The sequence below is a fragment of the Zoogloea sp. 1C4 genome (assembly GCF_009469605.1).
Classification (GTDB): domain Bacteria; phylum Pseudomonadota; class Gammaproteobacteria; order Burkholderiales; family Rhodocyclaceae; genus Zoogloea; species Zoogloea oryzae.
Genome location: NZ_SSXU01000022.1, coordinates 1 through 57671, shown reverse-complemented (window position 1 = coordinate 57671; position 57671 = coordinate 1). Strand labels below are relative to the sequence as shown.

Genomic DNA, 57671 nt, shown 5'->3' with positions numbered 1-57671 from the left:
GCGATGGGGATGATCGCGAACTGGGGCAGCAGCACACCTGTGACGACCCGCGACGCGAGGGTGCTGCGCTTGTTGCGGGTTTCGGCCACCTGCAGCAGCACCAGCCGGCTGGGCGCGCCGTCCAGCGGTTGCAGGAACTGGTAGGCGACGCGCACTTCCTCACCGGCGATCTGCTCGTCGCGGAACATCACCAGATCGGGTTCGACGTTGTCGGGCGCGGCGATGGGCGGGATGTCCTTGTCGCCAGCCAGCAGCTCGCCCTTGAAGCCGAGCACCTGGTAGTAAACCGTGTCGTCCTCGTCGGCCCGCAGGATGAGCCGGGCGGGCGCGGGAAAATTGACCCGCGCCAGCGTGCCCTCCACCTTCACCAGCCGGGCGATGGCCCGCACGTTGACCGCCAGGGCCTGGTCGTAGGGCTGGTTGGCGATGCTGTTGGCGACGTTGTGGGTGACGATGATGGAGATCGGCCACAGGAAAAGCAGCGGCGCGAGCATCCAGTCGAGGATCTCGCCGAACAGCGAGTTGAAGGCCTTGCCGTCTGCGGCGGCATCGTCGGCCGCCGCCTTGCGCCACCTAGGCGACCACATCCGGCTTTTCCAGGCAGTACCCCAGGCCACGCACGGTGACGATCTGCACGCCGCTGTGCTCCAGCTTCTTGCGCAGGCGATGGACGTACACCTCGATGGCGTTGTTGGAGACTTCCTCGCCCCAGCCGCACAGGTGATCCACCAGCTGCTCCTTGCTCACCAGCCGGCCGGCGCGCAGGAGCAGGACTTCCAGCAGGCCGACTTCGCGGGCGGAAAGCTCGACCACCTGACCGTCGATCTTCACCACCCGGTCGGCCTGGTCGTACGCAAGGCGGGCGTACTCGATGCAGCGGGCCTGGCCGGTGCCGCGGCGGGTGAGCGCACGCACGCGGGCTTCGAGTTCGGGCAGGGCGAAGGGCTTGGTGAGGTAGTCGTCGGCGCCGGCATCCAGGCCGCGGACACGATCCTCGACGCCGTCCTGGGCGGTGAGGATCAGCACCGGCATCGTGCACTTGCGGCTGCGCAGGCGGCGCAGCACCTCGATGCCCGAGAGCTTGGGCAGCCCCAGGTCGAGGATCAGCAGATCGAAGCTCTGCCCGAGCAGCGCGGCGTCGGCTTCGGCGCCATTGGGCACGTGATCGACGGCGTAACCGGCCTTCTTGAGCGCCCGGGTCAGGCCGTCCGCGATGATGAGGTCGTCCTCGGCCAACAGAATCCGCATGGTCTTTTTGTTCGAAGCTGAGGTGTAAGTTTTGAGTAAGCGGCTACCGGCATAGTGCGACCGCTGTTCTCCTTTTACTCGGTCTCGGGGGTGATGGCGTGGCGCAAGCTGCGACAAAGCCTCGGGGGATTGGGCCGCCCGACGGGCCACTCCCCCGCCGTCTTTTTCATGCGCACCGGGCAAGGCACAGCACCCGCGCCCCGCGGGCCTCCCACTGCCCGCTTACGCGTTTGTCACGCGCCTCCTGCGGACATCTCCAGCCGTTTCCGCCGTCCAATTCCGATACAAATCCGTTCGAGTCTAGCACAGGGCAGGATGCCCCACGTTGACCAGGCTCAGCCCCAAGGCGCCCGATCGGCTGCCAAAAAACAAATCCCCGCCCTGCGAAAATCCGCAGGACGGGGATCGGGGTTCGGCTCCGGCCGGAGACCGGCCGGATTCGAGGCGCCCGGGCGGGGCGAATTACATGCCCATGCCCATGCCGCCCATACCGCCCATGCCACCCATGTCGGGCATGCCGCCGGCCGGCTTGTCTTCAGCCAGTTCAGCAACCATGCAGTCGGTGGTGAGCATCAGGCCGGCCACGGAGGCGGCGTTCTGCAGCGCGGTGCGGGTGACCTTGGTCGGATCCAGCACGCCCATTTCGACCATGTCGCCGTACACATCGGTAGCGGCGTTGTAGCCGAAGTTGCCGGAGCCTTCGGTGACCTTGTTCACCACCACGGAAGCTTCGGCGCCAGCGTTGGCGACGATTTCACGCAGGGGCTGTTCCATGGCGCGCAGCACGATCTTGATGCCGGCGTCCTGGTCGTGGTTGTCACCCTTGAGGCCGGCCAGGTTGGCGCGGGCACGCAGCAGGGCGACGCCGCCGCCGGGGACGATGCCTTCTTCAACGGCGGCACGGGTGGCGTGCAGCGCGTCTTCGACACGGGCCTTCTTTTCCTTCATTTCGACTTCGGTGGCAGCGCCAACCTTGATCACGGCAACGCCGCCGGCCAGCTTGGCCACGCGCTCTTGCAGCTTTTCGCGGTCGTAGTCGGAGGTGGCTTCCTCGATCTGGACGCGGATCTGCTTGACGCGGGCTTCGATACGCTCGGCAACGCCGGCGCCGTCGATGAGGGTGGTGTTTTCCTTGCCCACTTCGATGCGCTTGGCCTGGCCCAGGTCTTCCAGGGTGGCCTTTTCGAGGGTCAGGCCGACTTCTTCGGCGATCACCTGGCCGCCGGTCAGGACGGCGATGTCTTCCAGCATGGCCTTGCGACGGTCGCCGAAGCCCGGAGCCTTGACGGCGCAGGTCTTGAGGATGCCGCGGATGTTGTTAACAACCAGGGTGGCCAGGGCTTCGCCATCGACGTCTTCGGCGATGATCAGCAGCGGACGGCCGGCCTTGGCGACTTGCTCGAGCACCGGCAGCAGATCACGGATGTTGGAGATCTTCTTGTCGAAGAGCAGGACGAACGGGTTGTCGAGGACGGCAACCTGCTTGTCCGGGTTGTTGATGAAGTACGGGGACAGGTAGCCACGGTCGAACTGCATGCCCTCGACGACGTCGAGTTCGTTCTGCAGGGACTTGCCGTCTTCAACGGTGATGACGCCTTCCTTGCCGACCTTTTCCATCGCGTTGGCGATGATGTCGCCGATGGAGGAATCGCTGTTGGCGGAGATGGAGCCGACCTGAGCGATTTCCTTGTTGGTGGAGCAGGGCTTGGAGAGCTTGCGCAGCTCTTCCAGGGTGGCGACGACGGCCTTGTCGATGCCGCGCTTCAGGTCCATCGGGTTCATGCCGGCGGCGACGAACTTCATGCCTTCGCGGACGATGGACTGGGCCAGCACGGTGGCGGTGGTGGTGCCGTCACCGGCGATGTCGGAGGTCTTGGAAGCGACTTCCTTGACCATCTGGGCGCCCATGTTGGCGAACTTGTCCTTCAGTTCGATTTCCTTGGCGACGGAGACGCCGTCCTTGGTGACGGTCGGGGCGCCGAAGGAGCGCTCGAGCACCACGTTGCGGCCCTTCGGGCCCAGGGTCACCTTGACCGCGTCGGCCAGGACGTTGATGCCTTCGACCATGCGGGCACGGGCGGAATCGCCAAACTTGACTTCTTTAGCTGCCATTGTGTGTTTCTCCGGAATTCTTTAAATGAGGTTGAAAGACGCGGACGGCGAAGCTCAGGCCTCGAGCACGCCCATGATGTCTTCTTCGCGCATCACCAGCAGTTCCTGACCATCGACCTTGACGGTCTGGCCAGCGTACTTGCCGAACAGGACGCGGTCGCCAACCTTGACATCCATCTTGCGCACTTCGCCGCTCTCGAGGATCTTGCCGTTGCCGACAGCCAGCACTTCGCCCTGATCGGGCTTCTCGCCGGCGGAGTCGGGGATGACGATGCCGCTGGAGGTGGTGCGCTCAGCTTCAACACGCTTGACGATCACGCGATCATGCAAGGGACGGATTTTCATGTAGAGATCTCCTGCTTGGTTCAATCCGGGCCGGAGCCCGCCAGAAAAAAACTTGGCCAGCAATCGGGTACTGGCATCGGGGTGGCGGAAGGCTGTTAGCACTCACCGCCGACGAGTGCTAATAATAGGGTCGGGTGTGGCGCATTTCAAGTGTGGCGATTTGTATTTTTTTCATCCGCCCGCTCAGAACCCGATCCTGAGCGCCAGCCGCAGGGTGCGCGGCTCCAGCGGATGCACCAGCCGGCCGTCGATCCCGCCACCGCAGGCGCCGCTGGCCGATTCGCTGCGGGTGCAGGCGCCGCCCCAGTACTCGATGTCGTTGGCCTTGCGGTCGAACAGGTTGAGCACGTCGAGGGAGAGCTGGCTGCCGGGCGCCAGCCGATAGCCCACCCGCAGGTTGGCCATCCAGAAGGGCGTGGATTTTTCGCGCCCGGTTTCTTCCAGCGGATACGCACCCAGGTAGCGCAGGCGCGCGCCGGCAAACCAGCGCCCGCCCGGGTCGAGGGCCGCGCCCACCGACGCCACCACCGGGATCGCGTTGGGCACGCGGGTGCCGCCGTTGTCCGGATTCGCCTCACGGAAGCGCGCCTGGGACAGCGCCAGCGACGTGTCGATACTCACCCCGGCGGGCAGCGCCAGCTCGTTGCTCCACTCCAGCCCGTGGCGGCGCGAGGCGCCCTTGGGTTCGGTGACGCCTTCGTCGCCGATGAACACCAGCTCGGAGGCCAGCGCCATCTGCCACACCGACACGCTGGTCTGCCAGCCGGGCAGCGGCGTGCTGCGGAAGCCCAGCTCGGCGCCCCGGGCGCGCACCAGCAGCGGCACCCGGCTGATCGCGCTGCCGTCGGCCGGGTTGGTGCTGCTGGTGGCGCCGCGGGCGTCGTTGCTGTGGAAACCCTGCCCCCAGTTGGCGTAGAACTCGGTGGGCGCCGGCAAGGCGAACGGCCCCAGCACCACGCCCAGCTTGGGGCTGGTCTGGCCGGCGCGGGCCTTACCGCCGTTGGCGAGGTTGAACTCGCCGCCGGTGGCCGTGACGCGGGCGTCCACCTCGTCATGACGCAGGCCCAGGGTGCTACGCAGCCACGGCCGCCACTGGGTGCGGGCCTCGACGAACAGCGCCGCGGCGGTCTCGGTGATCTTGTCCTGGCGCACGGTTGCGCTGCGCTGGCGATCCTCGGTGGCGTACAGGCCGACGCTGCGGATGCGGTCCTGGCGCCACTGCAGGCCGGCGGTGAGCTCCGAATCCTTCAGCCCGGGGCCGAGGAACCAGCTGCGGCTGGCCTGGCCGCCCCACACGAGGCGCCGGTCGGCTTGCTCGTGCTGGTCGCCGGCCGGCCCGTTGATGAACCCGGACGGCGCCGAGAACAGGTTGAGCCCGTAGTCGATCACGTAAACACCAGCCCGGCTGGCGCCGTCGGCATCCGGCCGCGCCCACTCGGCGGACAGGCTGTGACGGTGGGTGGTGCCGCCATCGTTGGGCGACAGGGCGCCGAAGCGGCCGATCTCGCCGCTGTCGATGGCCCGCGCCGGCACGTGCTCGGTGGCCGTCCAGCGCGCCGTGTAGCTCATCGCGGTGACGGCAAAGCCATTGGCGGCCGAACCTTCGGAGAGGCGCAGCACGGCATTGCGCCGGGCGAGGTTCTCGGGCTGCTCCCACGGGCCGTCGTTGCCCGAGGCCTCGAACGCCGCCAGCAATTGCATTTCACCCAGCGGCCGGCTGCCCGCGGCGAGCAGGCGGCGGTAGCCGTTCTGGCCGGCGCCGATCTCCACGAAGGGCGCCGCCAGCTGGCGCTGGTAGTCGATGCGCGCCGCGCCGGCGGTGGCAAAATCGCCGTCCTCGGCGGCATACACGCCCTTGCGGAAGCGGACGCCGGCGATGAGCTCGGGGATCAGGAAGTTGAGATCCATGTAGCCCTGGCCGTGGGCGTGGCTGGGCATGTTCACGGGCATGCCGGCCACGAAGGTGGCGAAGTCGCTGCCGTGGTCGAGGTTGAAACCCCGCAGGAAATACTGGTTGGCCTTGCCGTCGCCCGAGTGCTGGGTGACGACCAGCCCGGGCACGGTCTCCAGCGCCTCGGCCGGGCGCAGCAGCGGACGGGTGGCGAGCCGGCGGGCGTCAATGATGCCTTCGGAGGCCGCATCGGCGACACCGACGAGATCGCCCCGGCGGCTGCCGACGGTGACTTCGGGCAGGGTGGTTTCGGTGGCAGCGGCGAGGCTCGGCAGCGCGGCCGCCAGGCAGGCAGCCAGCGTACGCGGACGAAACGGGTGCTTCATGGGCAGTCTCACAGGAAAACGTTAGCGGGATGCCGGCGCGGCCGGCTCGATGAGGATCAGCTGGCCGGTCTTCGGGTCGCGGAAGACCTCGCCGACCCGGTCCATGCCGGCGCCGGCCTGACCGGCGCCGTCGGCCGGGCGCTCGATGGCACGGCCTTTGTCCACCGGTTTGGGCTGGCTGAGGGCGCCCTGGGTGTTGGCGGCAACGGCGGCCAGCAGCCCGCAGGCGAACACGAGCATTACATCAACAAGGTTGACCAAACTTGCGCGGGGGTCTTCGTCCCGGTCGTCGAAGCGGGCATCGAGCCGGGAATACAGGCGCAGGCGGCGGCGCGGGGCGTTTGCGGCCTTCATTCCGCCTCCTCCATGCCTTCCAGCAGCTCCTCGTACCAGCGGCGGCGCAGCTTGCCCACCACCAGCCCGCCAATGCCGGCCACCAGCCCCAGCACGGTGGCGTCGAAGGCCACGGTGACGGCGCTCGCCAGCTCGCCCGGGTTGCCCTGGCCCAGCGCCGCGAGGCCCGGCCCGAGGGGGATGATGGTGGCCATCAGGCCCAGCATGGGCGGGATGCGGGCGAGCAGGTCGGCGCGCTCCAGCCGGTGCCGGGCCACGCGCTGGACGGCGAGCACGTCGCCCACCGCGGCGAGGCGGCGCAGCCCCCACAGGCGTTCGCCCAGGGCGAGGCCGGCTTCGGCAAGGGCGATGGCGCAGGCGGCGACCAGCGCCAGGAGGGCCGGGGTGAGCAGCCAGGTGACGGCTTCATGGAGCCAGGAGAGGGTGGGGTTCATCGGGGTTCACCGGTTCGGTTGCGGGTTGGGGAAAGGGGCAGGCGTCTGGCGCTCCAGGCGAGGCCCAGCAGGAAGAAGAGCGGCACAACGGCCAGCGCCGCGGGAGGAATGGAAGCGCGCGCTTGATCGGCGGGTGCAGGGCGCACGATCAGCTCGGTCTGACGGAACTGCGGCGGCGCTTCGGCGGGCGTCTCGGGCTGCGGTGCGGGCTCGGCCTGCGACGTGGAGCGGACCTGCGCCGGTGCCGGCCGCGACCGGGCGGGGGCCGCTGGCGCCGGGGTTGCGGGTGCGGCAGCGGGCAGCGTCGCCCCCTGCGCCCGGGCCAGCGCGATGCCCAGCGCCTCGGCGTCGGTGGTGTCGATGCGCGGGCGCAGCCAGTCCCACATGGGGTGCTTGGGCGCCGCGTGGCCGCTGCCGGGCAGGCCGTTCTTCGCCACCAGCCGGGCCAGCTCGCCGCCCATCTGGCGGATCGTCGCGGCGTCGGCCTGCCAGAAGCCCTTCTCGGCCGCTACCATGAAGATCGCCAGCATGTGGGCCTTGACGTGGGCGTTGTGGCCCTGGGCCAGGAAGCGCGGCAGGCCGAGCTTCTGCTTGTCGTCGAACCAGGTCTCCTTCACCTCGTCCCAGGCCCACTGCTTGATGAGATCCGGCCGCGTCACCTGCCAGCCCCACAGGTTCTCGAGGAACTCCTGCCCCATCGTGCGGGCGCCGGCGTAGCCGTGCTTCATCAGGGGCTTGAGCCATTCCGGGTTGAGGTAGCGGCCGCGCAGCTCCGACAAGAGCGCGGTGGCCAGCGGCTCGACCGCCGGGTGGGCCGGGTCGGCGTGCTGCAGGATCAGCCCTTCCGGGCGCCGGCCGGTGAGCGTCTCGACGCCGAGCGAAAGGCCGCCCAGGTAATCGAAGGCGTCGTTGTTGTCGAGCAGACCATAGAGGTTGCTGGCGCGGCCGTGGTAGCTGCGGGCGACCCCGGCCAGCGCCGTCTCGAAGGCCGCGTGGGTAGCGTCGCCCGCAGCGTCCAGCCCGTAGGCGTGGCCCATCCGGTTGAGGTAGACGCGGCCCAGCTCCTCCCGCTCGCGCCACGCACCGGAGCGTTCGGCCAGCCGATTGACCCCGGCGCTGTAGGCGCCTGGCGCGTCGCCGAAGATGCGCAGCGCCGCCGCCCGGCCCGCGTCGGCCAGCGCCAGCCCGCCCTTGGCGAGGGTGTCGGTGCGGCCCAGCCAGGCGCTGGCCACCACGTTGCCGGCGAGCGGCTCGCGCCCCCGCGCCACGCCGCTGCCCAGCGGCGCCAGCGCGGCGGCCAGCGCGTCGGCGAGCTCCGGGCGCTGCTCGGCGAGCACCTCGGCCGACGCGGCCAGCGCCAACCGGCCGGCCCGGTCGATCTGGTTGAGGAGGTTGGGGTAGAGATCGCGGAACAGCCCGGAGGTGGTGACGATCACGTCGCGCCTTGCCTTGCCGGGCAGGAGGCGCACGTCGGTGACGATCCCACGGGCGTTCCACACCGGCTCGGCACCCAGCAGCGACAGGCAGAAGGCGACCATCGCGCCCTCGTCACGCACCGCGTCGGACGCCCACAGGATCACCGCGTCGCTGTCGGCACCGGCGCCGGCCTTGCGCGGGCGGGCAGTGGCCTTGTCGGCAAGGCTGGCGCCGAGGGCGTAGCCCAGCCGGGTGGGCAGCAGGTCGCCATCCACCGCGTGGAAGTTGCGCCCGGTGGGCAGCGCCTCGGGCGAGCGCAGCGGGTCGTTGCCCTTGCCCGGCGCCACGAAGCGCCCGGCCAGCCCGGCCAGCAGGCCTTCCATCTCCAGCCGCGGCGAGGCGGCCAGCTTGGCGGCGATAGCCGCGTCGTAGCCGCCCGCCACCTGGGCCATCGAGCCGGCCATCAGGGCCAGGGATTCGGCGCTCCAGTCCTGCCCGAAGACGTGCAGGCCGTGGGGCATGAACTTCTCCTGCAGCTTGGTGAGGTAGTGACCGATCTCGTGGGCGAGCAGGTCGTCGTCGGCGTCCTCGAAGCCGATGCCACGCACTTCCAGCACGTCGGCCATCGAGGCTTCCAGCTCGGCGCGCAGGTTGAGGGCGACCACCTGCTCGCGCATCGTGCGGGCGGCCTGGGCCTTGAGGCTCTCGCTGTTGGCGGCCTCGAAGCTCTCCACCACCTGGCGCAGCTCCAGCAGCTTGTCGTAAAGCGGCGTGGCCGAGAGCGGCGGGGTGAGGTGGTCGACGATCACCGCCAGCCCCCGGCGCTTGGCCTGCACGCCCTCACCCACCCCGTCGACGATGTAGGGGTAGATGCCCGGCAGATCGGCGGCGACAAGGCTGGGGTAGTCGTCGGCGGTGAGGCTCACCGCCTTGCCCGGCAGGAACTCGTAGGTGGAATGGCGGCCCAGGTGCACCACCGCGTCGGCCCGGAAGCGGTCACGCAGCCAGTGGTAGAAGGCCAGGTACTGGTGGGGCGGCGACACGCTGGTGTTGGCGTGGAGCAGCTCTTCATCCACCTCCCAGCCCCGCGGCGGCTGCGGCCCGACGAAGACCTTGCCGAAGGTGAGCCCCGGCACCAGCAACTTGCCGTCCGCCACCATCACCTTGCCCGGCGCAGCGCCCCAGCCGCGCAGGCCCTCGACGCCGTAGCCGACGATCCGCCACGCGAGGTTGGACAGGCTTTCGCACTTGCGCAGGGGTACGTCGGCGAGGCAGCCCCGGTAGCCCGCTTCGAGTTCCTTCAGCCCGGCGATGGCCTCGGCGCGGCGCGGGTGATCCGCGCCTTCGGCCAGATGGTGGAGCTCCTTCATCACCGACTCGACGCGCTTGCGACCCAGGCTGCGCTCGCCGGCCCGCTCGGCCTCCAGCACCTCGGCGTGCAGCCGGCCGAGGGGACCGGACACCATCTCGCCGCGCACCCGCTCGGGCAGGCTGGCGAACCACGCTTTGTAGTCGGCGGCGCTAATCCCGGCCACCTCGCGGGAGAGCTCGGCCAGCGCGGCCTTGTCTTCGGGCAGATTCACGCCCCGGGCCATGATCCCGTCGAGCAGCACCTCGGGCGACGCGGGCAGTTCGCCGGTGTCGTAGCCCTCGGCCTTCAGGCGCGTGAGGATGGCGAACAGCGAGGCGGGCACGTCCAGGTTGTCGGCGCCGATGTTCTGCCGGCCTGGCGGGTGGTTGTAGTAGACGATCGCCACCCGCTTGTCGGCGTTGGCCTTGGCGCGAAGCTGCTGCCAGCGGGTGGCGCGGGCCACCAGGCGGGTGATCTCGGCGGCGACGGGCTCGGTGCGGCGCAGCTCGACGCCGGTGAGCGGGTCGACTCGCCCCGCCCCCACCGCCGACACCACGATGGGCTGGCCGATGCCCTGCAGCTCGGGCAGCGCCACCCGGTACTGCACCGAATCCACCGGCAGTCCCTCCGGCGACAGGCGCCACTGGGTGGCGGTGCGCTCGGTGAGGCGGATCGCCTTGATGACCGGCACATCCAGCCTCTTGAGGGCTTCGGTGACGGCCTCGCGGTTCTCGGCGGCGCCGACCACGAAATCCTGCACCACCACCAGCGCCGCCGGCCGGGCCGGGGCGAGGAGTTCGGGCAGGCGCTCGATGGCCTCCCGCGAGGCGCCGCCCCAGCGGGTCAGCACCTCGGCGCAGGGCAGGCCCTGGCGGCGGGATTCGGCGCAGATCGCCGCGGCGGTACCCGATTCGATGTTGGCGAGATCCAGCACCGCCAACGCCGGGTCGGCGGGCAGCAGGCCGGCCTGCCAAGCGGTTGCGTCGGTGCGCTCCACCTCGCCCACCCGCAGGCGCAGGGCCGGTTCGGGCAACGGCGGCGGGAGTGGCTTGCCGGCGAGCAGATGGGCATACAGGCCGGCGAGGTTGTCGGCCCCGCCGGCCTGCCAGCTGCGCCGGGCGGCGAGCCACGCGGATGCGGGCGGGTGGGCGGCGGCCGCGTCGAGGGCTTCGGCGGGGGGCTGCTCGGCGGCGAGCTGGCGCAGGGTGTCGGGGGGAAAGCCCGCCAGCGCGCCGGCCGGGCCGCGGCTGTGCAGGTTGAGGCGCTGCTCGCCGTTCATCGCCAGCACGGTGGTGGCACGGGTGGCCGGCAGGGCGTCGACCAGCCGACGGGCCGGATCGCCGAAGACCGACACCGCCAGCACCGCGTCGGCATCCAGCCACTGGCGCAGCTGGCGGTCGCTGGCGGCGAGGAGCTGGGCCGGCGTGCGCAGCACGACGCGGTCGCGGGGATGGCTGGCGAGGTGCTTGCGGGCAGCCTCGACGGCGGCCGGTGCGGCGCGGTCGGTGACGACACCGAACAGCGTCGCCGCGCTCGCCGGCAGCGCGCCCAGCAGGGCCGCGGCGAGCAGGGCGCGAGCGAGGGTGCGGCAAAAGCCTGAGTGTGGTCCTGACATCCCGTCTCCATGGGCCGGATCGCCGGGCCGGACGGGGACGAGAAAAGACGGAACGAAACCGCGCGGCGGGACACGCCGGCAGGAGGACGGACGCCGGGCTGGCCGGCGGACGGACACATTTCGCTCGCCAGGCCCGCACCCCGGGGCTCAGCAGAAACAATGTCCTCGGGCCGGTCTTCTGGCTCGCCGTCGTCCTTCCCCATCCGCCTTCCCGGGCTGGTGCCCAGTGGCATGTGGATGGAGTCGTCAGGCTTACAGCAGCGGGGGCTGCGCCGGAATGGTCGGAGGGCTTGCCGCCGACGTCACCGGACTTCCCGTTTGGCCGTTTCCGCGAAGGCGGATCGGGCACCCGGAGGAACAGGGAGGCCGAGGTTAAGACAAAGTCGGAAGTCCGGCAAGCCGGATGTCACCTGCGGCCGTGTCGGAGCCCCCTCCGCCCGGGGCGTCGCCAGGCCAAGGCTGGGTAAATTTTCTCGAATTTCGGACGGATCAAGACCCAATCCGGGCCGCATGTCAGCATTTGACAGGCAGCTTTGTCAAAATCTGTATAAATAACAGAAGTAATCAAAGCGGCCGGTTTCGTCGCCGTCGAGCCCCCTATAATCGAGCCCGATCGTCATATCACGCACGGCATCGGGCGTGATCGCACTCACCCAGCCAGGGGCTCCGACTTGGAACGACCCGAACCCGCCTTCCAGCAGCCTGACAGCAACATACTGCACCTGCGGGGCGAGGCCGGACGACTGCTCGCGCACCTGGAGATGCATCTGGCTCGCCAGCCGGACGACCTGACCAGCCACACCCGGCGGATCCTGATCGCCTGGCAGCTGGGCGACGGCGACGCGACCTACGGCGCCCTGGTGGATCTGTTCATCGTGCTGGCCGAGCGGGGCGTCGGCCTGAAGTCCGCGATGCTGTCGCAGACCGCCCTGCAGCTCGACCCGCCCCAGCGCCGCTTCCTCGCCAGCCACCTCGCCAGCGGCGTGCGCGCCGACGAAAACGTACAACCCCCGGCCAGCCGCTCGGTATTGACGCGCGGCCTGGTCGGCATGACCACCCCGGCCCTCTGACCGCCTTCGGGAGAAACACCATGATGACCGCCCAGCCTACGCTCCGCCTCTGCCACACCGGCATGGACAGCCGCTCGCTGTACGCCTTCGAGATATTCCTCTCGCGCGTGGACTCCCGTGCCTGTCAGATCACCGATGAAACCGCCGCCGACGTGGCCTTCATCGACATCGACAACGACCTGGGCCGCTACCTCCTCGAAGGTCACCGCCTGCTCTACCCGGGCCGCCCGCTGATCGTCAGCACCCAGAAGGCGCCGCTGGACAACGATCCGCTGACCATCCCGGTCACCAAGCCGGTGGGCCTCGCCGCCTTCTCGGCCGCCCTCGAACAGGCCCGCCGCCTGCTGCCGCCTGCGCCGGTCGTCGAAGCGCCGCTGGCGGCCGCCGACACGGGATCCCTCGAAGACGCCGACAGCATCCCCGACGAAATGCCCGTCGAGATGCTCTTCAACCGCACCGAGCCGCGCCTCGCCAACGCCGATCCGGTAGCCCTGCTGCGCCAGCTCGAAGAGCGCCTGTCCACCTTCTATGTGGGCTCGATGCCCGATGTGGATCTCGACGACCTGATCGCCCGCAACGCCATCTATTACACCCCGGACCAGTTCCTGCAGGGCGAGATCACCCGCGCCGTCGCCCACGCCCGGGAAATCCACCGCCCGATGCGCATCGACGACGCCAGCGGCACCGCCCTCTACCTCGACCCGCAGAGCGGCAAGGCGCTTCAGGCCCGCAGCACCAACGCCCTGCGCGCCCTGGCCCAGCTGCCCACCCGCGGCACGGTGAAGATGAGCCGCGTCGAGCCCGGCGACGCCGTGCGCATGGACACGCTCGAAAGCCGCCCCCTCGAAGCCCTCGAATGGGACGTGGCCCTGTGGGCCTCCCGCGGGCGCCTGCCCCGGGGCACCAGCCTGGATCACCCGGTGCGCCTGCACAGCTGGCCCAACCTCACCCGCCTCGCCGTGCCGCCCGAAGCCATGCGCATCGCCGGCCTGTGGTCGCGGGGCGGCTACAACCTGCGTGACACCGTGAGCATGCTGGGCATCCCGCAGCGCTACGTGTTCGCCTTCTACAGCGCCTGCCACGCCCTCGGTCTGGTCGAGCTGGCCGCCAATCCGGCTGCCCTCGCCGCCGCCCGCATCGTCAGCCGGCAGGTCGTCGCCGGCCCGGCCGAAGCCGCGCCGCCGATGCGCGGCCTGTTCAAGCGCATCCTTGGCAAGCTGCTGGGCGCCCGCCTCGGAGAAGCCGCAGCTGGCTGAGGCCTGCGCTGATGAGCCACTACAAGATCATCTTTGCCGGCCCCGTCGGCGCCGGCAAGACCACCGCCGTCACCGCCGCCAGCGACATCCCGCCGGTGCGCACCGACGCTGCCGCCTCCGACGAAGTCCGCGAGCTCAAGCCCAACACCACCGTGGCGATGGACTACGGCGCGATGAAGCTGGCCGACGGCAGCACCATCCACCTCTACGGCACGCCGGGCCAGCAGCGCTTCGACTTCATGTGGGAGATCCTCACCGAAGGCGGCATCGCGCTGATCCTGCTGATCGACAACTCCCGCGGCGACCCGCTCAAGGAGCTGCGCTTCTACCTGGGTGCCTTCAGCGGCTTCATCCGCAAGACGGCCGTGGCCATCGGCGTCACCCACGTGGATCTCGCCGCCGCCCCCAGCCTGTCCGACTACCAGCAGGAGCTCGACCGGGCCGGCTTTGGCTGCGTGCCGGTGTTCGAGGTGGACGCCCGCGCCCGCCGCGACGTGTGCCTGCTGATCGAAGCCGTGCTGAGCGTCATCGACCCGGTGGCCAGCGCCTGATCCCCATGGACGCGCCCTGCCGCTTCCTGCTCCCCACCCCGGCCGGCGCCTACTTTGCGGCCGCCGCCCAGGCCGAAAACCGCCTGCGCGGCTTCATCCGCCTGCTCTTCGCCCAGCCGGCCAGCCCGGCGTGGCACGACGAGGACGACGGCTTTGTGCGCCGGCTCGCCACCGCGGGCTGGATCCAGTACCTCGACGCTCCCCGCTGCGCCCCCCGCGACACCATCGAAGCCGCCCTGCAAAGCCTGCTCCCGCCCCTCGCCGGCAGCCGCAGCGCGCTGCTGGCCGACGCCCACGGCTTCCACCTCGCCAGCACCGGTTTCACCACCCCGCAGGCCGAAGCCCTGGCCGCCCTGTCGGCCGATCTGGCCAGCCTGCACAGCCGCCACCAGCGGGTCATCAACCAGGATCTGCGCCTCTATGGCAGCGCCTGGTCGATCCCCGACGCCGCCGGTCACAGCCAGATCGGCTTCTGGCCGCTCTACGTGGGCAGCCACCGTTTCGTGCTCATCCTGGCCGGCGTGCCCCACCTCAACCAGCCCCCGCTGGTGGATCTGGTCTGGCTGCTCCATCAACGCTACGGCCCCCTCGCCAGCGTGCTCCCCGCCACGGCCGACAGCACCGTAACCAGCTGACACTGCAACGCAAGCTCGGCGCAAGGAAGTAGTCAGGTGACGGACAGACTCCGCTCCTAGACTGCACATCTGGATCTCACAGCCCGATGGAATGCGTCCCTTGCTGCCCCTTCGCCGCCTCACCCGGCACCTGCTGAGCGCCGCGCTGCTGCTGCCGGCCATCAGCCAGGCCCAGACCGCCGACACCCCGCCCCTCAGCCTGCAGGACGCCGAAAAGCGCCTGCTCGACGCCAACCCGACCATCCTCCAGGCCCGCGCCACCGTGGCCGGGGCCCGCGCCGGCATCGACATCGCCGGGGCCCGGCCCAACCCCATCGTCACCGCCTCGGTCACCAGCATCAACCCGACCCGCAGCGGCAACGGCGGCTACTGGGATCGCCCGGTGGACAACGTGCTGCGGGTCGATCAGATGATCGAACGGGGCGACAAGCGCGACCTGCGCCTGGCCGCTGCCGACCGCAACCTCGCTGCCACCGGCCTCGATCTCGACAACACCATCCGCCTCGCCCGCATCGAATTGGCCAGCGCCTGGGTCGACCTGCGCGCCGCCCGCGAGGTGCGCCGCATCGCCGACGAAAACGCCGCCCTCGCCCGCCGCGCCGCCGACGCCGCCGAACTGCGCGGCAAGGCCGGCGACCTGGCCGGGGTGGACGTGGCCCGCTTTGCCGCCGACGCCGCCCGCGTCGCCAACGACGCCGTGCAGGCCGAGCTCGCCCTGTCCCGCGCGCGCATCGCCCTGGCCCGCCTGCTCGGCAACCGCGTGCCGGCGGGCACGCTGCAGACCACCGACGACTGGCCCGGCGACGAGGCCGTGGCCCTGTCGCCCACCGACGCCGAACGCGTGGACATCCTCGCCGCCCGCCAGCGCGTGGCCCAGGCCAGCGCCCTGCGCGAACTCGCCCGCGCCCAGCGCACCCGCGACGTCTCCGTCGGCGTGCAGTACGAGCACTACCCGCCCGACGGCCGCAACACCTACGGCGTCAGCATCTCTGTTCCGCTGTTCCTCGGCTACGACTACCGGGGCGACATCGCCCGGAGCGAAGCCGACTTCACCGCCGCCGAACAGCAGCTCGACGCCACCCGCCAGTCGGTTGCCAGCGAACAGGCCCGCCTGCAGGCCGAACTGGCCGCCGCCCGCAGCCGCCACGCCCGCCTGCGCGATGTGGTACTGCCCGCCGCCGAGCGCGCCGGCCGCGGTGCCGACGTCGCCATCCAGAAAGGCGGCATGAGCCTCACCGATTACCTCGACACCCAGCGCAACCTGCGCGCCGCGCGCATCGAAGCCGTCCAGGCCCGGGCCGATGTCGCCCGCGCCGCCCTGATGCTGCGTCTGGCCGGAGCCACCCCATGAAACGCACCCCGATCATCATCGCCCTCGTGGCCGCCATCGCCGCCGGCGCCTGGTACCTGCGCCCGAGCGCCCCCGCCAAACCCGACGAGCCGGCCATCCAGCGCCCTTCCGCCGAGCCCGGCGTGCTGCGCTTCCCCACCGCCGCGCCCCAGCTTGCCCAGATCAAGACCGAGCGCGCAGCCCTCGCCCCGGTGCCGATGGACGAGCCCCTGGCCGCCCGCATCAGCTACGACGAGAACGCCACCGCCCGGCTGGTCGCCCCGATCGCCGGCCGGGTCGTCGAGATCCACGCCAACATCGGCGACACCGTGAAGGCCGGCACCGTGCTGGCCGTGCTGGACGCCCCCGAACTGGGCACCGCCGCCGCCGATCTGGCCAAGGCCCAGGCCGACGCCCAGCAGAAGAAATCCGCCCTCGAACGCGCCCGCAGCCTGTTCCAGGCCGAGGTGATCCCCCGCCGCGACCTGGAAGCCGCCCAGGCCGAGGCCCAGCAGTCCCAGGCCGAAGTGGAGCGCGCCCGGCTGCGCCTCGCCAACCTCAACCCCGGCGGCACCACCGCGTCCGGCGGCCAGCGCTACCAGCTGCGTGCGCCGATCAGCGGCGTGGTGGCCACCCGCAAGATCAACCCGGCGATGGAAGTGCGCCCCGACACCCCCGAGCCGCTCTTCGTCGTCACCGACATGAGCCGCCTGTCGGTGCTGGTGGATGTGCCCGAGCGCGACCTGCCCATCGTCACCGTCGGCAAGTCGGCCCAGGTGGAAGTCTCCGCCTATCCCCAGCGCAGCTTCACCGGCAAGGTGGTGCACGTGGCCCCCACCCTCGACCCCCAGACCCGCCGCATCCAGGCCCGCGTTGCGGTGGACAACCGGGAGGGCCTGCTCAAGCCCGAGATGTACGCCAAGGTCGGCATCCTCGCCGACGCCAAGGAAGAACTCCCCAAGATCCCCACCGGCGCGCTGCTCGTCGAAGGGGTGAAGAACTACGTCTTCGTCGAGCGCGAAGCGGGCGTGTTTGAAAAGCGCGAGGTCACCCTGGCGGTGCAGACCCGCAGCTACGCCTACGTGTGGAGCGGCGTGAAGGGCGGCGACAAGGTGGTCAGCGTCGGGGCCCTGCTCCTCAACGCCGAACTGGCCAGCAGTTCCCGCTGACGGGCCGCCGCCATGTTCGACACCCTCATCACCCTCGCCCTGCGCCAGCGGGCCTTCATCCTCATCGCCGCCGCGGTGCTGCTCGGCTACGGCCTGTACGCCGTCAACCAGATCTCCATCGAAGCCTTCCCGGACGTGCAGGACGTGCAGGTCCAGGTCGTCACCCAGGCCATCGGGATCGCCCCCGAGGAGGTCGAGCGCACCATCTCCCTGCCCATCGAGCGCGAGATGAGCGGCGTGCCGGGCATGACCCAGCTGCGCTCGGTGTCGATCACCGGCCTGTCGGTGGTCACCCTCACCTTCAACGAAAAGACCGCCGACTACTTCGCCCGCCAGCAGGTGCTCGAACGCCTGCAGAACGTCTCGCTGCCACCCGGCTCCCAGCCGGTGCTGGCGCCGCTGACCACCGCCGTCGGCGAGATCTACCGCTACGTGCTCGACGCCCCGCCCACCGCCGACCGGGAAGAGATCCGCGCGGTGCAGGACTGGACGGTGCGCCCGGCCCTGCGCATGGTGCCGGGCGTCGCCGACGTGGTGAGCTTCGGCGGCGCGATCCGCGAGGTGCAGGTGCGCATCGACCCCGAGCTCCTGCGCAAGTACGCGCTGAGCCTGGGCGATGTCACCCAGGCCCTCAACGCGGCCAGCGCCAACGGCAGCGGCGGCCTGCTCCCCCGCGGCGACGAAGCCCTGGTGGTGCGCACCCTCGGCCTGTTCCAGAGCCTCGACGACGTGCGCGACGTGGTGGTGGTAGCCCGCGAAGGCAAGCCGGTGCGCATCTCCGACGTGGCCGAAGTGGTGGCGGGTTTCCGCCCCCGCTCGGGCATCGTGGCCTTCAACGACCGGGACGATGTGATCGAGGGCATCGTCCAGATGACCAAGGGCGGCAACGCCGCCAAGATCGTCGAAGCCCTCAAGCTCAAGGTGGACGAGGTCAATGCCCGCCTGCCCGAAGGCTTCCACCTGCGCCCGATCTACCAGCGCACCGAACTCATCGGCCACACCGTGGCCACCGTGGCCGAGAACCTGCTGGTCGGCGCGGTGCTCGTCACCGCCATCCTGCTGGCCTTCCTGCGCAACCTGCGGGCGGCGATCATCGTCGCCGCGGTGATTCCCCTGTCGCTGCTGTTCGCCTTCATCCTGATGCACGCCATGGGCGTGTCGGCCAACCTGATCTCCCTGGGCGCGGTGGACTTCGGCGTCATCATCGACAGCGCGGTGGTGATGGTCGAGGCGCTGATGGTGCGTCTGGCGGTGGACGCCAACTCCGAACACCACGGGATCATCTCGCCGGTAGGGCGGCGCATCCACGCCCTCAAGCAGACCTGCGTCGAGCTGGGTTCGCCGATCATGTTCTCGAAGGCCATCATCATCGTCGCCTTCCTGCCGATCTTCACCTTCCAGCGCATGGAAGGGCGGATCTTCACCCCGGTGGCGCTGACCCTCTCCTTCGCCCTGCTCGGCGGCCTGATCCTGACCCTCACCCTGGTGCCCACGCTGCTCTCCTACGCCCTCAACAAGGAGGACATGGCAGAGAAGGAAAGCCCCTGGCTGCACCGCCTCCAGGCGCGCTACCGGGATCTGCTGGTCAAGCTCCAGGCCCGTCGCCGGGCGGTGATCGCCGGTTCGCTGCTGTGCCTGGCCGCCGCCATGGGCATCGCCCCGCTGCTGGGCTCCGAGTTCCTGCCCAAGCTCGACGAAGGCAACATCTGGCTCACCATCAGCCTGCCCCAGTCGTCGGGCCTCACCAACACCAAGGACGTGGAGCGCAAGGTGCGCGCGGTGCTGTCCACCTACCCCGAGGTGAAGGCGGTCATCACCCATGTGGGCCGCCCCGACGACGGCACCGACCCCAAGGGCCCCAACAACATCGAGATCCTGGTGGACCTCAAGCCCCGCAGCGAATGGCGCTTCGCCACCAAGGACGCGCTGGTGGACAGCATGTCGGGCCGCCTGGAGGCCATCCCCGGCCTGCCCACCAACTTCTCCCAGGTGATCCAGGACAGCGTGGAGGAATCCCTCTCCGGCGCCAAGGGCGAGATCGCGGTGAAGGTCTTCGGCCCCAACCTGGAGGTGCTCGAAGCCAAGGGCCGCCAGATCGCCGGCGTCCTCAACCGCATCGAAGGCTCGGCCGACGTGGCCGCGCTCCCGGTGGGCGGCCAGAGCGAGGTGGACATCCGCCTGCGCCGCGAAGCCCTGGCCCGCTACGACATCAACGTCACCGACGTGAACGCGATGATCCAGACCGCCCTCGGCGGCAGCGCGGTCAATGCCTTCTACGAGGGCGAGCGCCGCTACGACGTCACCCTGCGCTTCGGCCCCCAGTTCCGCGACCAGGTGGACGACATCGCCAACCTGCCGGTGGCCCTGCCCGACGGGCATGGCAGCATCCCGCTGGGCGACCTGGCCGACGTGGAGCTGCGCCAGGGCGCCTCGCGCATCCAGCGCGAGGCTGGCAGCCGCAACGTGATCGTCAAGGCCAACCTGCGCGGCCGCGACCAGGGCAGCTTCGTCGCCGAAGCCCAGAAAAAGGTCGCCGCCGAGGTCAGCCTGCCGGCCGGCTACACCATCACCTGGGGCGGCCAGTTCGAGAACCAGCAGCGCGCCATGGCCCGCCTCAAGCTGATCGTGCCGATCACCCTCGGGCTGATCTTCTCGCTGCTGTTCTGGGCCTTCCGCGACATCCGCCCGGCCCTGCTGGTACTCTCGATGGTGCCCTTCACCCTGATCGGCGGCTTCGCCGGGCTGGGGCTGGCCGGGCTGCACCTGTCGGTGTCGGCGGCGGTGGGCTTCATCGCGGTGGCCGGCATCTCGGTGCAGAATGGCGTGATCATGGTCGAGCAGGTCATCGAGATCGCCCGCCGCGGCGCGACGCGTTCGGAGGCCATCCTCGACGGCGCCATGCTGCGCCTGCGCCCCATCGTGATGACCGCCCTGATGGCCGGCCTGGGCCTGCTGCCCGCCGCCCTGTCCCACGGCATCGGCTCCGAAACCCAGCGCCCCTTCGCCGTCGTGATCGTCGGCGGCATCGTCAGCGCGACCATCTTCACCCTGCTCCTGCTGCCGGTCCTGCTGTCCTACGGCGGCGCCAAGGAGCGGGTGAAGAAGGAAGACGTTTAAGCTAGCGTCCCCCTCAACCCAACCGCCCAGGCCCAACCGCCCATGCGCATCCTCATCGTCGAAGACGACCCCCTGCTTGCCGATGGCGTGGCCCAGCTGCTGCGCGGGGCCGGCTTCACCGCCGACTTCGTCGGCAGCGCCGAGCTGGCCGAGGCCGCCGTCGCCGCCGAGAAGTTCGACCTGATGGTGCTCGACATCGGCTTGCCCGGCATGGACGGGCTGGAGCTGCTGTCGCGCCTGCGGGCCCGCCACAACCCGATCCACGTGCTGATGCTCACCGCCCGCGACGCCCTGAACGAGCGGGTGCGCGGCCTCAACCTGGGCGCCGACGACTACCTCACCAAGCCCTTCGCGGCCGTCGAACTCCTCGCCCGGGTCAATGCGCTGGTGCGCCGCAGCCGCGGCCAGAGCGGCCAGCGCCGCGAGTTCGGCCCCCTGGTGCTGGACGAGGAAGCCCACCGGGCGTGGCTCTCCGGCCAGCCCCTGGAGCTGCCCCAGCGCGAATGGGCGATCCTCCAGTTCCTCCTCGACAACCTGGAGCGGGTGCTGAGCAAGGAACGCATCGTCGCCGCCGTGTGCAGCTGGGACAAGGACATGAGCGAGAACGCCGTCGAGGTGTACGTCTCGCGCCTGCGGGCCAAGCTCGAGCCCGCCGGCATCCGCATTCGCACCGTACGCGGCCTGGGCTACATGCTCGAAGATCTGCCCCATGACGCGAAGCCTGCGTAAATCCCTGCTGCTGTGGCTGCTGCTGCCGGCAGCCCTGGCCATCATCACGTTCCTGCCGCTGGCCTACCACCTGGTCCACCAGCCGGCCATGGAGGCCCTCGACCAGGCCCTGGCCGACGCCAGCCTGGCGCTGGTGCCCCACCTCGAGGTGGTGGACGGCGAGCCCCGCTTCGTCTTTCCGCCCGCCGCCGAGCAGGTGCTGCGCACCGACCGGGTGGACGACATCTACTACCTGATCCTCGGCCCCAACGACCGCTTCATCGCCGGCGACGCCGGCCTGCCCCACGAGGCCGGCCCCGATGACGAGGTGCGCGGCGAGCGGACCAGCTTCGACTCCCACTTCCGCGGCCACCGGGTGCGCGTCACTGCCATCCACCGCACCATCGCCGACGAACCCTTCATCTTCGTCACCGCCGAAACCACCCGAAAACGCGACCAGCTCAAGCTCGATCTGGCCGTCGCCCTGCTGCTGCCGCTGATGTTCTTCGCGGTGGCCACCGGCATCACCATCTGGTTCGGCGTGCATCACGCCCTGCTGCCGGTCGAGGGCATCCGCCGCGCGCTGCACGGCATGGAACACCGGGCCCTGCAGCCCCTCGACGAGGGCGCCGCGCCCATCGAGATCCGCCCCCTCGTCACCGAATTCAACCAGGTGCTCGACCGGCTGGAGCAGGCCGCCGAAGCCCAGCAGCGCTTCGTGGCCAACGCCGCCCACCAGCTGCGCACGCCGCTGGCCGGCATCCGCACCCAGCTCGAGCTCCTCCAGCGCGAGCCCGACGCCACCGAGCGCGACGCCCGCACCCGTCACTGCGTGGGCGCCATCGAACGCCTCGGCCACCTCATCAACCAGATGCTGGTGCTGCTCTCCGCCGAGCCCGGCGGCCGCCACACCAGCCTCGCCGCCACCGTCGACCTGCCCGAACTGATCCGCGACCGCAGCCCCGAATGGATCCGCCTCGCCGAAGCACGCGACCTCGACCTGGGTTTCGAGCTACAGGCCGCCCGCGTCAACGGCGACCGCCTGCTGCTGGGCGAGATGATCGCCAACCTGGTCGCCAACGCCCTCAACTACACCCCGGCGCCCGGCGAGGTGACCATCCGCTGCCGCACCGAGGGCAGCCACAGCCTCGTCGAGGTGGAAGACACCGGCCCCGGCATCCCCGCCGCCGCCCGCCAGCAGGTCTTCGAGCGCTTCTTCCGCCTTCCCGCCGCCAGCCACCCGGGCAGCGGCCTGGGCCTCGCCATCGTCCGCGAGATCGCCCGCGGCGCCGGCGGCGAAGTGGACATCCTCGACACCCCGGACGGGCGCGGCGTGCTGCTGCGGGTAAGCCTGCCGGCCTTGATCGACACCCCCGACGAAGAACCCGCATAACGCGCTACCATCGGCATCCCCGGTATTTCCACGGAATCACCCATGCGCGGCCACTTCGCAGCCATCTCCCTCATCCTCATCGGCGTCGTCGCCCTGGGGATCAACCTCGATCTGTTCGAGCTCGACATCGTCCGCCTGGCCCGCACCTGGTGGCCGCTGGTGCTGATCGCCCTTGGCGTCGGGCTGTTCCTCACCCCGGGCGAGCGGAACCGGCCCGACTGAGCCCACCCGCCTCGCCGCGCACTTAAAGGGAATGTCCCCGGCCAGCTAAAGTACGCCGGCCTGCGACCGTTATCCGGGAATAACCCGCTCAGATAACGCGCCCCGTGATTCCCGCCCGCTCCAGTTCCGCCGATCGCGCCGGACTCTTCGTCCTCGTCGCCGGCCTCGCCGCTGCCTTGCTCGTCGCCTTCCTGGCGGTGCGCAACCAGACGGAGCAGCGCGCCACCGAGCTGGTCGATCAGGGCTCGCGCCTCGTCAAGGCGCTGGCCGCGATTCCCAAGGATGGCCTGGTGCCGTCCCCCGGCCGTCCCAATCCCCTCGCCGCGGTGCTCCGCGCCCACGGCAACGCCGATCTGGCCTACGGCCTCGTCACCGACCCCCAGGGCCAGCCCCTGTCCGAAGTCACCGCCCCCGGTCTCACCCCGAGCGTACTGCCCCTGGCTGCCGACAAGCCGGCAGAATGGTTCGGCCACCGCCCGGTCGATAGCGGCGCAGCGGGGCTCGAACTGATCGAATTCCACGGCCCGCTCCTCCATGACGGGCGCCTCGAAGGTTTCGTGCGGGTCGCCTTCCGCGCCCCGACCCTCGGCTTCGACGCCCGCCAGCTGCCCTTCCTGGCCGGGCTGGCGCTGCCCATCCTGCTTCTCGTGCCGCTGTTCTTCTTCATGCTGCGCAGCCAGCTGCGGCCGCTGCAGGAGGTCAGCCAGCGGGTCGAACAGCTGGCCGCCAGCGCCCCGCCCGATCTCGCCGGCGATCCCGCCGCCCGGGATCTGGTCACCCGCTTCGGGCGCTTCCTCGACGCCACCGAGAAGCGCATCCGCGAGCTCGAAGCCGGCCGCGGCGACGCCGAAACCGCCATCAAGCTGCTGGGCTACAAGCGCGAAAAGGTCGAGAGCGCCCTCGAAACCCTGCCCGAAGGCGTACTGGTGCTGGACGAAGGCAGCCTCACGGTGTTCGCCAACACCAAGGTCGGCCCGCTGCTATCGGTCGATCCCGCGGCCCTCGTCGGCAAGCGCCCCACCGAATGGCCGGTGGAGGGCGGCGTCCTGCGGGCCCTCAGCCCGCTGCTGGGCGGCGCCTCCACCAGCCAGACCGCCGACTTCCACCCCGATGGCAACGAAAGCCGCCGCGTCAGCGTGTGGGCCCTGCCCCTGTTCGCCCCCCGCGACGCCACCCGCCGCCTCGGCTCGCTGATCGTCCTGCGCGAAACCACCGACCAGATGCTCGCCGCCCAGGCCCGCGACGAGTTCATCGCCCATGTGGCCCACGAACTGAAGACGCCGCTGGCCAACATCACCCTCTACGGCGAGCTGCTCCGGGACGACCCGAATCTCGCCGCCGACACCCGCGTCGAGGCCATCAACACCGTCTGCGACGAATCCCGGCGCGCCGCCGCGCTCATCAACAACCTGCTCAACATCTCGCGCATCGAGGCCGGCAGCATCGTCATCGACCGCCAGCGGGTGCGCCTGGCCGAACTGCTCGCCGACTGCATGGAGCAGCTCCAGCACACCGGCGCCAGCCGCGACCTGCGCCTGCAGGTGAGCGTGCCGCCCGAGCTGCCGCCGGTCGAGCTGGACAAGGATCTGCTGCGCATCGCCCTGAACAACCTGCTCACCAATGCCGCCAAGTACAACCGGGCCGGTGGCGAGATCATCCTGTCGGCCGAAGAGACCGACGAGCGCATCGTGATCACCGTGCAGGACAGCGGGATCGGCATTCCCGCCGCCGACCTGCCGCGCATCTTCGACAAGTTCTACCGCTCCGCCGACCGCGAAGCCGTTGCCCGCGGCGGCCACGGGCTGGGCCTGTACCTCGCGCGGCAGATCGTCGAGCTGCACCAGGGCCAGATCGAGGTCACCAGCCAAACCGGCCAGGGCACCCGCGTCACCCTGAGCTTCCGCAAACCCCATGTATTGCTGAGGGCCGCATGAAACGTCTCCTCGTCGTCGACGACGAACCCCACGTGGCCCGCGTGCTGCGGGTCAGCCTGGCCAAGGAAGGCTGGCAGATCGACCTGGCCCACGACGGCCACGAAGCCCTCGCCGCCATCGCCAGCAACCCGCCGGACGCCCTCATCACCGACATCCAGATGCCCGGCATGGGCGGCGAGGAGCTGTGCCGCCGCCTCCACGCCGACGACACCCGCCCATCCTTTCCGGTGCTGGTGATGACCTCCATGACCGCCCGCGACCAGCGCAGCTGGGCCCAGGAGCTGGGCGGCATCGAATTCCTCGAGAAACCGGTGAGCCCCCGGCGCATCGCCACCCTGCTCGGCCAGCTGGTGGCCCGGGAGCGCACCGATGACTGACACCCGCCCTGGCGATCTGGCCCGCTACGGCCGCTGGCTCAAGCGCGGCGTGGGCGAAGCCTTCAGCGCCGCCATCGGCACAGCAACGGGTGATCTGCTGTGGGCCGACGGCGACCCGGCACCCCTTGGCGAAGCCCTCGCCGCCTGCAACGCCGCGCCTCCGGGCGGCGACGGCATGCGCCGCCTCAAGACCGGCCTCGGCGTCACCTACGCCAGCCCCGCCCTGCTGCCCGACGGCCCCGGCTGGCTGATCGCCGTGCCCCGGGACGACGCTGCCCCCTTCGGCATCGACCTCGACACCGTCGCCGAGACCATGGCCGACGTGGCCGCCACCCTGGCCGACCGCAACAGCCTGGGCACCGAAATGGACGTGCTGGCCGCCGAACTGGCCGAACGCTACGAAGAGCTCCACCTTTTCTACGACATCGACCGCCACCTCACCAAGCAGGATCTGGGCGCCGAAGTCCTGCAGGATCTGCTCAAAAGCTGTGCCGAGCAGCTCAACGCCGACGTGGCCTGCTTCGTCCGCCCGGCCGAGAACCTCACCGTCTCCGCCACCAACCTCAGCAAGCCGATCCACAACCTGGATCTGGTACTGGTGGAGATGCGCGGCGACCTGTTCCGCTTCGTCTCGTCCAGCCGCGCCACGGTCGTCCTCAACGACATGAAGGACTCCCGCCGGCCCTACATCTTCACCGACATGCCCTACAAGGTGCTGGCCTGCCCGGTGTTCCAGGGCCTCGAGATGCCGGCCATGCTCACCCTCCTCAACCACCAGGAGAAGCCCGACTTCACCAACAGCGACCGCCGCCTGGGCGAGGTGATGGCCCACCAGATCTCCAACGTGATGCACATGGGCGAGATGTTCGCCGAGATGCGCCGCTTCACCGAGCAGATGGCCGCTGCGCTGATCGAGGCCGTCGAGGCCAAGGACCCATACACCCGCGGCCACTCCGAGCGGGTGCACCTGCTGTCGATGCGCCTGGGCCAGGCCCTGCGCCTGCGCACCGAGGAGATGGAAAACCTCCACTGGGGCTCGCTCCTCCACGACGTGGGCAAGATCGGCATCCCCGACGCCGTGCTGTGCAAGCCCGGCCGCCTCACCAACGACGAATACACCTTCATCAAGGTGCACCCGGAGCGCTCCTACGAGATCCTGCGCCATGTGGACCGCCTCAAGGGCGCCCTCGCCGGCGCCCGCCACCACCAGGAAAAATTCGACGGCACCGGCTATCCCCACGGCCTGCGCGGCTCCGACATCCCGCTGCTGGCGCGGATCATCGCCGTGGCCGACACCTACGACAGCATCACCAGCTCGCGCGCCTACCGGGCCGGCAGCACCCACGAGGCGGCAGAAAGGGAGATGCGCCGGGTCAGCGGCACCCAGCTCGACCCGGAGCTCCTCGACATCTTCCTGCGCCTGTGCGACGACGAGCCGGCCATGCTGCTGAAGATGAGCATCCGGCGGGAGTGCGACGATCACTAACAACGTCGTCCGCACCCGCGCGGGCACACTCACCTACCTCGCTCCCGAAGGCGCGCTGCACGACACCGACGCCGTGGGCGCCCTCGGCAGCGCCATCGACGCCTGCGCCGCCGACTACGAACTGCGCATCGTCCTCGATCTGGGCAAGGTCTCGCTGCTCTCCAGCCAGGCCCTCGCCCAGCTCATCGCCGGCAGCGCCAAGCTCGCCGGACTTGGCGGCTGGCTGCGCCTCACCGCCCCCAACCCGCTGATCCACGACATTCTGGTGGCCACCGGGCTTAACCGGCGCATCGAGATCTTCGACAGCGGCGGCCCGGATTCCCGCCCCCTGCCGCCGCCCCTCGCCCCCAGCGGCCAGCGCCTCGGCGACATCCTCACCGAACGCGGCCTCGCCAAACCCGAGCAGATCGCCGAAGCCGCGCGCCTGCAGCGCCAGCTCGGCCTACGCATCGGCCGCATCCTCATCGAGAAAGGCTGGGTGCCCGAGCACGAGCTGCTCCAGGCCCTCTCGGCCCAGCTCGGCGTGCCCTATCTGGCGATGCGCCCGGGCCTGTTCGACCCGGCCATCGCCGAAGCCCTGCCCCAGGACATGGCCCGCCGGCTAGGCGTGCTGCCCATGTTCCGGATCGGCAACGAGCTCACCCTCGCCACCACCGACCCGCAATCCATGCCGGTGGCCGACGAGATCGAGCGGGCCAGCGGCTGCCGCCTGCGCTGGGTGCTGGCCGGCGCCGACGCGATCCAGAAATGCCTGTTCGAGGCGTATTCCGGCTCCGCCTACGATCCCGACCTGATCGACGGCAACACGATGGACCTGGAGGTCATCGAGAACACCAGCCAGACGGGCGACACCACCACGATCGACGAGCTCGCCGCCGGCAGCCCGGTGATCAACCTGGTCAATTCGATCATCCAGCGGGCCATCCACGACAACGCCAGCGACATCCACCTGGAGCTCTTCCGCACCAAGGCGCGGGTGCGCTTCCGCATCGACGGCGTGCTCTACGAGGTGATGAACCCGCGCGCCGACCTCTTCCCGGCCCTCGTGTCGCGCCTCAAGGTGATGGCCAACCTGGACATCGCCGAGCGCCGCCTGCCGCAAGATGGCCGCATCCAGGTGTCCACCAAGGGCCGCACCGTGGACCTGCGCTTCTCGTCGCTGCCCGGCATCTACGGCGAGAAGGTGGTGCTGCGGGTGCTCGACAAGGGCACCACGGTGCTCGACCTGCATCGCCTGGGCCTGGCCGAAGGCAACCTCACGCGCTTCCGCCGTCTGCTGGCCCGCAGCCACGGCCTGCTGCTCGTCACCGGCCCCACCGGCAGCGGCAAGACGACCACCCTCTACGGCGCCATCGACCACCTGCGCAGCATCGAGAAGAACATCGTCACCATCGAAGACCCGGTGGAATACCAGCTCGACATCATCAACCAGAACCAGGTGAACGAGGCCGTCGGGCTCACCTTCCCGCGCATCCTGCGCCACGTGCTGCGCCAGGACCCGGACATCATCATGGTGGGCGAGATCCGCGACCGCCAGACCGCCGAGATCGCCGTGCAGGCCGCCCTCACCGGCCACCTGGTGCTGTCCACGCTCCACACCAACGACGCCGTGGGCGCGGTGGCGCGGCTGGTGGACATGGGCGTCGAGCCCTACCTGCTGTCGTCGGCGCTGATCGGCGTGATGGCCCAGCGCCTGGTGCGGCGCATCTGCCCCGAATGCCGCAGCACCTACATCGCCCCGCCAGAGCTCGTCGAACGCTACGGCTGGGAAGCCCGCGGCCAGGTGATGCTGGCCCGCGGCCGCGGCTGCCGCAACTGCTACGACAGCGGCTACAAGGGCCGGCTGGCGATCCACGAACTCATCGAGATCGACCGCCCGCTGCAGAGCCTGATCGTCGCCGACGCCGGCTACGAAGCCCTCAGCGACCACGTGAAGCGCGGCCCCACCCCGGGCCTCTTCGACGACGGCCTCGACCGTGTGCTGGCAGGCAGCACCACGCTGGAGGAAATCTCCCGCGTGGTGCTGCTGGAGTAAACCGATGGCCATCGAACTTGGCCCCTCCGGCGGCACGCCCGCCCCCACCGCCGCCAGCAGCGCGAAGGCCGCCTTCGCCGGCTGGAGCCAGCGCATCCAGGTGGCCGACCGGATCGCCTTCACCGAACAGCTGGCCCTGCTGCTCGAAACCGGCGTACCGCTCCACACCGCGCTCAGCGAGCTCCACGCCCAGTCCCGCCGGCCGCCGGTGAAGGCGGTGCTGGCCGCACTCCACCACGACATCCTCGAAGGCAAGCCCCTGTCCCAGGCCCTCGCCGCCCAGCCGGCGATGTTCCCCGGCACCTACACCCATCTGGTGGCGGCGGCCGAAGAGGGCGGCTTCCTGCCCGACGTGCTGGCCCAGCTCAAGGATCTCGACGAGAAGGCCCAGAACCTGCGCGTCGCGCTGGTCTCGGCCCTCACCTACCCGGCGGTGCTGATGGGCCTGTCGGTGATCGTCGTGGCCTTCATCCTGCTTTGGGTGTTCCCGCGCTTTGCCGATCTCTTCGCCTCCATCCACGACCGCCTGCCCGTCACCACCCTGGTGCTCATGGCCCTGTCGGATTTCCTGCACAAGTACGGCGCGCTGGTGGTGGTCGGCATCGGCGTGCTCGCGCTGGTGGGCCGGCGCGTCGCCACCTCGCCGGAAGGCCGTGCCGCCATCGAGCGGGCGGTGATGGCCACCCCGGCCCTCGGCAACATCGTGATGGGCATCCACATGGTGCGGGTGTTCCGCATCCTGTCCCTGTCGCTGTCGCGGGGCGTGCCGCTCCTCAAGGCGCTTGCCGCCAGTCAGGACATCGCCTCCACCCGCGCCCTGCGCGAGGCCATGGAGCGCATGCGGACGAGCGTCGAGGAAGGGCGCGGGCTCTCGGCGGCGCTCTCCGACACCGAGTTCATCCCGCCCCTGGCCCGGGAGATGCTCGCCACCGGCGAGCGCAGCAGCCATCTGGCCAAGGTGCTGGAGCGCCTCGCCGAACACTACCAGCGCAAGCTCGAACAGCGTCTCGCGACCCTCGCCAAGGTCATCGAGCCCGTGATGCTGCTGTTCATGGGCGGCCTCGTCGCCACCATCGTCAGCGCACTGATCCTGCCCATCTTCAAGCTGTCGGCGGCTGTTCATTAGGCGGACGGAATTCACGCTGACGGCTAACTTGCACCTCAACTTTCGCCCGCACTGGCCGTAACAGGGTCCATACCTGCTCACCGGGCGGAGTGCTCCCGCCCATTGCACTACAAGAACCGGAGTCCGCAATGAAGATTCGCCGCCCCCGCCTGCAAGACGGCTTCACGCTTGTCGAACTGCTGATCGTCGTGGTCATCCTCGGCGTGCTGGCCGCCATCGCCATTCCACAGTTTTCCGCCTCCACCGACGACAGCAAGGCCGCCGCCCTGGATGCGACCCTGAGCAACCTGCGCACCGCCATCGAGCTGTACTACCAGCAGCACGGCAGCTACCCCAGCGCCGTGGCCGCCGGCGGCTCCTTCGGGGCGATCGACACCGAAGCCGCCTTCGTTTCTCAGCTGGTCAAATTCACCAGCGCCGCCGGCGCCGTCAGCAACACCAAGGACGCCACCTACAAGTACGGCCCCTACCTCAAGAAGAGCACCATCCCTGCCGATCCGATCAAGAACGTCGCCACCGTCGAAGTCATCAACCTCGGCAGCCTGGGTATGACCGCCACCTCCGGCGACCCCGGCGGCTGGAAGTTCGACAACAAGACCGGCCAGCTGATCGTAAACATCGCCGCCTACCAGTCCCGCTGATCCTGCCGCCGTGGCAGCGCCCGGCATCCGCCCCGCCCGCAGCGGCGGGGTGACCCTGATCGAACTGCTCATCGCCGTCGGCATCCTCGCCATGCTTGCCGCCTCGGCCGCCCCCCTGATCGCCGCCACCAGCCGCCCGGCCCAAGCCGCCAAGGCCGCCGAGCAGCTCGCCGCGGCCCTGCGTTTCGCCCGCGACGAGGCCCTGCGCACCCAGACCCCCTGCGGCGTGATCTTCGCCGCCGGCAGCGCCAGCGACAGCTACAAGGTGTACACCCTCGACACCAGCAGCGCGCCGCCCACCCCGCTCTACACCGTCCGCCACCCGCTCTCCCGCCAGCTCTATGCCGAGACCCTCGGTAGCGGCAGCCGCCATCCCGACGCCCGCCTCGACAGCAATCTGGTCGTGCTGCCTTCAGGCACCGCTAGCGCCCTGTCCTTCCTCGCCGACGGCGCCCCGGCGACCACTCAGGGCAACGCCCTGCAGCGCCTCGCCAGCGGCAGCGCGCGGGTGCGCGTCCAGGCCGGCAGCCACACCCGCGACGTGCTGGTGGCCGCGGAGACCGGCCGCATCACCTTCCAGTAAGGCCATGAGACGGCAGCGTGGATTCGGCTACATCGAAGCCCTGGTGGCGGTGGTGCTGCTCGCCATCGCCATCGTCCCGGCCCTCGACGCCCTCTCCAACGCAACCCGCGGCGCCCCGACCGCCGACCGGGACGACGACCTGTGGCAGGCCGTCGCCAACAAGCTCTCCGACGTCGCCGGCGCCCGCTTCGACGACCTGGACGCAGCCGCCACCGCCGCTGGCAGCGCCACCACCGCCACCACGCTCTCCGACGCCACCACCACCACGCCGCGGGTGATGGTCTACCTCAGCCGCTACGACGGCGACAACGCCGACGGCGACAACAACCCCTTCACCGGCACCGACGCCGACCTGATCTGGGTCCGCGCCGCCATCACCGACCCGCCGGTCGAAATGATCACCCTGGTGACCCGATGAGGCCGCAGCGGGGTGTCGCCCTGGTCGAGCTGCTGGTCGCCGCGGTGATCGCCGCGCTGGTGCTGGGCAGCCTCGCCGGCATGCTCGGCGGCCTGCGTCAGAGCGACGCCGTGATCGGAGAACGCGCCACCCTGCAGCGCGACGCCCGGCTGGCGCTGGAGCGCATCGCCGCGATGGTCGAGGCCAGCACCCGCCTGATGGTGCCCCTCGAAGTCACCACCGCCACCCGCGACGTGCTCGCGGTGGCCCTGCCACCCGGGCTCGACCGCAACGGCGACGGCTACGCCGATGCCGACAACAACAAGAACGGCGTCGTGGACGACGACCTCCCCGCCGACGAGACCAACGACGGCGGCGCCGGCATCATCGGCATCGACGACGACGGGGACGGCCTGGTGGATAACGGCGCGAGCTTCACCGACAACGACGAGAACGGCACCATCGGCAGCGCGCCCGTCGCCCCCAAGACCGGCGCCGACTGGATCGACCCGGTGGTGTATTACCGGGTCGGCACCCAGCTGGTGGAGCGCCTGCCCAACATCGCGCCCTTCAACGGCAACGACTACTCCGTGCGCCCCATCGCCGACAACGTGACCGCCTTCAGCGTCACCCGCGTCGCCACCGGCAACCGGCGCTACCGGGAAGTCCTCGTCCAGCTCACCCTGACCGGCCCCGGCGGCGAAACCGGCAGCTGGTCGCGCCGCCTGCGGGTGGGGGCGCGATGAGCCGCCGCGCCCGGGGCTTCCTGCTGCTGCCGGTCAGCCTGCTGCTGATCGTCATCGGGGTGATCACCTTCGGCCTCGTGCAGGACATCGGCACCGGCGCCCGCAGCAACCTGCGCGAAGCCGAGCGGGCGCGCCGCCTCGCCGAGGCCGGCATCGCCCACGCCACCTGGAAGCTCAACCAGCTCACCACCTGCACCGGCTACACCGACCTGCCCGCCACCGCAGCAGGCAGCGACAGCTACAAGGTCAGCGTCAGCCCCACCTCCGGCAGCCCGGTCACCCTCACGGCCACCGCCACCCTGGCCAGCGGACTGCCAGGCGCCCGGGTCACGGTCAGCCGGCAGGTGCCCAAGACCGCCGGCAACACCCTCACCTACACCGTCAAGACCGACAGCAGCGGCGCCGACACCTACCTTGACGCCACCAATTTGGCGAAGAACTACGGCGCTTCCACCACCCTGCTGCTCCAGCAGGGCGCCAGCTACCCCCTGCTCCAGTTCGACCTCTCCACACTCCCGAAGGGCAGCCGCATCGTCGACGCCCAGCTCGTCCTGTACCGGGAGAACGCCGGCAGCCTTTCCCTGTCGGGACGCGTCGTGAACGCCCACCGGGTGCTCGAGCCCTGGGAGCCCGGCACCAAGAACGGCAGCAACGCCGCCGACGGTGCCACCTGGCTGACCCGCGACGGCTTCAAGACCTGGCAGATGGCCGGCCCCAGCGTCGAGTCGACGAGCGCGCTCGATGCGCCCCACACCCACTACTACCTGTCGGGCTACACGATCACCTGGGGCCTCACCAACCTCGTCCAGGGCTGGGTTGACCAACGCTATCCCAACTACGGTGTCCTGCTCGTCCCCACCTCCAGCTTCAGCGAGGCCTACGCCTCGGCCGAGGCCTCCGACGCCACCCGCATCCCCAAGCTGGTCATCAAGTACATCGCCCCCTGCGGCGCGCTCAACCCGCCCCAGGACGGCATCAGCGGCCGGGTGGCCTGGTGGAAGCTCGACGAGACCACCGGCGCCTTGGCCGGCGACGCCATCGGCGGCCACACCGGCAGCGTCACCGGCGGCAGCTGGAGCAGCGCTGGCGGCGTGGCTGGCGGCGCGCTCAGCTTTGGCTCGGCAGGCAAGATCACGGTCACCCACACCAGCGACCTCTCCATGAGCGGCGACTTCAGTCTGGCCGCCTGGATCAACATGAGCGATCGCAACGGCAAACGCCCCGTCCTCTACAAAGGCACCGCCGCCAACGAGGCCAACTACGCCATGGGCACCCGCGACGGCGAGATGTACTTCGAATACTTCGCCAACAACGCCTGGCGCACCTACACCACCACCGGCCTCAACCTGAAACCCGGCACCTACTACCACCTGGCCGCCACCTACAAGGACATCCTGCGCCAGATCAAGCTCTACGTGGATGGCAATCTCGTCGGCACCTTCACCGCCAGCTTCGGCAACACGCCTGTCGTCAACAGCCGCAACCTGCTGATCGGCAACACCCCCTACAACGAGAACTTCCTCGGGCGGCTCGACGACGTGCAGATCATCGCCTCGACCCTCGACGCAACCGGCGTGCTCAGCGCAATGGGCGGCAGCGTGCGCGTGCCGGTGGCCGACGCCTACGTCTCCAGCAACCTGCCCAGCAACGTCAACTACGGCACCACCACACCGCTGCAGGTCGCCTACATTCCTGACAACCGGCCGATCCTGCGTTTCGACCTGTCGAACATACCTGCCGGCACCGTCATCAAGCGCGCCATCCTGTCCTTCCACGTGGAGAACTCGGTCATCCTCAGCCTCTCCCTCAGCGCCAAGCTCTACCCGCTCACCGAAAGCTGGCTCGAAGGCACCCAGAACGGCGCCATCTCGAGCGGCGGCGTGAGCTGGAGCAGGCGCCAGTACGCCCCGGACCTCGCCTGGACCAACGCCGGCGGCACCTTCGCCAACAGCCTCGCCGGCACCCTCTCCCTGCCCCTGGGCGCCTCGCCCCAGCGCTACTGGGAGGTGAACATCACCACCACGGTGCAGGAATGGGTCGACGGCGTGCGGCCCAACAACGGGCTGGTCGCCCTGATGACCTTCGGCGAGGACTCCGCCACCATTTCCAGCCGCGAAAGCCTGCGCCAGGAACCCCGCCTCGTCATCACCACCAATTAGGCCTCGATGCTCAAGGAATGACCGGCGCCCGCCGATATGGGTGCCATGGAGTACAACGCACTCTGGACATCCCTGAAAGGCCGCCTCGCCGGCCTCAAAGCCCCGTGGCCCGCCATCCGGCGGAACACGCCCATCGGCTTTGATCTCGCCAGCGAGCGCCTCAACCTCGCCCAGATCACCCGTGCCGGCACCGAGCTGCGCTGGCAGGCGGTGGCCGGGCTGCCCTACCCCACGCCCCGCGCCGAACTGCTCGCCGATCCGGCGGCCTTCCGCCGCTTCGTCCGCGACGGGTTCAAGCGCCACGGTTTTCGCGGCCGGCGCGTGGTCAGCGTGCTGCCGCCGGGTGAGCTGCAGGTCATCTCGGTGGACTACACGACCCCCAACGGCCAGGACGACACCGCCACCCTGCTGCGCACCCTCAAGGAGCGCTTCAAGAGCGGCCTCGACGACGCGGTGGTGGACGTGCTGCCGATCCGCCGCCCGCCCGAGAGTAACCTGCGCTCGGCGGTGGTCGCCGTGGCCCCGCGGGAGCGGGTCATCGCCCATCTCGATCTGCTCCAGTCCGCCGGGCTCGAACCCATTGCCGTGGACATCGGCCCCGCCGCCCTGGCCCGGGTCGCCCGGGCGCTGGTCACCGGCGATCCACGGGCCAACCAGCTCATCATCAACTTCGGCGCCCGCCACAGCTACCTCACCCTGCTGTGGGGCCGCCGGCTGATGTTCGACCGCAGCCTCGACTTCGGCGAAGCCCATCTGGCCGACACCCTCGCCCGCAACCTCGACCTGCCCGCCGAACGGGCCCTCGCCCTGCTGCGCAAGCACGGCCTGCCCAGCCGTGGCGACGAGATCAGCAGCACCATCGTCGAGCTGCTCCAGCCGGATTTCCAGCAGCTCGCCCACGAGGTGGCGCGGGTGCTGATCTACTTCGCCTCCCAGACCCACGGCGGCTCGGTGGATGGCATCTACATCTGCGGCAGCATCGCCCGCCTGGACGGCGCTGCCGAATTCATCGGCCGCCTGCTGGCGATGCCCGTGCAGGTGCTCGACCTGTGGAAGATCCCCGGCAACGAGGGCGTGCCCATCGTCGAACCGCCGGCCGGGATGACCGTCGCCGCCGGCCTCGCCCTGCGCGCGACCGCCTGACATGGCCGACATCGACCTGATCCCCGCCTCCTGGCGTGCCGAACAGCGGGCGCGACGCACCCTGCGCGGCGGGCTGGTCGCCGTCGGCTGCGCCATCGCCGCGGTCGCCGCAGCGCGCGTCGGGATCGAAATCGCCAACCGCCAGGCCACCACCGCGCTGCAGACCCTGCAAGCCCAGCGCCGCGACAGCGACCGCATCGCGGCCCGGCTCACCGCCCTCAACGCGCGGGTCGACGAAGCCCGCGAACTGTCCCGCAAGGTCGCCGCCCTGCGCGGCCCCGACGTGGTGAGCGGCGTGCTCGTGCCCATCGACCAGGCCCTGGGCGAGTCCATCTGGTTCGACGAACTGATCTACACCCGCATCCCGGCCCTGCCCCAGCCCGGCACGCCCATCGCCCCGGCCGAGGCCAGCCTCGCCATCCGCGGCAAGGCGCCGGACCCGGCCACCATCGGCGAGTTTGCCGAGGCCCTCGGCAGCGCCGGCCCCTGCGCCAAGCCCCGACTGGTGCCCGGCAACGTCAAGCAGTACAACCGCTTCGAACTGATGGAGTTCGCCCTCAACTGCCCGCTCACCCTGCCTGGTGGAGGCAAGTCGTGAAGTTTCCCCGCGAGCTCCTCGCCCTCGACATCCGGGTGCTGCGGCTCGTCGCCGGCGCCCTGTCGGCGGTGATCCTGCTCGTCGGCTGGGGCCAGATCCTGCGGCCGGCGTGGCAGTCGCGCCAGGCAGTGCTCACCCAGACAGCGGGCATCCGCGAGGCCATCGCCAGCCTGCCCGACCAGCAGGCCCAGGCCGACGCCCTGGCGACCGAAGCCACCCGCCTCGAAACCACCCTCGACGCTGCCGACACCGCGCCGGCGCGCCTGCCCGGCGTGCTCGACAACCTGGCCCGCAGTCAGGGCGTCGAGCTGCTGCCGGTTTTCCCCGGCCAGCAGAACGAATCCGACGGCCTCGTCGAAACCCGTTATGACCTCGATGCCAGCGGCAGCTACCCGCAGCTGGTGGGCTGGCTCGCCGCCATCGAGTCCCGCCTGCCCAACGCCGGCCTGCAGGAGATCCGCTTCACCCGCCAGGTGAGCAGCGGCAGCGTGAACCTGCGCCTGCGCCTCGCCGTGTATCGCCGCCCGGCCACCCGCCAGCCATGAAGCACCGCCTGCTGCCCGCCCTCCTGCTGCTCATCGCCACCGCGGCCGCCGCTGCCGAGCCGCCCGCCGCACCCAGGCTCCACCACGACCCTTTCCGCCGGCCCGGCGGCACGCTGCTGGCGCCCGTCGCCGGCGATGCCTCCGCGCCCGTCGAATGGCAGCCCCGCCTGCGCGGCGTGCTGCTGTAGGGGGCCGCTTCCCTCGCCAACGTGGACGGCCAGATGGTCGCCATCGGCGAAAAGATCGACGGCCACCGCCTGCTGTCGGTCACCGAATACCAGGCCGTTTTCGAAAAGGACGGGCGCCGCGTCACCCTCGACATGCGCCGTCCGCCCCGGGAGTCCAGACAGTGATCCGCCATCGCCTCGCCACCGCCCTCGTGGCCTGCGCCCTCGCCGCCACCGGCCAGCCGGCCGCCTTCGCCGCCGATCCCGCGCCACGGCGCATCACCGTCAATCTGCGCGACGTGCCGGTGGGCGACGTGTTCGAGATGCTCTCCCGCAACGAGAAGATCAACGTGCTGGTGGGCAAGGGCGTCACCGGCAACGTGTCGGTCAATCTCTACAACGTGAGCGCCGACGAGGCCGTGCGCACCGTGGCCGAGGCCGCCGGCTACGTGGCCGAGCGCCGCGGCGACACCTTCCTGGTGGTCGAGCGCAAGGACGCCGGGCTGGACGGCCTGTCGGGCAACACCAAACTCCGCACCTTCAAGGTCCAGTATTCCAACCCCAAGACGGTCGCCGACATCCTCACCAAGCACATCTCCCGCTACGGCAAGATCACCCCGCTCCTCGAACGCAACCTGATCGTGGTCGAAGACCAGCCGGCCTTCGTGGACCGCATCGAGACGCTGCTCCAGCAGGTGGACGTGCAGCCCCGGCAGATCCTGATCGAGGCCAAGATCCTCGAGGTGCGGCTCGACCGCAGCGAAGCCTTCGGGGTGGATTGGTCGAAGATCGTGGGCGGCAGCGATCGCAGCTACACCGTGGGCACCAGGGGCCTTGCCGACCGCGCCGGCAGCGGGCTGTTCTTCAGCGTGGTGAGCGACAACCTCAATGTTTACCTGAGCGCCCTGGCCAGCAAGGGCCGGGTGCATACCCTCGCCACACCCAAGCTGCTGGCGCTGGAGAACCAGCAGGCGATCACCTCCATCGGCGACCAGACCGGCTACAAGGTGACGACCACCATCAACCAGGTCACCACCGAATCCATCCAGTTCCTCGAATCCGGGGTGATCCTGCGGGTCACGCCGTCCATCGACGAGCGCGGCCGCATCCTGATGAAGATCCACCCGGAGGTGAGCACCGCCAGCGTGAACAACAGCATCCCGTCGAAGAACAGCACGCAGGTCAACACCACCCTCATTGCCGAGGACGGGCAGTCGATTTTCATCGGGGGTTTGATTCGCAACAGCGCCAACTACAAGCGCTCGGGCATTCCGGTGCTGGGCGAGATTCCGGTGGTGGGCGCGGCGTTTTCCCGCTGGGAAGATGCGGGCACCAGCACCGAGACGGTAGTGGTCATCACCCCGCGCATCGTGCGCGAGCCCGAGGTCGTCGCCACGCCGGCCGCCGCGCCGGGCAACCCGGCCGCCCGGCTGGAGGACAGCGAACCGCCGCTCCTGCGCAGCGCCGCCGGGCTGGACGAATCCCTCGAACGCCTGCGCCCGCGGGACTGACCGGCTTCAGAACAGCAGATTGACGCCCTGCAGGGCGATCCGGCACGCCGCCGCGATGCCCAGCGCCACGGCCACCGACAGCCCCACCGAGAACACCGCATCGCGGCGCCCGATGGTCTTCAGCATCACCGCGAAGGTGGACACGCAGGGCACGTAGAAGGTCAGGAAGACCAGGAAGGTGGCGATCTGCACCCAGTTCAGCTGGAGCGCGATGTCCTGGGTGCCGAGGGCCTGATAGACCATCAGCAGCGACAGTTCCTTGCGCAGCACGCCAAACAGGATCGGCACGCCCAGCGCCACCGGCAGGCCCAGCCACCAGCTGCTCACCGGCAGCAGCAGCATGTTGATCACGTCATCGGCACCGAAGTGGGCCAGCAGCGCCAGCACCACGCTGCCCAGCACCAGCAGGGGGGTGACGACGGTCAGGATGTCGCTGGTGCGCTCCCAGGTGATCGCCAGCAGGCGCCGCCACTGGGGCAGCGCGTAGGACGGAATCGCCTGGATGAAGCCCGGGCTGGCCTTCACGTAGCGGCGGGTGAGCAGCTTGCCGGCCACCGCGATGATCAGCATCGTCAGCAGGAAGATGCCCAGCACGCCTTCCCAGCCCAGGTACTTGCCGCCGATCGCCAGCACGATGGCCGAGCGCGCCGAGCAGGGCACGAAGGTGATGAGCAGCGAAGCCACGATGCGCTCGCGCCCCGCGGACGACGCCGCCACCGCCGACAGGGCCGGCACGTTGCAGCCCAGCCCCAGCAAAAACGGCACCGCCACCCCGCCGTGCAGGCCGATACGGTGAAAGCCCCGGTCCACCACGAAGGCGACCCGGTGCATGATTCCTGATTCCTCAAGGCTCACCAGCAGCAGCACCAGCGGCAGCATGTAGGGCACCACGATGCCCACCAGCCCCACCAGCCCGTCGGCCACGGCGCGCCCGACGACGCCGGCGGTGGTGTCCGGCTCCCACTGGCCGACCCACGCGGCCAGCGGCGCGGAGGTGAGCGCGTCGAGGCCGGTGCTCACCTCGAAGACCATGAACAGCACCAGCGCGAACACCGCCAGGGTGCCGATCAGCCCCCAGCGGGGATGAAGGAACAGCCGGTCGAGGGCGCGCTTCCAGCCGGCCTTCTCGGCCGCATGGCCGAGCCGGCTGACCTGCTCGTGGAGCGCCGCAGCCCGGTAGTGGCGATCGGCAAAGAGTTCGTCGGGCAGCGGCCGCGGCAGCACCCGCGCGGCATCCGCCCGGGCCGCCTCGACGGCCGGCACCAGATCGGGGAAATGCCGGGCCAGCTCGGCCGCGAACCACGTATCGCCCCGCGCCACCTGGGTGAGCAGCAGCGCCCGGGGCACGCGGAAGGCGGCTTCCACCTCTGGCGTGTCGAGAATCGCCTTGAGGGGCGCCAGCGCCTTGCGCAGGTGCGGGCTGGGTAGCTGGGGCAGCGGGCAGCTCCTGGCGTGGATGAGCTGGAGCGCGGTTTCGAAGACGGTGGTGATGCCCTTGCCCATGTGGGCAACGGTGGGCACCACCGGCACGCCGAGCGCCTCGGACAGCGCCGCCACGTTGATGTAGACACCCTTCTCGCGGGCCTCGTCGAGGCGGTTGAGGGCGATCACCAGCGGCTTGCCGAGCTCGCAGAGTTCCTGGGCCAGGGCCAGGCTGGATTCGAGGGCGGTGGCATCGACGACCTGGATGAGCAGGTCCGGCGCCTTGAAGCCGGCCTGACCGTGCCGGGCCGGCTGGCCGCCGAGGAGCGCCATCAGCAGCAGGCGGTCGGCCTCGTCGAGATCATGAAAGCTGCGCAGGGGCGGCAGATCGACCAGCGCCGCCTCCTCGAGGCCCACATTGACCTGGCAGGTGGAGAAACCCAGGCTGCTGCCGTCGAGCTGGCCGGATTCGACCGCGGTGCTCGAGGCCGCCTGGAAGATGGTGCTCTTGCCGGTGCGCGGCAGGCCCACCAGGGCAATCTGTGGCCGGCGCTCGCCCCTGAGCAGGCTGCGCGGCAGTGAAACCGTTGCGACGACCGGCGCTGCAGCACCCATCAGCAGTCACCTCGCCCTTCAATCCGACTCATCGACAACCGCCCGGCAGTGATCCATTGCGTCCGATTATAATCAGTAATAAGAATTGTTCGCAAAAAGGTGGTGCATACATCCCTGCTCGCCCGGACGTCGCGGAAGCGACCGGGCGCAATACCGCCAGAACCTCAGACCCGCAGACCGGCCCGGGTCATCATCAGCAGGGCCTGCGCCCGGCTGGTCACCCCCAGCGCCCGCAGGATCGCCGAGACGTGCACCTTCACGGTGCCTTCCGACAGGCCGAGGAATTCGGCGATGTCGCGGTTCGACTTGCCCTGGGCCACCAGTTCGAGCACCCGGCCCTGGGCCGCGGTGAGCTGGAAGCGTTCGGCGAAGGCCTGGCTGGCACGCCGGCTGCGGCTGCCGCCGTCGCTGCCCGAGGACGCCTCCGGGGTGAACACGCCGCCCGCCAGCACGGTACGCACGGCTTCGATCAGGGTGTTGCTGGGGCTGGCCTTGGAGACGAAGCCGGATGCGCCTGCCTTCATCGCCCGCTGCACCGACTCCCGGTCGTCCAGCGCCGACACCACCAGGGCCGGCACATCGGGAAAACGCTTGGCGATCACGCCAAGCAGCGAAAAACCGTTGATTTCCGGAAGCATCAGGTCGACGACCAGCAGATCGCAGTCGGGATCGGCTTCGAGCAGCGCGAGCGCATCGGTGGCATTGCTGGCCTGCTGGCAGTGCACGCCCTCGCCCACCTGGGCAAGGGTCAGGGCCATGGCTTCCCTCACCAGCACATGGTCTTCGATAATCAGAATACGTGTCTGCATCATGGCCGCCAATTCATTGCGGATAAGTCGGTTTTCGATTCGCCTTGGCAGTTTAGCCTACCCAGCCCTGCCCAAAACGTACAAAATCGTGGTTTGCTAGCCAATTCGGCAAAAACCATGCCGCCCATCAAGATTACACATCGCCTCTCTGCGCCCCTGCGCACGCTCCCCCTGCTGATCACGCTCCTGCCGCTGACAGCGCTTGCCAACCCCGATGACATCAGCGAGGCCGGTCACCTGAGTGACCTGCCAGTCGTGCTGTCGGCCACGCGCCTGTCCCAGGCGCCGGCCGATGCACCGGGCGCCGTCACCGTCCTCGACCGGGAGATGATCCGCGCATCCGGTGCGCGCAACATCTACGAGCTGTTCCGCCTCGTGCCCGGCTTCCAGCTCGGGATGCACACCGGCAACCAGCCGCTGGTCACCTACCACGGGCTGTCCGACGACGCCCCCCGGCGGATGCTGGTGCAGGTGGACGGCCGCTCGATCTACTCGCCCTACCTGATCTCCGGGGTCGAGTGGAACCAGATCGGCGTGGACATCGACGACATCGAACGGATCGAGGTCTTCCGTGGCTCCAACTCGGCGACCTACGGCAGCAACGCCTTCCTCGGCGTGGCCAACATCATCACCCGCTCGCCCTCCGAGACCCTCGGCGGCGCAGTACGCTACCGCGTGGGCGACAACGGCATCAACGATGTCGGTGCCCGCATCGGCCACCAGTTCAACGACGTGGCCATGCGCCTCTCCGTCTCGCGCACCTACGACCACGGCTTCGGCAACTACGACAAGGGCGCACAGAACATCAACGACTGGCGCTACACCCAGCTCGCCACCCTCAACACCGAATGGCGCGCCGACAGCGCGAACAGTGTCGACTTCCAGACCGGCTGGACCGACTCCCACGAAGGCACCGGCAAGGATCAGAACGCCACCGACCCCGAACGGCCGATGCGCATCTACACCGGCTTCGGCCTGCTGCGCTGGCGCAACGCCCCGGCCCCCGGCGAGGAGCTGACCGTCACCTTCTACCACCAGGAAGAAAACGGCCGCGACCACTACAACCTCGACGTGCCGGCACGCGTCACCCTCGGCGGCACAACCCGGACAATCTACGTGCCGGTGCGCTTCGACTACGACTTCAAGGCCACCCGCGACGACCTGGAACTCCAGCGCATCACCACCCTGGCCCCGTCGCTGCGGGCCGTGATCGGCGCCGGCTGGCGCACCGACCTGATCGCCGCGCCGTCACGCTTCAACGCCAACGAGCCGGTGCGCAGCACCGTGACCCGCGCCTTCGGCACCCTCGAGTGGCGCGCCAGCGAGCGCTGGCTGTTCAACGTCGGGACGATGATCGAGGACAACTCCCTCACCCGGGTGGCACTGGCACCGCGCGCGTCAGCCAACTATCATATGACGGACAGCCAGACCTGGCGCTTGTCGGTCAACCGCTCCCATCGCAACCCGATGGCGTTCGAGCAGAGGTCCAGCATGATCTTCAGCAACTCGGCGCCGTTCTCGATTCCTGGGCGGACCATCCCGGCGGGCACCCCGCTCAACCAGACCTTCCGCCCGTCGCCCGATCTCCATGCCGAGCGGATCACCACCTATGAGCTGGGCTATCTGGCCGAGCTTCGCGAGATCGCCACCACCATCGACGCCCGGCTGTTCCTCGAACGCGCCCGCGATCTGGTCGAGATGAAGCTCGAGCCGTCCACCGTCGGCCTGTTCTCCCGCAGCAACACGCGCTACTTCACCAACAGTGGCGAGGCCAACATCCGCGGCCTGGAGATCTCGGCCACCTGGCGCCCGTCCCCGCGCACCTGGCTGACCGCCCACCACACCGCCCTGCGCATCGACAACCCCAACTTCAGCGCCACCGAAGCCAAGACCAACTCCAGCGGGTGGATCGAATACACCGCCCCCAAGCAGAGCTCCACTCTCTTCGGTGCGTGGGAGTTCCTGCCCGGCTGGCAGTTCAGCTTTGCCAAGCACTGGATCGGGTCGATGAGCTGGTACCAGGATAACTGGCACAAGACCGCGCCCTACCGCCAGCTCGACCTGCGCCTCGCCCGCCGTCTTCCGGCCAGCATCGCCCGGGGTGAGGTCTCCGTCACAGCCCGCAACGTGGACGGCCCGGATCAGACCTACGCGCCAGACACCTCCTGGTGGGCTCGCACCATCTTCGCCGGCGTGACTCTGGAACTCTGACGCCTGATGAGGCTGATCCGGCGCGCCTTCGTCGTCACCCTGCTGGCCCTCCTGGCCTGCGGGGTGCCGCTGCACGCGCTCGCCGCATCGGTGGTGCTCGTGATGTCAGAAGAGAGCGCCGCCTTCAGCGAAGCCGCCGAGGCCCTCACCACCGAGCTGCGCAACGCCGGCCACCGCCCCCAGACGCTGATGCTTCCGCTGCGCGCCGAAGACGCCGCCGCCCTCGGCAACACCGGGCTGGTGGTCACCTTCGGCACCCGCGCCGCCCAGACCATCGCCAACCTCGCCCCACGCACCCTGATCCTCCACACCCTGCTGCCGCGCAGCGCCTACGAGCGCCTGTCCAACCGGGGTGACGACACCCGGCGGGTGTCGGCGGTGTTCATCGACCAGCCCGCGTCGCGGCAGATCGAGCTGCTGCGCATCGCCCTGCCCGACTGGCCGCGGGTCGGCCTGGTGGTCGGCCGCGAGAGCACCGAGCTGGGCAGCCGCCTGCAGGCCAGCGCCCGGGACAAGCGGCTGCGCCCGGTGCTCGAATACGCCAGCGAGGAGAGCGATCTCTACCCCGCCCTGCAGCGCATGCTGGCCGAGCCCACCGTGCTGCTGGCGGTGCCCGACACCCAGCTGTTCAACAACCGGACCATCTCCAACATCCTCCTGACGGCCTATCACCACCGCTCGCCGGTGATCGGCTTCTCGCCCGCCTATGTCAAGGCCGGCGCCCTGTTCGCCCTCTACAGCACGCCGGCCCAGATCGGCCAGCAGGCCGGCGAGGCCGCCCGGATCGGGCTCGTCAGCGGCAGCCTGCCGCCGCCCACCGCGCCGCGCCAGTTCCGGATCAGCACCAACACCTACGTCGCCCGCTCCCTGGGCATCACCCTCGAAGACGCCAACGTACTGCGCGAGCGGCTCGAACGTGCGGAGAACCCGCCATGATCAGCGAACGCAACCTCGACATCCGGGCCCGGACCATCCTCATCGCGGTGCTGCCGACGATGGTGATGGCGTCACTGCTGATCGGCTACTTCACCTCATCCCGGCTGTCCGACCTCGAAGAAGTCCACCGCCAGCGGGGCAAGGCGCTGGCGCGCCAGCTCGCCGCCGCCAGCGAGTACGGCGTGTTCTCGGGCAACCTCGAAAGCCTGCGCAAGCTGAGCAACGCCATCGTGGTCGAGAAGGATGTGGTGCGCGTGGTGGTCTTCGGCCCCCAGCAGCAGGTGCTCACCGAACTCGCCACCCCGGATCCTCGCCCTCCGGGGAGCGACGATCCGCCCCAGCGCTTCCGCGAACCGGTCACCGGGGTTGGCGTGAACATCGAGGACGCCTTCCTCGGCAACGGCAATGGCAACGCCCCCACCGGCACCGAACAGCGCGGCGAGGTGCTCGTCGAGATGACCCAGGATTCCCTGCGCGCCGAAGAGCGCCACCTGCTCTGGCACGCCTTCCTGATGGTGATCACCGTGCTCATCGCCAGCGTGGCCCTGGCCCTGCGGATGAGCCGCGGCATCTCCGGCCCGATCCAGCGCATCGCCACCACCGTCACCCGCTTTGGCCAGGGTGACCTCTCCGCCCGGGTGCCCGTCGAAGGCGGGCGCAGCCTGCGCATGCTCGCCGAGGGCGTCAACGACATGGCCGACAAGCTCGGCGCCTCGCGGGAGGATCTCGAACGCCAGATCGAGGCCGCCACCCGCGAGCTCCTCGAAAAAAAGGAAGAAGCCGAACGGGGCAACCGGGCCAAGACCCGCTTCCTGGCCGCCGCCAGCCACGACCTGCGCCAACCCATGCACGCCCTCGGGCTGTTCGTCGCCGAGCTCGGCCAGAAGCCCCACGCCCCCGACACCCACCGGCTGGTCGAACAGATCGCGGTGTCGGCCGAGACAATGGAAAACCTCCTCGACAGCCTGCTCGACATCTCGCGCCTCGACGTGGGCGTGCTCGACCGCCAGATCAAGCCCTTCCCGCTCCAGCCGCTGCTCGAACGGATCGAAGTGGATTACCGCCGCGAGGCCGAGATGCGCGGTCAGCGCCTGCGCCTGCGCCCCACCAGCCTGTGGGTCGAGAGCGATCCGCTGCTGCTCGAACGCATCCTCCACAACCTCATCAGCAACGCCCTGCGCTACGCCCCGGGCGGCACCATCCTGCTGTGCTGCCGCAAGCGCGGCCGGCGGGTGCGCATCGAGGTGCGCGACAACGGCCCCGGCATCGCCCCCGACGCCCAGGAGGCGATCTTTCAGGAGTTCGTCCAGCTCGACAACCCGGAGCGCAATCGGGCCAAGGGCCTCGGGCTGGGCCTCGCCATCGTGCGCCGGCTCACCGATCTCCTCGACCACCCCCTGTCCCTCAAGTCCAGCCCCGGCCGCGGTGCGGTGTTCGCGGTCGAGCTGCCCACCGCCGCCCCCGGGGTCGTCGCCGAGGGCAGCCACCCGGTTGCCAGCCAGGCCCTCAACGGGCTCCACGTGGCGCTGGTGGACGACGACGAACTGGCCGTCGCCAGCACCGTCGGGCTGCTCGAATCCTGGGGCTGCCAGGTCAGCGCCGCCGACAACCAGGCCGACATCCTCACCGCCCTCGAGGCCGCCGGCTCGCCGCCGGACATCATCCTGTCCGACTACCAGATCGCCGGCGCCGCCGACGGGCTCGAGACCATCCAGCGCCTGCGCGCCCACTTCGGCAAGCCGATCCCGGCGATCATCCTCAGCGGCGACACCTCGCCGGCCACCGCCAACGCCGCCCAGCAGGCCGAGATCCCGCTCCTGCACAAGCCCGTCCGCCCGGCCAAGCTACGGGCCCTGCTGCAACGAAAAACCCAAGGCTGATGCGGGCGGAGTACGCTTCGGTTAAGATCAATCACTGATTCCACAACCAGACAAAAGGGGGAGAGCAATGAGCACCGAAAACAATGCACAGGATCCGCTGGAATTCATGCGCAGCATGTGGGGCAAGATGGGCTTCAGCCTGCCCGGCATGGTCACCCCGACCCTCGACGTGGATGAGCTCGACAAGCGCATCGCCGACATGAAGGCCGTCGAGAACTGGCTCAAGATGAACCTCAGCTCCCTGCAGATGGCCACCCAGGGCCTCGAGATGCAGCGCGCCACCATCGCCACCATGCAGGCCATGAGCAAGATCGCCTCGGAAGGCGGCAGCACCCCCGAAGCCGCCCAGCCCAACCCCTTCGCCAGCGGCATGTGGCCGTGGAACCTGATGCAGGGCGCCGCTGATGCCTCCAAGGCCGCCCAGGCCGCGCCGGCCCCGGCACCCGCCCCGGCCAAGTCCAGCCGCAGCAAGGACAAGTAATCTCCCCACAACCCCGGCACCCGCCGGGGTTTTGCCATTGGGCCTCAGGCCGCGCGCAGCAGCGTCAGCCAGGCCGTCAGCGTCACCGCCGCGGCCACCGTGGTGGCCGAGATCAGCCGCGCCACGCCGGGCCCGTCGCCCCCCAGCCGCATCGCCAGAATGTAGGCCGACGACGCCGTCGGCAGGGCGGCAAACGCCACCGCCACCTGGAAGGCCACGCCCGTGAGCCCCAGCGCCCGCCCCAGCCCCCAGGCCACAGCCGGCAGCGCCACCAGCTTCACGGCGCACAGATACACGGTTCCGAAACGCCCGCCTTCGCTGCGCCCCAGCCGCAGCGCCGCGCCCACCGCCAGCAGGCCGAGGGTCACCGCCGCATCCGCCAGCCGTTGCAGGAAGGGCACCACCGGCGCCGGCAGCTGCGCACCCGAGAGGTTGAACGCCAGCCCGGCCAGGGTGGCGATGATCAGCGGGTTCTTCGCCAGCTCCTGCCACAGCCGGCCTTGGCCGTGACGCACCAGCATCGCCACCGCCGCCATGTTGGCAAACGGGACCATTGCCCCGCACAGGGCGCCCATGGTTGCCACGCCGGCCGCGCCCGCCAGCTTGCCGGCCACCGCAATGCCGATATAGGTGTTGAAGCGGTAGGCGCACTGCAGGCGCGACGCGAAGGCCATCGCATCCAGCCCCATCAGCGGCCGCCCGGCAAGGCCCAGCAGCAAGCCGGCTGCCATCGTGACCAGCCCGACCACGAACAGCGGGCCCATGGCGGCGATGTCGATCGTCGCCCGGGCCAGGGCGTGGAACAGCAATGCGGGGAAGAAGATGAAATAGACCAGCTTCTCGACGCCGGTCCAGAAGGCGTCCGCCAGCCCGAAATAACGGCGCAGGAGCACGCCCATCGCGATCAGCGCGAAGTCGGGAAGGAGCAGCAGCAGGCTCTGCATCGCTCAGAAAAATGGCGTGACGGGCAACATCACGCCAGTGTGCCTGAAGGCCGGGCCCGGTTCGATCCGGGCTTTCCGCAAGGGGCCGCCGGGGATGCCGGCAGCCCGACGGATCACTCGTACTTGCGCTGGTCGTCGATCACCTTGCCGTCGTTGGCAAGGCTCCCGGGCGCGCAGAAGGTCACCTCGCCGCGCAGCTTGGTGAGCTCGCGGATCGAGGCCGCCACCGCCTCGGCGAGGCCCTCGGCCGGGGCGGCGAGTTCGCAGTGGAGGGTCATCCGGTCGGCGAGATCCGGGTTGTCCACCACCAGCCGACCGCGGCCGATCTCCGGGTGGCGCTTGAGCACTGCCGCCACCTGGCCCGGATGCACGAACATGCCCTTCACTTTGGTGGTCTGGTCGGCCCGCCCGAGCCAGCCCTTGATCCGCGTATTCGTGCGGCCGCAGGGCGAGATGCCCGGCAGGATCGCCGACAGGTCGCCGGTGCCGAAGCGGATCAGCGGGTAGTCGGGGTTGAAGGTGGTCACCACCACCTCGCCCACCTCGCCGGGCGCCACCGGATCGCCGGTGCCGGGGCGGACGATCTCGAGGATCACTTCCTCGTCGAGCACCATGCCCTCCCGGGCCGGCGTCTCGAAGGCAATGAGGCCCAGATCGGCGGTGGCGTAAGCCTGGTAAGCCTGGATGCCGCGGGCCGCGAGGGCCTCACGCTGGCTGGGCGGAAAGGCCTCGCCGGAGACAAAAGCCTTCTTCAGGCTGTCGAGCTTCACGCCCTGCTCGTCGGCTTTCTCCAGCAGGATGCGCAGGAAGGACGGCGTGCCGGCGTAGGCATCGGGCCGCAGGTCGAGCATCGCGGCAAGCTGCATCTCGGTCTGGCCGACGCCCGCCGGGAACACCGTGCAGCCCAGCGCATGGGCGGCGGTTTCCATCATCGAACCGGCAGGGGTGAAGTGATATGAGAAGGTGTTGTGGACCAGATCGCCGGCGCGGAAACCCGCCGCGTAAAACGCCCGGGCGAGCCGCCAGTAATCCTTGCGGGCGCCCTCGGGCTCGTAGATCGGCCCCGGCGAGGCGAACACCCGGGCGCAGGCGCTGCCCCACCGCACCGCCGCCAGCCCGCCGAAGGGCCGCGCGGCCTTCTGCAGTTCGGAGAGATCGGACTTGCGGATCACCGGCAGCGTGGCCAGCGCCTCGCGGGTGGTGATCGCGGCCGGGTCCACATCCTTCAGCAGCGCGGCGAAGGCCGGCGCGTGGGCCTTGGCGTGAGCCACCTGAGCGGGCAGCCGGGCGAGGAGTTCGCGCTCGCGATCAAGGGGATCGCGGGTTTCACGGGCGTCGTAGTAGTTCATTGGGTCTCCGCGTCCTTCTGGTTTTTTCGTTCGTCCGGTTGCAGGACGTTTTTTCCTGTTATCAACGTACCGTTGGCGAGGTAGCGCCCCCGCCCCCCCCTGCCAACCAAAGGCACCGTGTAGGTCGGACTTCAGTCCGACATCAATGCCACATCAACCCGGGCGTGTCGGACTGAAGTCCGACCTACAGCACATTCGTTGGCCGGGAGTCACCCCGGCCGGCGAGCTGCTCTCTTGCTTCACCGGAAAAGGAAGCAAAGACATTCACGTAGGTCGGGTTAGCGCAGCGTAACCCGACGCCCGAACCCGACCGACCGACACGCGCTGGCACCAGGCCACGTCGGGTTACGCTGCGCTAACCCGACCTACCCAAAACCGCGTCAACTCCGCACTCCATCCAGCCAAGGCTCGGTGGTTCCCCGGAGCCCGTCTGAGGCGCCGAGCAGCGCACCGGCGGGCGGGGCTTTCCGGCGCAGCTGTCTGAGCCCGCAGGGCGAGTTCTGCGCCGGCCGCCTGACGGGAGCAGCGCAGGGGAGTCATTCGCAAAGCGAATGACCGCCGAAGCCGGGTCGCCTTTCTTGCCTACTTCTTTGGCGAAGCAAAAAAGTAGGTCGCCCGCCGGAACGAACTCCCCGGCCAATCCCTGCCAACCGAAGCCACCACCGCATCAACCCGCGATGTCGGACTGAAGTCCGACCTACAGGGAAGCGCCCTGCAGCCCTCCTTACGACAACCAGCGCTTCCGGCGCCGGTAGTGCTTCACTTCCCGGAAACTCTTCCGCCCTTCCGACGAAAGCCCCAGGTAGAACTCCTTCACGTCTTCGTTCGTCCGCAGGTCGGCGGCGTCGCCTTCCATCACCACCCGGCCGTTCTCCAGGATGTAGCCGAAGTCGGCGTAGCGCAGGGCGACCATGGTGTTCTGTTCGGCCAGCAGGAAGCTCACGTTCTCCTTGCTGTTGAGGTCCTTCACGATCTCGAAGATCTCCTCGACGATCTGCGGGGCGAGGCCCATGGAGGGTTCGTCGAGCAGGATCATCTCGGGCTTGGCCATCAGGGCGCGGCCGATGGCGCACATCTGCTGCTCGCCGCCCGAGGTGTAACCGGCTTGCGAGGTGCGGCGGGTCTTGAGGCGCGGGAAGTAGGCGTACACCTTCTCCAGGCTCTCCTTCAGCTCCGCGCGGGACTGGCTGCGGGTGTAGGCACCGGTGAGGAGGTTCTCCTCGATGGAGAGGTGGCCAAAGCAGTGGCGGCCTTCCATCACCTGGATCACGCCCTTCTTCACCAGGTCGGCCGGCGTGAGCTGGTCGATGCGCTGGCCCTTGAACTCGACGCTGCCCTTGGTCACATCGCCCCGCTCGGCCCGCAGCAGGTTGGAGATCGACTTGAGCGTGGTGCTCTTGCCAGCGCCGTTGGCACCCAGCAGGGCGACGATCTTGCCCTGAGGCACCTGCAGCGAGACGCCCTTGAGCACGAGGATCACGTGGTCGTAGATGACCTCGATGTTGTTGATGCTGAGGTAAGACATGGCGTCGGCCATCCTCCGGTGCGGGGCGGCGCGGGCCACCCTCGGTCGTTCTTGTTCTTGGAATGTCGGGTTACGCTGCGCTAACCCGACCTACGCAACTGCGGGGATTCGGTAGGTCGGGTTAGCCCGCAGGGCGTAACCCGACGAAACCGGCCCCCGATCAGCCTTCCTTCGAGCAGTCGCGCGGCTTGATGCCTTTTTCCTTGGCGTAGGCGGCGGCGGATTCTTCGATCATGCCGCGCACCAGCGGACGGTCGGAGTCGATCCAGTCGGTGATGACCTTCCACTGGTTGCCGTCCCATTGCTGGAACTTCACCTTGCCCGGGCCTTCGTGATCGGCACACGACAGCTTGAGCGGCGGCATGAAGCCGGTGGCGCCCAGAGCCTTCAGGCGGGCGTCATCCAGGTTGAGGTTCTCGAAGCCCCAGCGCATCTGCTCGCCGGTCATCGCCTTGCCCTTGCCGAACTTCTCCTGGGCCTTGCGGATCGCCTCGACGGTGATGATCCCGTGCACCACGCCGCGGTTGTAATACACCGAGCCGATGCGGGTCTTGTCTTCCATGTTGCCCTTGTCCTTGCCGTACACGTGCTTCTTGATGTCGGCGACGACCGGGTAGTTGGCGCCCGGCACGTTGAAGCCAGCAGCGATGAAGCCCTTGGCGGCGGGGCCGGCGGGGATGGTGTCTTCCTCGGCGCCGGACCACCACACGCCGATCAGCTTCTCGCGGGGGAAGCCGGTCTTGGCCGCCGCCTTGATCGCCGTCGGGTTCATCACGCCCCAGCCCCACAGGATCACGTAGTCGGGCTTGGCCTGGCGGATCTGCAGCCACTGGGACTGCTGCTCGTTGCCCGGGTGGGCCACCGCGATCTTCAGGACTTCAAAGCCGTGCTTGGCGGCCAGCTTGTCCATGATCGCGTGGGATTCCTTGCCGTAGGCGGAGTCGTGGTAGAGCAGGCCGATCTTCTTGCCCTTCAGCTTGTCCATGCCGCCTTCCTTGGAACCGATGAAGTTCACGATGGCGGAAGCCTGGGACCAGTAGGTGGTGATCATCGGGAAGACCCACGGGAACACGCGGCCATCGGCGGCATCGGTGCGGCCGTAGCCGATGGTGACCATCGGGATCTTGTCCTGGGCGACCTTCTCGAGCACCGAGTAGGTGATGCCGGTGGAAACCGGCTGGAACACCGAGTTGCCGGTGGAGCCTTTCTTCTTCAGACGCTCGTAGCACTCGACGCCGCGGGCGTTGTTGTATTCGGTCTCACACTCTTCCCAGGTGAGCTTGACGCCATTGACGCCACCGTCCCGCTCGTTGATGAGCTGCATGTAGTCGATCCAGCCACCGAAGATCCCGGCGCCGCCGGCCGCATAGGGGCCGACGCGATAGCTGGGCAGGCCGATGAACTGTTCGTCGGCGCTCGCCACGGCACTGCCCAAGAGGCCGGCGATGGCAGCACCCAGCAGAACGGTGTGCTTGAGTTTCATGGTGTGTCTCCTTTATTGGTGTGGGTGCTACGACGAAACAGGGTTACGTACGTTCGTGAAGAAGGCGCTTAGTGGGGGAAGGGCCACAGGCGGAGCTTCTCCTTCGCGATCTGCCACAGACGGGCGAGGCCGTGGGGCTCGACGATCAGGAAGAAGATGATCAGCCCGCCGAACACGATCAGCTGGAAGTTGGACACGAAGCCCGCCCCCAGGGATTGGCCGAAGATCATCGGCACGAAGTTGTCCAGGAAGATCGGCAGCAGCACGATGAAGGCCGCCCCGAGGAAGGAGCCCATGATCGAGCCGACCCCGCCGATGATGATCATGAAGAGGATCTTGAACGACAGGTCGAGGTTGAAGGCTTCGGGCTCCACGGTGCCGATGTAGGTGTAGGCGTAGAGCGCGCCGGCCACGCCGCAGTAGAAGGAGCTCACCGCGAAGGCCAGCAGCTTGGTACGCATCAGGCGGAAGCCGATCACCTGGGCCGCCACGTCCATATCGCGCACCGCCATCCAGGCCCGGCCGGTGGAGGAGCGGACCATGTTCTTGGCCAGCAGCGCCATCACCACCACGATCAGGAAGGTGAGGATGTACTTGGCCTCGGGGCTGGCGAAGGTGTAGCCGAGGATGGTCACGTCCTGGGCGGTGACGACGCCCGACGACGAGTTGTTGGAGAACCACGGAAACTTCACCAGCGCCCACACGATGAAGAACTGCGCCGCGAGGGTGGCCACCGCCAGGTAGAAGCCCTTGATGCGCAAGCTTGGCAGCCCGAACAGGATGCCCACCAGCGCCGCCGTGGCCCCGGAGAGCACCAGCGCCACCAGAAAGGGCATGCCGTCGATGCGCAGGATGAAGTTGTAGGCCGCGAAGGCCCCCACGGCCATGAAGGCCGCCGACCCGAGGGACAGCTGCCCCGCGTAGCCGGTGAGGATGTTCAGCCCGAGGGCGGCGAGGGAGAAGATCAGCACCGGGATCAGGATGGCCTTGAGCCAGTACTGGTCGGCGAGCAGCGGCACCGCCACGCCGAACACCAGCATCAGCACCCAGAACCCGATGCGGTCCTGGCGGATCGGGAAGATCCGGGCATCTTCGGCATAACTGGCCTTGAACTGGCCGGCTTCACGGTAAAGCATGGGTGGGTCTCCTTCTCCGCTCAGGCAGCGGTCCGCAGCGGGCTGACAGTCTTGTTATGGTGTTCGGCGATGGCCTCTGCGGGGCGCGCGGGCTGGGATGCATCGATGCGCAGGAAGCGCGCAGGCTGGCGAGGACGCTGTTGCACGCCCAAACCCTTTGTTTCGGTGCTGCGAAGAAACACTTCGTCGCTGCGAAGAAAGGTTGCAGCGCTGCGAAGAAAGGTTTCGTCGCTGCGAAGAAAGGTTTCGTTGCTGCGAAGAAAGGTTGCAGCCTCGAACATAAGGAGTTGACGCTCCAAACCTTTATGTTGACGGTCGAACATCAACATTTCGCCCTCGAACATAAGCAGTTCACCCTTCAACATCGACCTTTCGCCCACCAGCATCGACTGTCTGATCGCGGAAGAAGGCTTCGCGGCGGCCAGACCCTTCATCGGCGCGGCGCCAGAGGCATGGATTCGGTTCATCGCCTTGCTCCCGGTCACACGCGGTCGATGTGCTTCTCGCCGAACAGCCCTTCGGGGCGCACGAGCAGGAAGGCCAGGGCCAGCATGTAGGGGAACCAGCCTTCGATGCCGCCTCCCACGAACGGGCCCACGTACACCTCGGCCAGCTTTTCGGAGGCGCCGATGATGAGGCCGCCGACGATGGCGCCGGGCACCGAGGTGAAGCCGCCGAGGATGAGCACCGGCAGCGCCTTGAGGGCCGTGAAGGTGAGGGCGAACTGCACGCCGTTGCGGGCGCCCCAGATCATCCCCGCCACCAGCGCCACGAAGCCCGCCACCGCCCACACCACGCGCCAGATGGTCTGCAGCGGGATGCCGATGGACAGCGCGGCCTGGTGGTCGTCGGCCACCGCCCGCAGGGCCCGGCCCACCTTGGTGTATTGGAAGAGGATCGCCAGCAGGGCCACCAGTGAGGCCGCCACGCCCGCGGCGAAGAGGTCGAACTTGGAGACGCCGATCTCGTAGTTGTCCATCAGCCAGGCGATGGGCTCATCGACGATGCCCAGATCCAGCCCGCGCACGGTGGCGCCCCAGGTCATCTGGGCCAGGCCCTCGATCACGTAGGTGAGGCCGATGGTGGCCATGAAGAGCGTGATGTGCGGCTGGTTGACCAGCGGTCGCAGCACGATGCGCTCGGTGAGCGACCCGAGCACGATCATCGCGATGAAGGCGAGCAGGAAAGCCAGCCAGAACACCGCGCTGCTGTCCGCCTCCAGCCCCAGCCAGCCCGGCAGCACCTCCTGAAAGCCGACGAAGGTGAGCGCGGCGAAGAACACCATCGCCCCCTGGGCGAAGTTGAACACCCCCGAGGCCTTGTAGATCAGCACGAAACCGAGGGCCACCAGGGCGTACATGACGCCCGACAGCAGGCCGCCGATCAGTACTTCGATGAAAAATTGCATCTGCCTCTCTCCTCTGCGGCGGGTCGGGCCGGATTGCCCGCTGCCGCTTCTTCTGTCGTTCGGTGTCGGGTTACTGCGCCACCCCGACCTGCGGTGCTTCAGATGTCGGGTTACGCTGCGCTAACCCGACCTACGTCGGCATCGCTCCTTGCGTAGGTCGGGTTAGCCCGCAGGGCGTAACCCGACATCCCCGGCTAATGGGACGTGCCCAGGTAAGCCTTGATCACTTCAGGGTTGTTCTTCACTTCGTCCGGTGCGCCATCGCCGATCTTCTTGCCGTAGTCGAGCACCACGACGCGGTCGGAGATGTCCATCACCACGCCCATGTCGTGCTCGATGAGGACGATGGTGGTGCCGTAGTGGTCATTCACGTCGAGGATGAAGCGGCACATGTCCTGCTTCTCTTCCACGTTCATGCCGGCCATCGGTTCGTCGAGGAGCAGGATGTCCGGCTCGGCGGCGAGCGCCCGGGCCAGCTCGACGCGCTTCTGCAGGCCGTAGGGCAGGCGGCCCACCGGGGTCTTGCGGATGCCCTGGATCTCGAGGAACTCGATCACCTCTTCCACCTTGATGCGGTGCGCGATCTCTTCCTTCTGCGCGGCGCCCCAGTAGAGGGCGTGCTGCAGGAAGTTGCACTTCATCTTGAGGTTGCGCCCGGTCATGATGTTGTCGAGCACGGTCATGCCCTTGAACAGCGCGATGTTCTGGAAGGTGCGGGCGATGCCCTGCTCGGCGGCCTCGTGGGGCTCCATCTTCTTGCGCAGCGCACCCTTGAAGAAGATCTGCCCTTCCTGGGGGTGATACACACCGTTGATCACGTTGAGCATCGAGCTCTTGCCGGCGCCGTTGGGGCCGATGATGGAGCGGATCTCGTGCTGCTTCACGTTGAAGCTGATGTCGGTGAGCGCCTTCACGCCGCCGAAGCGCAGGGAGATGTTCTGGAGGTCGACGATCACGTCGCCAATCTGTCTGGCCATGGTCGCTCTCCGTCAGGCCGCTTTCCGCGCGGGCGGAAAGATCTTGGCGTCCTCGATACGCAGGTCGGCAGACACCTTGTTGGTGCGGCCGTCCTCGTAGGTCACCTGGGTTTCGATGAACTGGCTCTTCTTGCCGGCATACAGGGCGTCGATGAGCACTTCGTACTTCTCGGCCACGAAATTGCGGCGGACCTTGCGGGTGCGGGTCAGCTCGCCGTCGTCGGCGTCGAGCTCCTTGTGGAGCACGAGGAAGCGCTTGATCTGCGAATCGCACATCTTCGGGTCGGAGGCCAGATCGGCATTGACCTGCTCGACGCACTCGCGGATCAGGTCGTACACCTGCGGCTGGCAGGCGAGATCGGTGTAGCCCGAGTAGGCCATGCCCTTGCGCTCGGCCCAGTTGCCCACGGCTTCCAGGTCGATGTTCACAAACGCGGTGACGAAATCACGGCCGTTGCCAAAGCACACGACTTCCTTGATGTGCTGGAAGAACTTGAGCTTGTTCTCGATGTAGTTGGGCGCAAACATGCCGCCGCTGGTGAGCTTGCCCACGTCCTTGGCGCGATCGATGATCTTCAGGTGGCCGTCGGCGTCGAAGAAGCCCGCGTCGCCGGTCATGAAGTAGCCCTCGGCGTTGATGGATTCGGCGGTGGCGTCCGGGCGCTTGTAGTAGGCCTTGAGCAGCATCGGGCCGCGCACCAGGATCTCGCCGTTGTCGGCCAGCTTGACTTCGACATTCGGTGCGGGGGTGCCGACGGAATCGAGCTTGATCTGGCCGTCGGGCTGCAGGCACACGTAGGCGCAGGTTTCGGTCTGGCCGTAGAGCTGCTTGAGGTTGATGCCGATGGAGCGGTAGAAGCGGAACAGGTCCGGCCCGATGGCCGCGCCGGCAGTGTAGGCCACGCGGATGCGGCTCATGCCGAGCACGTTCTTGAGCGGGCCGTAGATCAGCAGGTTGCCGAGCCAGTACTGCAGGCGGTCGCCGCCGGAGACCGGCTTGCCATCGAGGATGTCCGCGCCGCAGCGGCGGGCCACGTCCATGAAGTGATGGAAGAGCTTGCGCTTGATGCCGCCGGCGTCTTCCATGCGGATCATCACCTGGGTGAGCAGGTTCTCGAAGACCCGCGGCGGGGCGAAGTAATAGGTGGGGCCGATCTCGCGCAGGTCGTTCATCACCGTCTCGCCCGATTCGGGGCAGTTGATGGTGAAACCGGCCACCAGCGCCTGGGCGTAGGAGAACAGGTGATCGCCCACCCACGCCATCGGCAGGTAGGAGAGGATGTCGTCCTCGTCCGACAGCTTGTCGAACTGGCAGCCGCCCTGGGCCGCGGCGATGAAGGCGCCGTGGGTCTGGCACACGCCCTTCGGCTTGCCGGTGGTGCCCGAGGTGTAGAGCATCACCGACACGTCGTCGGGGCTGCCCTTGTCGATCTCGTGGCCGAGGAAGTCCGGGTGGTTGCGGTCGTGGATGCGGCCCATCTCGAGCACTTCATCCAGGCCGTGCAGGAAGGTCTGGTTGTAGTGGCGCAGGCCGCGGGGGTCGTCGTAGATGACGTGCTCGAGGAGGGGCAGGCCTTCCTTGATCTCGAGCATCTTGTCCACCTGCTCCTGGTCCTCGACGCAGGCGAAGCGGATCTCCGCATCCTGCATCACGTAGGCCATTTCCTGAGCCACGGCGTCCTGGTACATCATCACCGGGATGCCGCCCAGGCACTGGCAGGCCGCCACCGACCAGTACAGCCGCGGCCGGTTGTCGCCCACCACGGCCAGGCGGTCGCCGCGCTTGAAGCCCAGCTCGGCCAGCCCGCTGGCAATGGCGCGCACCCGCTCGGCCACTTCGGCCCAGGTGTAGGTTTGCCAGATGCCGTATTCCTTCTCGCGCATCGCCGGCCGATTGGGCCGCTGCCGGGCGTGGTGCATCAGCAGGCGCGGAAAAGTATCCAGGCTGCCCATCTCGGCCGAACTCTCGCCGGTGTTTGCCATCCCCATCCTCCTCCGGTCTTGTCTCGCGTCGTGCCCGCGGTCCGGAAACGGCCGCGGATAGTGTGTTTTGTGACGTGAGGACAGTCTGGCAAACCATGTTTGCTCAACTGTTTTTCAAATGTACGGAATTGTGAGTGGGGTACGGAAACTGAAGCCGCGCGCGAAAACGGCTGCCAAAATGGCGCGAAAAGTCGCGTCGGGCGCACTTACGGGCACCTCGAAAAACCGCGACTCGCCCGCCCTTGATAAAATTACATCGTTCTGAATCCGCCCCGAGCCGACTCCGATGAAACCGCGCAGCGCCATCAAGACCGACCTGTTCGCCGACGAACTTCACCGCAAGAAGATCGACACCCTGGGTGATCCGCTGGCCGAGATCGAGTCGTACATCGACTTCGCGGCGCTGGCGGCCGAGGTGGATCGCATCGCGCCCCGGCCGGTCAGCCCTCAGGGTGGCCGCC

The 57671-nt window shown here is 68.9% G+C and carries 49 protein-coding genes, 1 pseudogene and 1 riboswitch (1 of these 51 running past the window's edge); of the genes and pseudogenes, 31 read left to right on the top strand and 19 right to left on the bottom strand.

Annotated elements, in window-relative coordinates; translation table 11 throughout:
* The 8 genes from GH681_RS19305 to GH681_RS19270 all read right to left on the bottom strand — a co-directional run.
* Positions 1 to 587, bottom strand: the start of a protein-coding gene (locus tag GH681_RS19305) for a sensor histidine kinase (protein WP_153163179.1). 910 nt of this gene lie to the left of the window's left edge; the window shows 587 of its 1497 coding nt (coding positions 1-587); it begins with the start codon at positions 585 to 587; its stop codon lies off the left edge, out of view.
* The gene (locus GH681_RS19300; protein ID WP_153163178.1) at positions 574 to 1248 is read right to left on the bottom strand and encodes a response regulator transcription factor; all 675 of its coding nucleotides are present in this window, start codon (positions 1246 to 1248) and stop codon (positions 574 to 576) included. The genes GH681_RS19305 and GH681_RS19300 overlap by 14 nt, the downstream gene beginning before the upstream one ends.
* A 462-nt stretch (positions 1249 to 1710) precedes the next feature.
* Positions 1711 to 3360: a chaperonin GroEL gene (groL, locus tag GH681_RS19295; RefSeq protein ID WP_153163177.1), complete on the bottom strand. Its 1650-nt coding sequence runs from the start codon at positions 3358 to 3360 to the stop codon at positions 1711 to 1713.
* Positions 3361 to 3414: 54 nt separating this feature from the next.
* A complete protein-coding gene (locus GH681_RS19290; RefSeq protein WP_153163176.1) occupies positions 3415 to 3705 on the bottom strand; it encodes a co-chaperone GroES in 291 nt (96 codons plus the stop codon).
* Between the two features lie 183 nt (positions 3706 to 3888).
* Entirely contained in the window at positions 3889 to 5982 is a 2094-nt protein-coding gene (locus GH681_RS19285; protein ID WP_153163175.1) for a TonB-dependent receptor, read from the bottom strand.
* A gap of 21 nt (positions 5983 to 6003) precedes the next feature.
* On the bottom strand, positions 6004 to 6336 hold the full coding sequence (locus GH681_RS19280) for a hypothetical protein (protein WP_153163174.1): 333 nt from the start codon (positions 6334 to 6336) through the stop codon (positions 6004 to 6006).
* A complete protein-coding gene (locus tag GH681_RS19275; protein WP_153163173.1) occupies positions 6333 to 6770 on the bottom strand; it encodes a MotA/TolQ/ExbB proton channel family protein in 438 nt (145 codons plus the stop codon). Before GH681_RS19275 ends, GH681_RS19280 begins: the two co-directional genes overlap by 4 nt.
* Positions 6767 to 11152, bottom strand: coding sequence for a cobaltochelatase subunit CobN (locus GH681_RS19270; RefSeq protein ID WP_153163172.1), 4386 nt, complete (start codon positions 11150 to 11152; stop codon positions 6767 to 6769). Before GH681_RS19270 ends, GH681_RS19275 begins: the two co-directional genes overlap by 4 nt.
* A 150-nt stretch (positions 11153 to 11302) precedes the next feature.
* Positions 11303 to 11520, bottom strand: a riboswitch (cobalamin riboswitch).
* Between the two features lie 303 nt (positions 11521 to 11823).
* On the opposite strand from GH681_RS19270, the gene GH681_RS19265 reads away from it, so the two are divergent.
* The 26 genes from GH681_RS19265 to GH681_RS19145 all read left to right on the top strand — a co-directional run bounded on the left by GH681_RS19265 (position 11824) and on the right by GH681_RS19145 (position 38051).
* Positions 11824 to 12222, top strand: coding sequence for a hypothetical protein (locus GH681_RS19265; protein WP_153163171.1), 399 nt, complete (start codon positions 11824 to 11826; stop codon positions 12220 to 12222).
* Between the two features lie 20 nt (positions 12223 to 12242).
* Positions 12243 to 13478, top strand: a complete 1236-nt coding sequence (locus GH681_RS19260) for a hypothetical protein (RefSeq protein WP_153163170.1) — start codon at positions 12243 to 12245, stop codon at positions 13476 to 13478.
* An 11-nt stretch (positions 13479 to 13489) separates the two neighbouring features.
* Positions 13490 to 14029: an ATP/GTP-binding protein gene (locus GH681_RS19255; protein WP_153163169.1), complete on the top strand. Its 540-nt coding sequence runs from the start codon at positions 13490 to 13492 to the stop codon at positions 14027 to 14029.
* Between the two features lie 5 nt (positions 14030 to 14034).
* The gene (locus GH681_RS19250) at positions 14035 to 14664 is read left to right on the top strand and encodes a hypothetical protein (protein ID WP_153163168.1); all 630 of its coding nucleotides are present in this window, start codon (positions 14035 to 14037) and stop codon (positions 14662 to 14664) included.
* A gap of 100 nt (positions 14665 to 14764) precedes the next feature.
* Positions 14765 to 16015 carry a TolC family protein gene (locus GH681_RS19245; RefSeq protein WP_194271282.1) on the top strand — a complete coding sequence of 417 codons (1251 nt, stop codon included), beginning with the start codon at positions 14765 to 14767 and terminating at the stop codon, positions 16013 to 16015.
* Complete coding sequence (locus GH681_RS19240) at positions 16012 to 17163, top strand: efflux RND transporter periplasmic adaptor subunit (RefSeq protein ID WP_153163166.1); 1152 nt, start codon at positions 16012 to 16014, stop codon at positions 17161 to 17163. The genes GH681_RS19245 and GH681_RS19240 overlap by 4 nt, the downstream gene beginning before the upstream one ends.
* A 12-nt stretch (positions 17164 to 17175) precedes the next feature.
* Entirely contained in the window at positions 17176 to 20280 is a 3105-nt protein-coding gene (locus GH681_RS19235; protein ID WP_153163165.1) for an efflux RND transporter permease subunit, read from the top strand.
* Positions 20281 to 20322: 42 nt separating this feature from the next.
* Positions 20323 to 21009: a response regulator transcription factor gene (locus GH681_RS19230; RefSeq protein WP_153163164.1), complete on the top strand. Its 687-nt coding sequence runs from the start codon at positions 20323 to 20325 to the stop codon at positions 21007 to 21009.
* A complete protein-coding gene (locus GH681_RS19225) occupies positions 20990 to 22381 on the top strand; it encodes a sensor histidine kinase (RefSeq protein WP_153163163.1) in 1392 nt (463 codons plus the stop codon). The genes GH681_RS19230 and GH681_RS19225 overlap by 20 nt, the downstream gene beginning before the upstream one ends.
* A gap of 42 nt (positions 22382 to 22423) precedes the next feature.
* The gene (locus GH681_RS19220; protein WP_153163162.1) at positions 22424 to 22603 is read left to right on the top strand and encodes a DUF5668 domain-containing protein; all 180 of its coding nucleotides are present in this window, start codon (positions 22424 to 22426) and stop codon (positions 22601 to 22603) included.
* Between the two features lie 104 nt (positions 22604 to 22707).
* Positions 22708 to 24537: a PAS domain-containing sensor histidine kinase gene (locus GH681_RS19215; protein WP_153163161.1), complete on the top strand. Its 1830-nt coding sequence runs from the start codon at positions 22708 to 22710 to the stop codon at positions 24535 to 24537.
* A complete protein-coding gene (locus GH681_RS19210) occupies positions 24534 to 24914 on the top strand; it encodes a response regulator (protein ID WP_153163160.1) in 381 nt (126 codons plus the stop codon). The genes GH681_RS19215 and GH681_RS19210 overlap by 4 nt, the downstream gene beginning before the upstream one ends.
* Positions 24907 to 26400: an HD-GYP domain-containing protein gene (locus tag GH681_RS19205; protein ID WP_153163159.1), complete on the top strand. Its 1494-nt coding sequence runs from the start codon at positions 24907 to 24909 to the stop codon at positions 26398 to 26400. The genes GH681_RS19210 and GH681_RS19205 overlap by 8 nt, the downstream gene beginning before the upstream one ends.
* 73 nt (positions 26401 to 26473) lie before the next feature.
* The gene (locus GH681_RS19200; RefSeq protein ID WP_153163158.1) at positions 26474 to 28435 is read left to right on the top strand and encodes an ATPase, T2SS/T4P/T4SS family; all 1962 of its coding nucleotides are present in this window, start codon (positions 26474 to 26476) and stop codon (positions 28433 to 28435) included.
* Between the two features lie 4 nt (positions 28436 to 28439).
* A complete protein-coding gene (locus tag GH681_RS19195; RefSeq protein WP_153163157.1) occupies positions 28440 to 29561 on the top strand; it encodes a type II secretion system F family protein in 1122 nt (373 codons plus the stop codon).
* Between the two features lie 128 nt (positions 29562 to 29689).
* Positions 29690 to 30202 carry a prepilin-type N-terminal cleavage/methylation domain-containing protein gene (locus tag GH681_RS19190; protein ID WP_153163156.1) on the top strand — a complete coding sequence of 171 codons (513 nt, stop codon included), beginning with the start codon at positions 29690 to 29692 and terminating at the stop codon, positions 30200 to 30202.
* Positions 30203 to 30212: 10 nt separating this feature from the next.
* Entirely contained in the window at positions 30213 to 30785 is a 573-nt protein-coding gene (locus GH681_RS19185) for a Tfp pilus assembly protein FimT/FimU (protein WP_153163155.1), read from the top strand.
* A 4-nt stretch (positions 30786 to 30789) separates the two neighbouring features.
* Entirely contained in the window at positions 30790 to 31203 is a 414-nt protein-coding gene (locus tag GH681_RS19180) for a type II secretion system protein (RefSeq protein WP_153163154.1), read from the top strand.
* On the top strand, positions 31200 to 31928 hold the full coding sequence (locus GH681_RS19175) for a PilW family protein (RefSeq protein WP_153163153.1): 729 nt from the start codon (positions 31200 to 31202) through the stop codon (positions 31926 to 31928). Before GH681_RS19180 ends, GH681_RS19175 begins: the two co-directional genes overlap by 4 nt.
* Positions 31925 to 34087 carry a DNRLRE domain-containing protein gene (locus tag GH681_RS19170; protein ID WP_153163152.1) on the top strand — a complete coding sequence of 721 codons (2163 nt, stop codon included), beginning with the start codon at positions 31925 to 31927 and terminating at the stop codon, positions 34085 to 34087. Before GH681_RS19175 ends, GH681_RS19170 begins: the two co-directional genes overlap by 4 nt.
* Positions 34088 to 34132: 45 nt before the next feature.
* Positions 34133 to 35230, top strand: coding sequence for a pilus assembly protein PilM (gene pilM, locus GH681_RS19165; protein WP_194271281.1), 1098 nt, complete (start codon positions 34133 to 34135; stop codon positions 35228 to 35230).
* A gap of 1 nt (position 35231) precedes the next feature.
* Entirely contained in the window at positions 35232 to 35828 is a 597-nt protein-coding gene (locus tag GH681_RS19160; protein WP_153163150.1) for a DUF6752 domain-containing protein, read from the top strand.
* Positions 35825 to 36373 (top strand): hypothetical protein, encoded by a 549-nt coding sequence (locus GH681_RS19155; protein WP_153163149.1) that lies wholly within the window; start codon positions 35825 to 35827, stop codon positions 36371 to 36373. Before GH681_RS19160 ends, GH681_RS19155 begins: the two co-directional genes overlap by 4 nt.
* The gene (locus tag GH681_RS19150; RefSeq protein ID WP_153163148.1) at positions 36370 to 36561 is read left to right on the top strand and encodes a hypothetical protein; all 192 of its coding nucleotides are present in this window, start codon (positions 36370 to 36372) and stop codon (positions 36559 to 36561) included. Before GH681_RS19155 ends, GH681_RS19150 begins: the two co-directional genes overlap by 4 nt.
* Before the next feature lie 33 nt (positions 36562 to 36594).
* Complete coding sequence (locus GH681_RS23990; RefSeq protein ID WP_255425196.1) at positions 36595 to 36726, top strand: hypothetical protein; 132 nt, start codon at positions 36595 to 36597, stop codon at positions 36724 to 36726.
* A complete protein-coding gene (locus GH681_RS19145; RefSeq protein ID WP_194271280.1) occupies positions 36723 to 38051 on the top strand; it encodes a type II secretion system protein GspD in 1329 nt (442 codons plus the stop codon). Before GH681_RS23990 ends, GH681_RS19145 begins: the two co-directional genes overlap by 4 nt.
* Positions 38052 to 38057: 6 nt before the next feature.
* Here GH681_RS19145 and GH681_RS19140 read toward each other — a convergent pair whose 3' ends face one another.
* Both GH681_RS19140 and GH681_RS19135 read right to left on the bottom strand, forming a co-directional pair.
* Entirely contained in the window at positions 38058 to 40088 is a 2031-nt protein-coding gene (locus GH681_RS19140; RefSeq protein WP_153163146.1) for a ferrous iron transporter B, read from the bottom strand.
* 164 nt (positions 40089 to 40252) lie between these two features.
* Positions 40253 to 40900: a response regulator transcription factor gene (locus tag GH681_RS19135; RefSeq protein WP_153163145.1), complete on the bottom strand. Its 648-nt coding sequence runs from the start codon at positions 40898 to 40900 to the stop codon at positions 40253 to 40255.
* A gap of 114 nt (positions 40901 to 41014) precedes the next feature.
* Here GH681_RS19135 and GH681_RS19130 point away from each other — a divergent pair, with 114 nt between their 5' ends.
* From GH681_RS19130 to GH681_RS19115, 4 genes are all read left to right on the top strand, one after another.
* The gene (locus GH681_RS19130; protein ID WP_194271279.1) at positions 41015 to 43108 is read left to right on the top strand and encodes a TonB-dependent siderophore receptor; all 2094 of its coding nucleotides are present in this window, start codon (positions 41015 to 41017) and stop codon (positions 43106 to 43108) included.
* A gap of 6 nt (positions 43109 to 43114) precedes the next feature.
* A complete protein-coding gene (locus tag GH681_RS19125) occupies positions 43115 to 44044 on the top strand; it encodes an ABC transporter substrate-binding protein (protein WP_153163143.1) in 930 nt (309 codons plus the stop codon).
* Positions 44041 to 45924: an ATP-binding protein gene (locus tag GH681_RS19120; RefSeq protein ID WP_228111995.1), complete on the top strand. Its 1884-nt coding sequence runs from the start codon at positions 44041 to 44043 to the stop codon at positions 45922 to 45924. Before GH681_RS19125 ends, GH681_RS19120 begins: the two co-directional genes overlap by 4 nt.
* Before the next feature lie 67 nt (positions 45925 to 45991).
* Positions 45992 to 46405 carry a PhaM family polyhydroxyalkanoate granule multifunctional regulatory protein gene (locus tag GH681_RS19115; RefSeq protein WP_153163142.1) on the top strand — a complete coding sequence of 138 codons (414 nt, stop codon included), beginning with the start codon at positions 45992 to 45994 and terminating at the stop codon, positions 46403 to 46405.
* Between the two features lie 44 nt (positions 46406 to 46449).
* Here GH681_RS19115 and GH681_RS19110 read toward each other — a convergent pair whose 3' ends face one another.
* The 9 genes from GH681_RS19110 to GH681_RS19070 form a co-directional block, all read right to left on the bottom strand.
* Positions 46450 to 47349: an AEC family transporter gene (locus GH681_RS19110; RefSeq protein ID WP_153163141.1), complete on the bottom strand. Its 900-nt coding sequence runs from the start codon at positions 47347 to 47349 to the stop codon at positions 46450 to 46452.
* A 113-nt stretch (positions 47350 to 47462) separates the two neighbouring features.
* The gene (locus GH681_RS19105) at positions 47463 to 48698 is read right to left on the bottom strand and encodes a phenylacetate--CoA ligase family protein (RefSeq protein ID WP_153163140.1); all 1236 of its coding nucleotides are present in this window, start codon (positions 48696 to 48698) and stop codon (positions 47463 to 47465) included.
* A 724-nt stretch (positions 48699 to 49422) separates the two neighbouring features.
* Positions 49423 to 50223 (bottom strand): ABC transporter ATP-binding protein, encoded by an 801-nt coding sequence (locus tag GH681_RS19100; protein WP_153163139.1) that lies wholly within the window; start codon positions 50221 to 50223, stop codon positions 49423 to 49425.
* Between the two features lie 160 nt (positions 50224 to 50383).
* Positions 50384 to 51706 carry an ABC transporter substrate-binding protein gene (locus GH681_RS19095; RefSeq protein ID WP_153163138.1) on the bottom strand — a complete coding sequence of 441 codons (1323 nt, stop codon included), beginning with the start codon at positions 51704 to 51706 and terminating at the stop codon, positions 50384 to 50386.
* 68 nt (positions 51707 to 51774) lie between these two features.
* The gene (locus GH681_RS19090) at positions 51775 to 52842 is read right to left on the bottom strand and encodes a branched-chain amino acid ABC transporter permease (protein ID WP_153163137.1); all 1068 of its coding nucleotides are present in this window, start codon (positions 52840 to 52842) and stop codon (positions 51775 to 51777) included.
* Between the two features lie 20 nt (positions 52843 to 52862).
* Positions 52863 to 53309: a hypothetical protein gene (locus GH681_RS19085; protein ID WP_153163136.1), complete on the bottom strand. Its 447-nt coding sequence runs from the start codon at positions 53307 to 53309 to the stop codon at positions 52863 to 52865.
* Between the two features lie 14 nt (positions 53310 to 53323).
* Entirely contained in the window at positions 53324 to 54250 is a 927-nt protein-coding gene (locus tag GH681_RS19080) for a branched-chain amino acid ABC transporter permease (protein WP_153163135.1), read from the bottom strand.
* A 194-nt stretch (positions 54251 to 54444) separates the two neighbouring features.
* Positions 54445 to 55227 carry an ABC transporter ATP-binding protein gene (locus GH681_RS19075; RefSeq protein WP_153163134.1) on the bottom strand — a complete coding sequence of 261 codons (783 nt, stop codon included), beginning with the start codon at positions 55225 to 55227 and terminating at the stop codon, positions 54445 to 54447.
* Between the two features lie 12 nt (positions 55228 to 55239).
* Positions 55240 to 57210 carry a long-chain fatty acid--CoA ligase gene (locus tag GH681_RS19070; RefSeq protein WP_194271278.1) on the bottom strand — a complete coding sequence of 657 codons (1971 nt, stop codon included), beginning with the start codon at positions 57208 to 57210 and terminating at the stop codon, positions 55240 to 55242.
* A 286-nt stretch (positions 57211 to 57496) separates the two neighbouring features.
* On the opposite strand from GH681_RS19070, the pseudogene GH681_RS19065 reads away from it, so the two are divergent.
* A pseudogene (locus GH681_RS19065) lies at positions 57497 to 57671 on the top strand (IS5/IS1182 family transposase); the annotation flags it as partial.

Coding starts and splice junctions, on each gene's coding strand:
- GH681_RS19300 (WP_153163178.1), bottom strand. CDS start 1,248: ATGCGGATTCTGTTGGCCGAGGACGACCTCATCATCGCGGACGGCCTG.
- groL (WP_153163177.1), bottom strand. CDS start 3,360: ATGGCAGCTAAAGAAGTCAAGTTTGGCGATTCCGCCCGTGCCCGCATG.
- GH681_RS19290 (WP_153163176.1), bottom strand. CDS start 3,705: ATGAAAATCCGTCCCTTGCATGATCGCGTGATCGTCAAGCGTGTTGAA.
- GH681_RS19285 (WP_153163175.1), bottom strand. CDS start 5,982: ATGAAGCACCCGTTTCGTCCGCGTACGCTGGCTGCCTGCCTGGCGGCC.
- GH681_RS19280 (WP_153163174.1), bottom strand. CDS start 6,336: ATGAAGGCCGCAAACGCCCCGCGCCGCCGCCTGCGCCTGTATTCCCGG.
- GH681_RS19275 (WP_153163173.1), bottom strand. CDS start 6,770: ATGAACCCCACCCTCTCCTGGCTCCATGAAGCCGTCACCTGGCTGCTC.
- GH681_RS19270 (WP_153163172.1), bottom strand. CDS start 11,152: ATGTCAGGACCACACTCAGGCTTTTGCCGCACCCTCGCTCGCGCCCTG.
- GH681_RS19260 (WP_153163170.1), top strand. CDS start 12,243: ATGATGACCGCCCAGCCTACGCTCCGCCTCTGCCACACCGGCATGGAC.
- GH681_RS19255 (WP_153163169.1), top strand. CDS start 13,490: ATGAGCCACTACAAGATCATCTTTGCCGGCCCCGTCGGCGCCGGCAAG.
- GH681_RS19250 (WP_153163168.1), top strand. CDS start 14,035: ATGGACGCGCCCTGCCGCTTCCTGCTCCCCACCCCGGCCGGCGCCTAC.
- GH681_RS19240 (WP_153163166.1), top strand. CDS start 16,012: ATGAAACGCACCCCGATCATCATCGCCCTCGTGGCCGCCATCGCCGCC.
- GH681_RS19235 (WP_153163165.1), top strand. CDS start 17,176: ATGTTCGACACCCTCATCACCCTCGCCCTGCGCCAGCGGGCCTTCATC.
- GH681_RS19230 (WP_153163164.1), top strand. CDS start 20,323: ATGCGCATCCTCATCGTCGAAGACGACCCCCTGCTTGCCGATGGCGTG.
- GH681_RS19225 (WP_153163163.1), top strand. CDS start 20,990: ATGACGCGAAGCCTGCGTAAATCCCTGCTGCTGTGGCTGCTGCTGCCG.
- GH681_RS19220 (WP_153163162.1), top strand. CDS start 22,424: ATGCGCGGCCACTTCGCAGCCATCTCCCTCATCCTCATCGGCGTCGTC.
- GH681_RS19210 (WP_153163160.1), top strand. CDS start 24,534: ATGAAACGTCTCCTCGTCGTCGACGACGAACCCCACGTGGCCCGCGTG.
- GH681_RS19205 (WP_153163159.1), top strand. CDS start 24,907: ATGACTGACACCCGCCCTGGCGATCTGGCCCGCTACGGCCGCTGGCTC.
- GH681_RS19195 (WP_153163157.1), top strand. CDS start 28,440: ATGGCCATCGAACTTGGCCCCTCCGGCGGCACGCCCGCCCCCACCGCC.
- GH681_RS19190 (WP_153163156.1), top strand. CDS start 29,690: ATGAAGATTCGCCGCCCCCGCCTGCAAGACGGCTTCACGCTTGTCGAA.
- GH681_RS19180 (WP_153163154.1), top strand. CDS start 30,790: ATGAGACGGCAGCGTGGATTCGGCTACATCGAAGCCCTGGTGGCGGTG.
- GH681_RS19175 (WP_153163153.1), top strand. CDS start 31,200: ATGAGGCCGCAGCGGGGTGTCGCCCTGGTCGAGCTGCTGGTCGCCGCG.
- GH681_RS19170 (WP_153163152.1), top strand. CDS start 31,925: ATGAGCCGCCGCGCCCGGGGCTTCCTGCTGCTGCCGGTCAGCCTGCTG.
- pilM (WP_194271281.1), top strand. CDS start 34,133: ATGGAGTACAACGCACTCTGGACATCCCTGAAAGGCCGCCTCGCCGGC.
- GH681_RS19160 (WP_153163150.1), top strand. CDS start 35,232: ATGGCCGACATCGACCTGATCCCCGCCTCCTGGCGTGCCGAACAGCGG.
- GH681_RS19150 (WP_153163148.1), top strand. CDS start 36,370: ATGAAGCACCGCCTGCTGCCCGCCCTCCTGCTGCTCATCGCCACCGCG.
- GH681_RS23990 (WP_255425196.1), top strand. CDS start 36,595: ATGGTCGCCATCGGCGAAAAGATCGACGGCCACCGCCTGCTGTCGGTC.
- GH681_RS19140 (WP_153163146.1), bottom strand. CDS start 40,088: ATGGGTGCTGCAGCGCCGGTCGTCGCAACGGTTTCACTGCCGCGCAGC.
- GH681_RS19135 (WP_153163145.1), bottom strand. CDS start 40,900: ATGATGCAGACACGTATTCTGATTATCGAAGACCATGTGCTGGTGAGG.
- GH681_RS19130 (WP_194271279.1), top strand. CDS start 41,015: ATGCCGCCCATCAAGATTACACATCGCCTCTCTGCGCCCCTGCGCACG.
- GH681_RS19125 (WP_153163143.1), top strand. CDS start 43,115: ATGAGGCTGATCCGGCGCGCCTTCGTCGTCACCCTGCTGGCCCTCCTG.
- GH681_RS19120 (WP_228111995.1), top strand. CDS start 44,041: ATGATCAGCGAACGCAACCTCGACATCCGGGCCCGGACCATCCTCATC.
- GH681_RS19115 (WP_153163142.1), top strand. CDS start 45,992: ATGAGCACCGAAAACAATGCACAGGATCCGCTGGAATTCATGCGCAGC.
- GH681_RS19110 (WP_153163141.1), bottom strand. CDS start 47,349: ATGCAGAGCCTGCTGCTGCTCCTTCCCGACTTCGCGCTGATCGCGATG.
- GH681_RS19105 (WP_153163140.1), bottom strand. CDS start 48,698: ATGAACTACTACGACGCCCGTGAAACCCGCGATCCCCTTGATCGCGAG.
- GH681_RS19100 (WP_153163139.1), bottom strand. CDS start 50,223: ATGTCTTACCTCAGCATCAACAACATCGAGGTCATCTACGACCACGTG.
- GH681_RS19095 (WP_153163138.1), bottom strand. CDS start 51,706: ATGAAACTCAAGCACACCGTTCTGCTGGGTGCTGCCATCGCCGGCCTC.
- GH681_RS19090 (WP_153163137.1), bottom strand. CDS start 52,842: ATGCTTTACCGTGAAGCCGGCCAGTTCAAGGCCAGTTATGCCGAAGAT.
- GH681_RS19085 (WP_153163136.1), bottom strand. CDS start 53,309: ATGAACCGAATCCATGCCTCTGGCGCCGCGCCGATGAAGGGTCTGGCC.
- GH681_RS19080 (WP_153163135.1), bottom strand. CDS start 54,250: ATGCAATTTTTCATCGAAGTACTGATCGGCGGCCTGCTGTCGGGCGTC.
- GH681_RS19075 (WP_153163134.1), bottom strand. CDS start 55,227: ATGGCCAGACAGATTGGCGACGTGATCGTCGACCTCCAGAACATCTCC.
- GH681_RS19070 (WP_194271278.1), bottom strand. CDS start 57,210: ATGGCAAACACCGGCGAGAGTTCGGCCGAGATGGGCAGCCTGGATACT.